The sequence below is a fragment of the Runella sp. R5_40 genome, assembly GCF_057652295.1.
Map to the genome: position 1 here is coordinate 1 of NZ_JBYFCH010000006.1, position 57671 is coordinate 57671.

Sequence of the window (57671 nt, forward strand, 5' to 3'; positions counted from 1 at the left end):
CTTTAGAAGTCAGTTCCGAGGGGTAAGGAATGTGGAATTTTTCCTTTATCGGCTAACGCAGTTATATGCTTAATCCAGGTTGCTCCACAAATTTTGAAATTGATCCCAAAAAACTACAAAACCACTATTGAGAATATAAAAATAGCCGCCCAAAAATTGCTTTTGAGGCGGCTATTTTTAATTAAGGGAGTACTTGTACTCTAACTATTTTGAAGCAATTTGACCAAGAGCTGATGCTTTGGTGAATGTGCTTACTTTTGTGGTTTGTACTGAACTTACTTTGTTCGTTTCTTTCGTTGCACTATGCTCGTGACCGCCATTCACGGCAATGTATGGAGCAATGACCAATGATACGATAGACATTAACTTGATTAAGATGTTCATCGAAGGGCCAGAAGTATCTTTGAATGGATCACCTACAGTGTCCCCAGTCACCGACGCTTTGTGAGGTTCTGACTTTTTATAGAAAGTTTCTCCGTTGATTACTACCCCTTTTTCAAACGATTTTTTTGCATTATCCCAGGCACCACCTGCGTTCGATTGGAACATTCCCATCAATACGCCTGAAACTGTCACACCTGCCAATAAACCTCCTAATACTTCAGGCCCCATAGTGAAACCTACAAGCACGGGAGTAATCAAAGCAATTGCTCCTGGTAAAATCATTTGTCTAATTGAAGCTTCAGTTGAAATAGCCACGCATTTTTCGTACTCTGGCTCTGTTTTGTATTCCATAATGCCAGGAATTTCGCGGAACTGACGGCGAACTTCATTTACCATTTCCATGGCGGCCTTACCTACAGCGGAGATAGCCAATGCGCTGAAAATGAACGGAATCATGCCGCCTACAAACAAGCCTGCTAGTACGTCGGCTTTGTAAATATCAATTTGGGAAATGCCTGCAATTCCAACAAAAGCAGCAAACAATGCCAACGAAGTCAAGGCTGCAGAAGCAATCGCAAAGCCTTTCCCTGTAGCAGCGGTTGTATTACCTACGGCATCCAAGTTATCCGTGCGTTCACGTACTTCTGAAGGCAGCTGCGACATTTCAGCAATCCCCCCCGCGTTGTCAGCAATAGGTCCAAAGGCGTCGATTGCTAATTGCATCGCTGTGGTTGCCATCATACCTGCTGCTGCAATAGACACACCGTACAAACCAGCGAATTTGTAAGACAAAATAATACCCGCAGCCAACACAATGATAGGTAAAACGGTTGACTCCATACCTACTGCCAAACCACCGATGATGTTGGTAGCGTGTCCTGTGCCTGATTTTTCGATGATTGAATTAACAGGACGTTTGCCCATAGCCGTATAATATTCGGTAATATACGACATCAATGCACCTACGATTAAGCCTACTACAATGGAATAAAATACACCATCAGAAGTAAATTCAAAGCCACGAAGAACCAGACTTTCTGGTAAAATATTTTTTACAAGGAAATATGAAGCCACAAATGTGATACCAATTGATGCCCAGTTGCCAATGTTTAAAGCATTTTGAACGGATGCGTTTTCATTGCTTATACGTACAAAAAATGTAGAAACCAAAGAGGCTAATAAACCTACACCTGCAATCAACATAGGAAGAAGAACAGGGGAGAAGCCGCCGTAGTTATCAGTAACGTTGATTTCTTGTCCTAAAACCATGGTAGCCAAAATTGTTGCTACGTACGAACCGAACAAGTCAGCACCCATACCTGCTACGTCACCCACGTTGTCACCTACGTTGTCAGCGATAGTTGCTGGGTTGCGAACGTCGTCTTCAGGAATACCTGCTTCTACTTTTCCTACAAGGTCAGCGCCAACGTCGGCAGCTTTGGTATAAATACCACCACCTACCCGCGCAAACAACGCGATAGATTCAGCGCCCAACGAGAAACCAGCTAAGACTTCGATTACTTTTTTCATTTCGACCGAAGTAAGTGGCTGGCCTGCCGCAAACATTTGATAAAAAACAATGAATAGGCCACTTAGACCCAATACGGCCAAACCTGCCACGCCCATACCCATAACCGAGCCACCAGTAAAAGATACGTTAAGGGCCTTGGCGAGTGAAGTGCGGGCTGCTTGGGCGGTGCGAACGTTGGCTTTGGTAGCCACTTTCATACCGATGTACCCCGCAGTAGCTGAGAACACTGCTCCAATCAAGAACGCGACAGCGATAAGTGGAGACGAGTGTATTTCGATGCCATTGGCTTCGGTTTGGCTACCCAGATACGCCAAAATTAAGGCAGTAGGAATGGCGAAGTAGGCCAAAATTTTCCATTCAGCTTTCAAGAAAGCGATGGCGCCATCGGCAATATAGCCTGATAGCTTTTTCATGTTGTCGTCGCCAGCAGGTTGGTTGGCAACCCAGTTGAAACGCCAAGCGGTGTACAGAAGCCCAATAGCCCCAAAAGCTGGGACAAGGTAAACGATACTATTCATGCGTAGGTTAAAAGATTTAGTTGAATATTTATATAAAATGTCGGGCAAATATAGCAGAACGTGATTCATTTACCCAACCCAAATCTTAGTTAATTGCTGATTTTGTATCGTTATTGTACAATTTTTGGCCCTATTTTAAGTGAGTGTCACTAAAACAGGGCCAAAAATTGATAAACGAACCTTAATTTACTTTTACAACTTTCAGCGTTGCTTGTTTTTCAGGAGTCGTCACCTTCAAGAAATACATCCCCGCAGGTAATTCGCTCACGCCAAACTCTTCCTGATGCGTATTGGTTTCGGGTACAAATTGACGGCGTACTATCTCTCTACCCGAAGCATCGGTTAAAGCCGCTTGCACTGTTTGCGCTTTGCCATCTTGCACTTTTAAGCGAAGGATGTTGCTGACGGGATTGGGGAGAACGGTGGCGAAGGTGCCGTTATCCGTTATCGGTTGTCCGTTATCCGAACCTTGCCCTTTGCCATTTGCCCCTTGCCCTTCGCCTCTTGCTCCTTGCCCTTTGCCCTTTGCCTCTTCGCTCACTGCTGATCTCGCTGCTCCTACGCCTACTCCATCTCGCGATTGGATTCTGAACCAGTATTCTTGGTACGCCAGCACATTGCCTTGCGGTTGGCGTGTCGAGGGATAAATACTGCCCCAACCCTTTTGGTCCCAGTAACGAATGCCTAATTTGTACAATCCTTTTGGTAAACCAGTGTCATAGACGTTACCACCCGCACCGTTGTCTTGGTAAAAACCGTACGCGGGGTGATTTTGAGCGTATAGCTCCGTCCAGCCTTCACGGTTGGCATACATAAAATACGGTGCGTTGTTCTCGTGCGTGTTGAACGAACGTATCACGCCCATTTCGGGTGTTGCCAACATGTCAAAGGTCAACGAACCATCGGTACTTAATCCGCAGGCTTCTACGTTGATAGTCCAGTAACGTGGAGCCATTTTGTTGGCGTTTTCTACGTAAAATAGCGTCGGGTTCACTTGCGTGCTTTGCTCCAATTCTGGACCACCGTCGCGGGTGATGAATTGGCTTGTCCACAATGACTTGTCGTTCGCTGGCTTCACCGCCGATTTTGATTCGCCGATGTTTATCAACGTCACCACAAACGCATTCCAATAAATATCCTTGCGAATACTTTCCGAACTCTGACAACCGCCGTCGAAGAGACACTTTGCCCAATACGTTTGCTTCGTTACGTTGCTAAACGCTACCTCAAAACTTGGTGCAGTGACACCCGTGTTCCAAAACGTCTGACTTCCTGCGGGACAGTTGGCTGAAATCGTCACCGTCGTGCCCGTACACACAATCTCTTGACTTGCCGTAATCACGGGGGCAACTTGCGTTGGCGTTAAAGTAAACGTCACCACATTACTCTTCTCGCTCACACAACCATTTTCCGTCTGACAACGAGCGTAATACGACGTCGTTTGGCTAGGAACAGTCGATGGAAGGCTTGGCAGTGCCACGTTCGTCGTCGCATTGTACCAAACTGTGCGCAAACTTCCACACGTTGATTGGCCACTGAAACTGGCTGTCGCGTCACAACTCGCTGTTGATAAAAGTGATACCGTCGGCGCCGATGGAATGGTAACCAGTTTTAAGCGCATTACCCCAGACTCTGACTCCACACACGATGGCGTTCCGTCCGATTTGCGGCAACGTACGCGGTAATTGTGGTACTGATTATCCACCAAGCCTACAGGTACGCCTGTGCTGTATTCGCCACCGTCAACGGAATAAAGTATCACTTCACCAGCAGCGCAATTCGCATTAAAAGTTAAGCTAGTAGTAGCTAGGCTACATACTTCCTTCGTCTCGCCTAAGGCAACTGTTACGCCATCCACCAACAACGACACATTTTGCGGAACAGAAGCACGGTTATTAATTGTCAATTCTATTACCCCCGAATAAGTCGAAGCACAATTGGCGTCACAGGCCGCTTGGTAGCGGTGGGGTTGGTTATTGGACGGTTGGGAAACTGGGGCTGTCGCCGACCAGTCGCTCCATGCACCAGTACCTACTTGTACTCGCCAAACGGGATTACCCACCACACACAAACCCGTAACATTAAACTGTAAACCATTCACAGGATTCGCATCGGTGTCGCAAAGAACTGGGTTGTTACCTTCGTTTAGGGTTTGTTGAAGGGTAGTTAGGGTAATCGTTGGCGGAACGACTACTGTTACCATCACATCCACAAATCCGCTCAATTGAGGTGCTAATTCGCAACGAACTTTGTAGCTCGTACTTGCCGTAAGTGTTGGCGTTACCAGCGGTGAGCCCACAAACAACTGGGTGGTGCCCGCCGCGTTGTACCACGTTACTTGACCTACTTTACACGAAGCCGTCAACGACGCCGTCGCGTTTTTGCAAATAGTCACGTTGGCAGTATTCGCTGGAAGTTCTACCGAAGCAATGACGGTCAATACCGCATCGTTGCCATCGCCACCTACATAACTGATGCGGGCGTTTAACTGACCTCCCAAAAATGGTGCAATCGTTGCCCCTTCGGGCAAGCCGTTGAACGTACCTTGAATGGCATCACTACCGTCGTTGTTGACTATCACAAACGTTTGTCCCAGTACGGGCACGTGGCTACCGCTGAGTACTAAATCAAGTCCCGACAGGTTGACTGCCCCTGCTACGTTGAGCTGACGATAGTCGGTATCGGCCGTAGTGCCGTTAATGGCAATGGCCAAGTCATTGCCCGAGGCAAACGAGACAGTTCCGACGTTGACATCCGTTCCAGCAACTGTTGGGTTGATTCCTCCCGCTGCGTTGATGGCAAGGTTGCCTCCGTTGGTTGCCAAGGCCGAAGCGTTCAAATTAACCGCCCCTGCCGTCGTCAGGTTGACGTTGGTGGCTGCGGCGCGGCTAATGGGAGTACTGATGGTAATGGCACCGCTGTTGGCATCACCGATTTGGAGCGTACCCGCCGTGATGCGGTCAAGTTCGTCGTCGGAAAGGCTCAAAGGTCCGCCTAGCGAATTTGTCGCTGCTCCCAAGTCGATATTGACGCCATTGGTGTAAGGACGAAGTATCACACTGCTGGCCGAGTTGGTACTGATGACCGCCGTATTTTTAATGTCAATACTGTTGGTAATCAGCGAAATGTTTCCTCCCATGCTCGCTGTTGTAATTTGTCCACCAGAAAGTGATTCAATCTCAATACCCACGCCGCTACCGCCTTCAATGCCAGTTATGGTGATGGCACCTCCTGAGGTGCTATTGACAGTCCTGCGAATATATACCCCTTGATTATAGGGGCCAGTTGAGCTTCCAGCCGTTCCTTGAATGTTGATTGCTTTCCCATTCCCCGCCGTAACGGTGCCATTTAAGTCAACCCCTACACTTCCATTGGATGCTGTAGCATCAGCTCCTCCTATACCAATAATAGTAATAGTGCCATCATTAGTTGTTATCAAGTTACCAATCTGCACCCCATCACTAAACGACTGGTTGGCACCCGTACCTTCTATATAAATGGTACCAGTACCACCCGCAAGGACTTTTCCACTTAGCCCAATGCCAGTATTACCCGTAGAAGTGGATGTGCCCTGACCACCCTGACCAATGAGTCGGATATTACCGTTATTGGTACTAATTTGGCTATTAGAATCACCAAGCCGAAGACCATAATTAAATGAAGGGGTGCTTACCGAGCTACTGCCAGTACCCTGTACCGTGACATTCCCAGTTCCTCCCGCCGCAATACGGCTAGTAGCCTCCAGTAAAACACCTGTATTGGCGATACTGGTACTTGCCTCCCCTGCTCCTGCTTGGCCAGTGACACTAATGTTTCCATTGGTAGAAGTGATGGCACTTGATTTTAGAAAAACGCCTTGGTGGCCGCCATTCGTGCCGCTTCCGCCAGTGCCTTGCACCGTTACAGTTCCCGATCCACCCGCAGAAATTAATCCTGAACTTTCAAGATAGACACCGTAGTTGGCGATGTTATTGACCCCTGCTCCACCTTGACCTGTTACGCCTACATTTCCTCCTGAAGAAGTGATGGTACCTGCCTTGAGGTGTACCCCAAATGTATTACCATCGGTCTGGCTAGCTCCTGTGCCTTGTACAGTAACCGTACCCGTTCCACCTGCGGTAATCATTCCTAGGTCGGTGACTGCCACTCCGTGTTGGTTAAACCTGCTTGGCATGCCATCTCCTTGGCCTACAACACTCACATTTCCCCCTAAAGAAGTAATTTTAGAATTTGTACCAGTGACCAACACGCCAATGTTTTCATTACCAGCGGCAGTACCACCTGTTCCCGTTACCGAAAGGGCGGCGGTTCCTCCTTCAATGATACCACCGTTGCTCACTGAAACCCCTGCTTTGTAGCCAGCAACCCCGCTTTTTCCTTTGATGGCTGCTTGGCCACTACCCGTTACTTTTAGTGAGCCGCCATTGACATCAACACCAGCAAAATCGCCCGATGAAGGCGTTGCCTGTTGGTTGGCTTCCACGACCAAATTTCCGTTTTGAGTCTGCAAACTACCCCCTGAATTGATGGTTGCATTTTTGCTTACTTTCACCGTGGCCGTACCTGTGCCAGAGAGGGTGACAATCGCATTAGCAGCGATACTCAAAGCATCCGTTCCAGGCGCGGTAGCGTCATCATTTTGCAAGTCTAAATCCAAGTTAGCATTGCTGACAAACGTGATGTTACCATTCAAATTCACTTCGTCATCGCCTGTGCCACCGTTGATGGTCAAGGTGGGTAATTGGGTTGTAAATGCCCCAACGTTGATGATGTCGTTGCCGCCAGCCGTGTTGACAGTAATACTATTTTTACCCGAAAGAACTACTTCCGCTGGCGTCGTAAAGGCCGTAGTGGTGCCGCCGTCGATGTTATACGTTTTACCCGTGACGTTAAAGCGGATTTTACCGCTGTTTTCACTTACTTCCAGCGTTTCGCCCGTGCCTTTGGTATCGGTAATGACGATGTTTCCGCTTGTGGTCGTAATGGTGTAGTCGGGAGAGGTACAGGCAATATTTTGAGCATCACCCGTGATAGTCCAGCCTTTGTTGGTAATCAAATTGTTACGCGCCGATTGAGCAGTACAATATTTTAGCCCTAGTGCGCCCAAACTCCGACCCGTCACTGTCCCCTGATTGAAGCCAATCAACGTCGCATCGTAGTTGACCTCGCTCATTCCACAGTTGTCTAGGAAGTTGCCTAGATTAACACTGGCATTGAATTTGGTTCCCCAAGCCGCCAAGCTTTGATCAAAAGCCGTTGCATTTTGAAACATTAACGACATGTTAGTGACGTTACTCACGTCCCAGTTGCTGATATTTTGGTTAAACGAAGTCGCTTCTTGGAACATACGTGACATCCCCGTTATGGTGCTTGTATTCCATGTACCGATATTTGCGGGGCCATTGAGAATCGTACAATTAGCAAACATGGATGAAAGCGACGTTACACCAGACAAGTTGGGGACATCCGTTGCAGGAATGCTCAGGTTATTACAACCATTGAAAGCACTGCTCATAGATGTCCAAGCAATGTCCCCCCATTGACTAATCGTCAGTAATTTAGAAGCATCGCCTACGGAGTTAAAATGAATCCTTGGGAAATCCCCTCGAATAGCTACTGTGTAAGTACCTGCCGTACCGTAATTATGGGTAACGCTCCCCGTTACTCCTAACTCATCATAAATACCGTCGTTGTTCCAGTCCACGTCGTAATTGTAGCCTGTACCTAAGGTCGGGATGGTGATGGAAGTACTATTAGAAGTACCTGGATTGTTGGTTTTCCACGTCGTGACAAAAGGCTTTCCACCGTACCCTTCAATGGCAAAGGTGTAAGGCGAGCCAGGGTCGTTGCTCGGAATGCTGATGGTGGCCGTGCGTTTACCCGTTGTTGTAGGGTCAAACGTTACCGTAAAGGTCGTTGAACTACCTACAGCAACAGTCGTTGAAGAAGGTTGAGTGATGACAAAATCGGTGGTTCCTCCCGTGATTGTTCCCAATGTCAAAGCGCCCGCTCCCGTATTTTCGATGGTGAACGTACGCGTCACCGAGCCACTTGGTACCGAGACAGGCCCAAAATCCGTATGGTCGGTGATAATTGGTGAGTTATCACCACTTACGATGCTGATGCTATTGCCTTTGAGGTTAATCTCTGGCGCACACGTAGAAGAAAGAGCATCACCCGTGATAGTCCAGCCTTTGTTGGTAGTTAGGTTCGTACGAGCCGATTGCGCAGTACAATATTGCAAACCTGTTGCTCCCAAATTTCGACCTGTCACTGTGCCCTGATTGAAGCCAATTAGCGTAGCGTCGTAGTTGGCAATGCTCATGCCGCAGCTACTCAGCATCTCTGTTAAATCAACACTGGCATTGAATTTGGTTCCCCAAGCCCCCAAGTTTTGATCAAACGCCGTTGCTCCCAAAAACATCCCAGTCATATCTGTCACCTTACTCACATCCCAACCACTGATGTCTTGATTGAAAGCTGTCGCGGAAAACATCCTAGCCATGTTTGTCACCTTACTTACGTTCCAATTGCTAATGTTTTGGTTGAAGGAGCTAACGCCACTGAACATCAATGACATATTCTCGACACTACTCACATCCCAACCACTGATGTCTTGGTTAATAGCGGCTATCGCCAAAAACGTACGGCTCATGTTAGTTACATCATTCAAGTCGGGCTTATCAGTGGCATTTATCTGTAAGTTATCACATCCTAAAAATGCTCTTTCAAAACTTTTCCAGTCAATATCTCCCCACTGATTGACGGACAAAAGTTTCTTATTATTGGCTCCATCATTATCGAAGAATATTCGCGGGAAAGCGCCTCTAATAGCTACCGTGTAGGTATTAGCCGTACCATAATCGTGGGTGACATTACCCGTCAGCCCAAACTCATCATAAATACCATCATTGTTCCAATCCACGTCGTAGCTATAGCCCGTGCCTGTAGTTGGAATAGTGATAGAGGTCTGCGCTGGATTGTCTTTATCAGTTTGCCACGTCGTAATAAAAGGCTTTCCACCGTAACCTTCAATGGCAAAGGTATAAGGCGAGCCAGAGTCGTTGCTCGGAATGCTGATAGTTGTCGTGCGTTTACCCGTTGTTGTAGGGTCAAACGTCACCGTAAAGGTGGTTGAACTATTGGCAGGAATACTCGTCAAGGAAGGTTGCGTGATGGTAAAATCGGTGGTTCCTCCCGTGATTGTTCCCAACGTCAAGGCCACTGCCCCCGTATTTTCGATGGTGAACGTACGAGTCACCGAGCCACTTGGCACTGAGACTGGGCCAAAATCTGTGTGATCAGTAATGATGGGTGTATTGTCACCACTTACGATGCTGACGTTGTTGCCTTTGAGGTTGATGTCGGGCGTACACGTTGAAGAGAGCGCATCGCCCGTAATGACCCACCCTTTTCCACCACTTCCAGTCGCTCCCACCAACGTAGCGCGCGCGGCGGCGGCAGCACAGTATTTTAAACCTGCGGCACCCATTTCTTTGCTTGTGAGTGTACTTTGACTAAACCCAGTGAGGGTAGCATCATAGTTCGCAACACTCATCCCGCAGTTATCAAGAAAAAATCGTAAGTCAACGCCTGTATTAAGTTTGGCTCCCCACGAAGATAGACTTTGGTTAAAGGCCGTCGCATGGTCAAACATCCCGTACAGGGTAGTGACAGCTCTGATGTCCCACGAGCTCAAGTCCTGATTAAAAGCAGACGTTTCGTGAAACATCAAGCCCATATTCGTAACTGTGCTTACGTTCCACCCACTTATGTTTTGATTGAAAGCAGTTGTACCGTAAAGCATCATACTCATGTCCAAAACTTTACTTACATTCCAACGGCTTATATCTTGATTGAAGGCAACCGCAGCTCTAAACATTGTGCTCATGTCAGTAACAGCACCTACTTGCCAATTACCGATGTCTTGATTAAAGTGACTGGCTCCGTAGAACATTCCAGACATATCGTTGACCATCTGCACATCCCACCCGCCAATATTTCCATTAAAATCGGTGGCTCCGTAGAACATTTGTGAGGTCGAAAGTGCCTTCGTCGGTTGCCAACTTCCAATATTTTGATTGAAACGGGGTGCCATAAAAAACATCCGTCTAAACGTGGTAACATTTCTTACATCCCAGTTCGCGATATTCCCGTTAAATGCGTCTGCATTGCTGAACATCTCTTCCATCGTGGTCACGGCACCTACTTGCCAGCCGTTGAGCGGTTGATTAAAGGAGGTAGCTCCGAAAAACAAAGATCTCATGGTAGTTACGGCTCTCACATCCCAACCATTAATAGCTTGGTTGAAAAGAAGACATCCAGCAAACATGTATCCCATGTCAGTGACAGAGCCTACATTCCAGCTACCTATGTTGTTTGGCCCTGTTAGTTTTTGGCAACCAGAGAACATTACACGGGTAGAAGTAACATTGGTTAAATCAGGAATATCTGTAGCCGAAACCTCTAGGTTGATACATCCCGCAAACGCCCTTTCCATGCTTGTCCAGGCACCGCTTCCCCATTGAGTTACCGCCAACAACTTTGCCTTATCACCTGCATCATTAAAATAAATTCGCGGAAAAGTCCCTCTGATAGCCACTGTATATGTACCTGCCGTACCATAATCGTGGATGACATTACCCGTCAGTCCAAACTCATCATAAATACCGTCGTTGTTCCAGTCGACGTCGTAGCTATAGCCCGTACCCGTGGTAGGTATTCTAATAGAGGTACTGTTTGAACTACCTGGGTTGCCTGAGTTGTCGGTTTTCCAAGTTGTGATAAAAGGCGTTCCACCGTAGCCTTCGATGGCGAAGGTGTAAGGGTTTTCGTCGGGGTCGTTGCTCGGAATGCTGATGGTGGTCGTACGTTTACCCGCTGTGGTAGGGTCAAACGTCACGGTAAAGGTGGTTGTACCATTGGCAGGAATAGTTGTCAACGAAGGTTGCGTGATGACAAAATCGGTGGTTCCACCCGTAATTGTTCCCAACGTCAAAGCGCCAGCGCCCGTATTTTCGATGGTAAAGGTGCGTGTTACGGAGCCACTTGGCACTGAGACGGGGCCAAAATCTGTGTGATCAGTAATGATGGGTGTATTGTCACCACTTACGATGCTAACGTTGTTGCCTTTGAGGTTGATATCGGGTACGGCAGGGGCTGCCACCGTAATCACTACATCATTATTGCCAGTTCCTCCCGTGTAGCTAATCGTCGCATTGAGACTGCTTCCTCGGAAGTTAGGAATCGTAGCTCCTGGTGCTAGGCCGTTGAACGTACCCACGATAGGGTCGGTACCGTCGTTGTTGACGATGGTAAATACTTCGTTACCTGTTGGCACGTACGTACCCGCCAAAAGCAAATCTACGCCCCTTAAATCGATTGCTCCTTCAACATTGAGTTGGGAGTAGGTGCTACCCGTACCGTCACCGAGGGTAGTGCCGTTGAGGGTGATTTGCAAATCACTGTTAAACGACAGCGTGTTGGCAATGACATCCGTCCCGTTGAAGGTTGGTTTCACGGCTTTGGGCGAAGTGCCTGGGTCGAGCAACAGCGTACCGCCGTTGGTATTAATACTTCCTCCACTGATGATGACATCGCCTCCACTGATGAGTTCCATGTTGGTAAGCGTTGGGCGAGTAATTCCAGTCCCAACGGTAATATCGCCCATCGTCGCATCACCGACGACAAGCGTACCCGTACTGATTCTATCAAGTTCAAGATCCGATAAAATAAGGGGGCCATTGGTGGCATCAGGGGCAAGAGAAAACTCAATCGCTGTACCTGCCGTGAAGGGCTTGAGGGTTACACGGCCTGACGAATTAGTGCGGATATCAGGTGAATCTACTATTCGTAAACTATTGGTAGTAATTGCAATGTTACCGCCATTTACTTCCGTAGTAATGCTAGAGACTGGAGCCCCGCTTTGTTTTGACATATAGATACCGTACGTCGTACTTCCGCCACCCGATTTTCCTGTAAGTGAGACGTTTCCGCCCGCAGACTTAATCAAGCCTTCTAATATTATTCCATTGTTTGAAATACCAGTAGCGGTTCCGCCTTCTCCCGTGATAGTTACCGTGCCAGTACCTCCAGCTGATATTTCGCCACTTTGGTTCATAAAAAGTCCATAATTGAATTGGCTAGCTCCGCTGCCTCCGCCGTAGGCATTGACCGTAACAGCCCCGCCTACTGAAGTGATTTTAGCCGAAGCTTGTATATTTACCCCTACATTATTGATTCCCGTTGGAGCTGTACCCCCTCTTCCTGTGACCGTCACCGCGCCCGTTCCCGCAGAGGTAATTTCACCAGAAGTAGCCAGTCTTATCCCGTCATTGCCACCACTGCTTCCTGTTCCACCACCTGTACCCTCTACGGTTACCGCTCCGCCCAAAGAGGTTATTTTCGACGTATTTCCTTGAATTAAAATACCATTGTTGTTATTGTTACTCGAAGCACCGCCGTTGCCAATGACCGAAACGGTATTGCTACCTCCATAGATTACTCCCCCAAAAATCAAATGAATACCTATTTGAGCACCTAATGCGTCATTTCCTCCTTTTCCTTTGACCGTCAGGGTACCTGAACCTAGGACTTGCAATTGAGTGCTACTGCCCATAGATACACCGATGAAATTACCAGCGGTAGGACTTGCTTGTTGGTTTGCTTCTACGGTGAGGTTACCATTATTGGTTCCGAGTGTGCTTCCGTTATTGAAAACGACATTTTTGCTTACTCTGAGAGTCGCCGCCCCTGTTCCTTGAAGTATAATGTTAGCATTAATGGCAAACGTGATGCCATCCACTCCTGGGTTAGCGTCATCGTTTTGCAAATCCACATCCAAGTTAGCATTGGTCGCAAAAGTGATGTCTTCGTTAAAATTCACTTGGTCGTCGCCCGTGCCACCGTTGATGGTTAGTGAAGGGAGATTGTTGCCGAGAGCGCCGATGTTGATGATGTCGTTGCCCGCAGCGGTATTTACCGTGATGCTTGCTAAACTACTCAAAGGTACATCCGCGGGGAAGTTGGTCGTAGGGCCATTGTTTAGGCTGAATGTTTTCCCTGTCACATTAAAATGGATATTCGTACTATTTGGAGTAATGTCCAACGTTTCGCCCGTTCCTGTTAGGTCTGTGATGACAAGGTTATTGCCCGATGTACTGATGGTATAATCAGGCTGGCCAGCATTGTTAAAGGTAAACGGAACTACATAAAAACATCCGCCTGTATTGGGGGTGATTTTAGCATAGAGAGTTTGTGAACCTGTAGGCAAGCCCGACGACGGAGTGAAGGTATTGGTATTTTGGGTGTAAGTACCTGCCGAGGTAGTCGCAGCATCGTTCGTGAAAATACCATTGACCGTGCCGTTATACGTTGCCCCAAAGGTAAAAATAGGGGTTGTATTGTTGACCACAACGGAGTTGGTCGTATTGTTCACACCTCCCGTTAAGCTATTGTATTTCAGTACGCCATAATTATTGGTGGTGGCTACGTAATGGCCTAAATCGGATCCGACAAGGGTATATCCGTAATTGTTAAAGACCGAGTTCCCTGACATGTCGAGGTTGCCAGTGATTTTGATGACGCCACAATTCTGATTAGTAAACGTAGTGGCATTGATAATTTCTATCTTACTACTGTTGATAGTACCGCTGTTACTACTGGTTGTATTTTGTCCATCTAATACCAAGCCAATATTGCTACCCGTGGCATTAATCGTAGCATTGCTTTCGTTGATGATTTTACCGCCAGCTGCTACATAACCCCCTCTATACCCTGAAGCAGTAAGGGTCGCACCCGTTTTGTTGTTGAAAGTACCAACAGCATACATTCCATAATTTTGGTTACCATTTGCATTTAAGGTTCCATAGTTTTCTAAAGCCGTGGTTGAGACTGCTAACTGAATGGCGCCTTGATTTTGTGCAGTGGCGTTGGTATTGGTTATGGTGGTAGTACCTCTATTAATGAACTGAGCATTATCTTGTAAATACAGCGCAACAGCATTATTTTGAACGGTTAAACTAGCCCCTGTCCCTACTGTTAAACTAGCATTCCCTGTCATATATACTTGTTTAGCAGCGGCATTGATGCCCGTCGAAATGGTCGGATACACAGTGGCAGTAGGAATAAGAACTACATTGCCTGCACTTGGTACGCCATTGGGAGTCCAATTACACGGGTTTGTCCAGTCGGAACTCACCGAGCCATTCCAGCCCATATTCTCTGTAGATGTAGCGACTTGGGCACAGCCGTTTTGAAAGGTATTAGGCACTACGTAGCTGCAACTATTGGCTGTCGATGTTATTTTTATAAAGATGGGGACACTTCCTGCGGGAAGGGTATTGGCTGGGGTAAAGGTGTTGTTCGCCTGATTGTACGTACCTGCTGAATTAGAAAGTCCTGCATCAGTAAAAATCTCAATGGTACCTGCGTAAGTGCCAGTATAGGTGAACATTGTTGTGGCAGAAGCATTTCTATTTACCCGTACCGAACCAGTATTTGAGGTAATTTGATTAGGAGTGAGCGTGCCTCCAATGAACGCAACCCCACCGCTTTGATTGGTAAAAGTTCCTACTGCCCCTAAATTTCCTACCGTTCTGAACATCCCAGCATTGTTAAAAAAGGAGCTACCAACAGTATTGAGAAGCATTCCCCCGCTGTAATTGGCAAAGCTAGCACAGGCGTAGTTGTTGAAAGTAGCACTAGGACCATTGGAACCAGTATTACCAATTTGAATAGGGGTTGAGTTGGTAGAATTAATTACAACGGATCCGTAGTTATGGAAAACGTTGTCATCAAAACTCATTTCAAACGTACTGTTGACACCACTACCGCCGCTTGTTTCAAGGATGAGTAAGCCATTGTTGGTCACAGTGGCATATTGTACCATCTCAAATTTGGTTACAGTACTTTCGGTGCTGCCCATGCGCAGTGCGGCGTTCTGATTAATGGTCAATGATGGCCTGTTTGAAAAGCTTCCATTGAGCGTTATTGACTTGGCGGTGGCCGTTGTTCCCGAAGGGATAACCACTGTCCCACCCGATTGAATTGAAACTGGATTGGTCTGCGTCGGTACACCGTTGGGAGTCCAGTTGCAGGGGTTCGTCCAGTCGTTGCTCACTGAGCCGTTCCAACTCATTGATTGCGTGGCAGAGGCGACTTGGGTGCAGCCTTCTAACCCCGTTCCTCTGATACTAAAATAATATGGATGCTCGGTAGGAGCAAAGCTATTGACATAAACAGTAGCATTTCTGGATCCAACAACAGAAGGGTTAAAGGCTACTTGAAATGTGGTTGAACCGTTTGGAGCAATGGACGAAGAGGAGGGGGGAGAAGCAAGGGAGAAGTCGGCGGCTCCTGTTCCATCAAATAGAACGACAGTGCCCGTACTCAAGTCTAATGTACCTGTACCTGTATTTTCGATGGTAAATGTTTTAACAACTGGCCCCGCTCCTATATTTCTTGAACCAAAATCTGTATCATTATCTGTTGAAGGTCCATTGTAGGTATGCGGAATATCTTGCCCTTTTCCTACTATGTTTATATTTGGCAAGTTATTTACCCCTATTCCAGCAATATTAAATGTATAAGTGCCTTCGTTGCTATCACTATTAGTTATCGTAACCGTTGCCGTACGTGTTCCTAAACCTGAGGGTGTAAAGGTTATAATAAAGAAAATAGAAGAGTTGCCAACCACTATGTCTGAACTCGGTTGGGTGGTTACCTGAAAATCGCTTGCGTTTGCCCCTGTAACATTTACTCTTGGACTTCCAGAAAGCCCCAAAGCACCAGTCCCTGTATTATAAATTCTGAACAACCGTGTATGTGATCCACTGGGAGCTAATTGTACCCCAAAATGGGTATTATCATTTACTGTGGGGGTGACGTCACCGCTGGGAATAGATATATCGTTTCCTCGGACGTCTATCTCTGACGGCGCAGCATAAAAGGTGGCAGTAAGCTGGCCGCCATAATACCAGTCTTGTGTGCCCAGACTTCCATTGGTTGTGTTAATTGGGGATTGATTTCCATTGCTGTTGGTAATTCTGTATCCAACTACATTTGTCAGTGCGTGCTCAGGGGCGGGAGTAAAAAAGATATTTGCCTGCCCCTGAGAATACCCAGAGCAATAGCTAGAACAGTTGAGGTTGATACCAATACCTGTTACTTTTCCAGTGTTATCTGGTACAATATCTACGTTTACGTACTGAGCCTTTGCCGCTTGGGTAAAAAAGCTGAGTATGGCAAAAAAAATAAGCCGTATTAGGGTAAATGGTTGTAAACACGTTTTCATGGTAGAAAAATTTAAGTGTGTTCAGAGTGAATGAGACAAGGCTATCGCCTAGCCCTCCCAAAAAGGAGGGCTCAAAGCGAGAGAATTACGTCAAGGATGGGTTAGTTACTGCAACTTATCAGGTGCAATAGGCATCGGCACGATGTTGTTGACGGGTGGCGTGCTCTTCAAGTAGGCAAATACTGCTTGCAGGTCTTCTTCGGCCATGTTCACGTAGTTGGGCCAAGGCATCGGAGGCAACAAGGGGCGTGCGGTCGCAATCCCTTTTGATTTGCCTTGCGTGAGGGCAATCTTGAACTGCTCAAACGACCAAGAGCCAATTCCTGTGGTATCGGAGGTCAAATTGGCTGCAAAGCTCATTCCCCAAGGGCCAACGGCCGACGTACCGTCGCCGCCAAGTAGCATCCAACCATTTTTCAACGCGTCAGGGGTTACTTTTGCGATGGGACGGTCAGACGGGTAGCCCGACAAGTGGCGACCTGGTACTTCTTCTGGCCCTTTCGGACCCAGCTGCTTGGGCGAATGGCAGTCTTGGCAGCCCATGATGCCAACCAAGTACTCACCACGCTTGATAAGCGCCGAGTCCGATAGTTCCAGTTCAGCCTTGGCCGTGTCCTTCGACTCTTGCGAAGGTTGACAAGCTGCAATAAAGAAAACGAGTAGGGCAAATGCGTAAATAGGATAGTTTTTCATTGTTGTAGGGAAAAAAGGTTAATTAGTATGTTAGTTTTTGGATTGTTCCAAGGGCGTAGCTCAAAAGGTAAAATTCGCGGTTTCCGCTGCGTTCGATGTCGGTTGGCATCATGATGCTTGGTAGTAATACTTTGCCTTCTTCGTTGACCACTTTACCCGAAAGCGGCTGAAAGCCCGTTGCGCCAAACTCCGCCATCTGAATCGCCAATGGCTTGTTGTTTTTAGAAAGCGTCAAATGCGACAAAGTCGTAAAACCTGTTTTGTACTCACTTACGGTACCGTCGGTCGTTATTTGGTACATTTTAGCATTACCTGGGGCAAACGGAAATCCGCTGAGCGTTGTCACTAAGAAACGCGTGCCATCAAATACAATTCCCGTCGGAACGGCTTCTATTTTGGTTCCTGCATCGGGGATTTTGGCAAACAAGCTCAATTTCCCCGTGGCCTTGTCGCGTTTAAAGATGGCATTGGCACCCGCGTCGGCGATGTATAGATTGCCATCGGGGCCAACGACCAAATCAAACACGTTGGAATTGATAGGGTCGGTAAGTTTGAGGGTACGGATGTAGGTGCCTAAATCCTCCTTTTGGGCAGTAGAAATATTAAGAGGAGCATCGCCTGCTTTGAAAGAAGCAACGTCAATGGTATAAAGCATTCCACTGACACCGTGAAGCACGTACAATTTTCCATCGTGGAAAAGAGGGTGGCTCATGCCTTCAATCGCCCCGTTGGCAATGACCGAAGGGAAGCCCGTCATGGCCGTCGTTTTTGTTCCTTGTGGAGTAATCATGACGATGCTTCCGTCGTTTTTACCCGTACCAGCTTCGGTGACCCAAAGCTGCCCTTTGGTGTCGAGGGTAAGCCCGATGGGAGCGCGTAATTGATCTGCAAAGTTGGCCGCCGTCAATTGTTCTGGCTCAGGCACGACTTCTTCTTTTTCATTACAAGCCACAAGCCAACCAACCAATACGACAGTCGAAAGAGATAACCAAAATGTGCGGGAAGTTTTCATAAAAGAATGAGTTATGAGTGAATAAATAAGCTGTACAAATATCGTATCGAACGGACTGTGGGTGTTAGCTCAAAATGGACATTCTTTGTCTCATTTTTGACATTTGAAAAATTTTGATGTAAAAAATTCCAATTTTTATTAACTCATTTTTGACTTTCTTTTGCTCATTTTTGACAAAACGCTGTTTTTTGCCCATTTAAAGCGGGATTGTGTTAATTTTGAGTTGGGAAAGAGGAGAATAAAACTGGTGCCGCTAAACTGATATTTTTTCAATGCCAATCATCATTTTACAACTCTTGTTTTTCTCCGTCTTTTGTGCCTTTACCAGCTTTGCTCAACAGGCCATTTCTTCACTACACGTCTCGGAAAGCCTGCTCAAACAACATGTTTTTGTACTAGCTTCCGATAGTTTACAAGGACGCCAAACAGGAACGGCGGGTCAGCTCAAAGCCGCCAAGTATTGCGCCCAGCAACTCAAAGAAAATCACCTCCAGCCTTTCTTTCCTATTGATAGTACTCAGTCGTCTTTTTGGCAACGGTACTATTTTATCAACGAGCGATTCATGCCTGTTTTACCAAATAATGCTACTCTAATAGGCACCTCCCAACGCATGAGACTAGTACCGCCTCCTTCGGCCAACGACAGTCTCCGTCGGTACGTGGCGCATAATATCGGAGGATTACTTATAGGTACCACTCGGCCCCAAGAGGTAGTGGTTGTCTCTGCCCATTTTGACCATTTGGGGCAAGCTAATCAGCAAATTTTTCACGGTGCCGACGATAATGCCTCGGGTACGGCGGCGGTTTTGGCAATGGCGGCAACTTTTGACAGTCTTGCCCAAGCGGGGATTCGTGCCCAACGTAGTATTTTGTTTGTGCTATTTTCGGGGGAAGAAGGTGGGCTGATTGGGTCAACCTATTTTATTCAAAACGCTCCAGCGGGTCTTGACAAATTTGTGGCTAATTTGAACATCGACATGATTGGCCGTACCGATAAATGGCACCGTCGAAAGCCGAACTATTGTTATTTAATCACGGGAGGGAAGAAAAATTCCCTTCGAGAAGTAGTTATGAGTGCCAACGCAGCTTCGGTGGGTTTGGAAATAGAGACGGTTTTTGATACCCAAAATGACGTAAAACAGTACTTTTATCGCTCCGACCACTACAATTTTGCCAAAAATAACATCCCCATTGCTTTCTTTTTTGACGGCGAGCATCCCGATTACCACCAACCTTCCGATACTGCGGAAAAGATAGACTACGCCTTGCTGCAAAAACGGACAACGCTGATTTTTCAAGTGGCGTGGCAAGTGGCCAATCCCTCACGCTAATGCACCCCACCGCAATTTTAGCGGCTATCCTCTTCTGCTTTCTAGCAGAAAACCGTAACTTTGGATAGGACTTGTATCATATGGGGTTATCACAGAAGAAACCTACACTTTATGGCTAAAGACAAATACCACCAACTTGTAAAAAAAGCACTGATAGCAGAAGGTTGGAGCATCACGCATGACCCACTTTTCGTGCCTACTTTGAAAAGAACTATTCAAGTTGATTTAGGAGCAGAGAGATTAATTGGAGCAGAAAAAGGAAATCAACAAATTGCAATAGAAATAAAGAGCTTTATTGGTTTATCCGAAATTCATGAATTTTACAAAGCGCTTGGACAATTCAATTATTATCAATTAGCTATTGAAGAAACTCAACCACAACGGATATTGTTTCTCGCCGTCCCCTTAGATATTTATGATACTCTTTTTGAAGAGCCCCTAACTCTCAAGGTAATAGAGCGTTATCATCTGAAGATTATTGTTTATAATGTGAAAGAAGAAAAAATAGAAAAATGGATAAGCTAATTTTTTATAAATCAGTTGTTCAGAATATTATGAACACCATAGTAAGTGATTTCCAATCGGCGACTCAGCCCTTCCAAATGCAAATGATTAAGGATGATTCGCATGGACAATACTTACTTTTTCAAAATGACTGGCATAATGAACGCCGACTCTATGGGCCAATTTTACACATGGAAGTAGCTTCTTCGGGTAAGGTTTGGATTCATTATGATGGTACTGACCTAGTGGTTGTTGAGCAACTGCTCGAAGCAGGTATTCCAAAAGAAGATATTGTCCTAGGCTTTCGTTCACCTGTTGTTCGGCCTGATACGGGGTTTGCGGTGGCGTGAAAAAATGTCATTGGAGAAAATTGGCATTTTTGGGTCAATCAGAAGCTAAAACCCTCCCAAGCTCCAAAAACGTGCGTTGGCAACGCACTAAAATCCAATCTAAGATACAGACTTTAACGTAGTTGATATGCAATTCTCCCACCTTCACTGCCACACCCAATATTCCTTACTCGACGGGGCGGCAGATATAAAAAAGCTGTTTAAAAAGGCCAAAGCCGACGACATGCCCGCCATCGCCATTACTGACCACGGCAACATGTTTGGCGTATTTGAGTTTGTCGCCGAAGGACACAAACAAGGCATTAAACCCATCGTAGGCTGTGAGTTTTATTTGGTAGAAGACCGCCACAAAAAACAGTTTACCAAAGAACAAAAGGACGTTCGCCGCCACCAGTTGCTGTTGGCCAAAAACGCCGAAGGCTACCGCAACTTGGCTAAACTATGCTCGCTGGGTTTCATCGAAGGGATGTACGGCAAATACCCACGCATCGATAAAGAACTGCTCGTCAAATACCACAAAGGGCTCATCGCCACGACTTGTTGCATCGGAGCAAGTGTACCACAGGCTATCATCAAAAAAGGAGAAGAGGCTGGTCGTCAAGAGTTTAAGTGGTGGCTCGATTTGTTTGGCGATGACTATTACGTCGAAATCCAACGCCACGGTATTCGTGACCAAATTATTGCCAACGATGCACTGCTCAAATACGCCAAAGAGTTCAACGTCAAGGTGATATGTTCCAATGATAGTCATTACGTAGAGCAAGACGACGCCAACGCCCACGATATTTTGTTGTGTGTCAATACGGGTGACAAACAATCTACGCCTACCAACAAGGACTTTGATGACGAAAATCCAATGCCTAAGGGTACGCGCTTTGCGTTTTTCAACGATGAGTTTTATTTCAAAACCAAAGACGAAATGCTCAAAACGTTCAGTGACTTGCCCGAATCGCTGGACAATACGCAAGAAATCGTTGATAAAGTAGAGTTGTTAAAGCTCAATCGAGATATTTTATTGCCCAACTTCCCCATTCCTGAAGAGTTTAAGAAACACAGTATTTCGCAAATGATTGAGTTCAACGGTAAAATGAAAGAACTCACCGCCGATGTACTTAATCAGTGGGAATACCTCAAGCATTGGACGTTTGAAGGGGCTCGAAAAAAATACAAGGAAATTACGCCAGAAGTGGAGGAACGACTCAACTTTGAACTGAATACCATCAAAAACATGGGTTTTCCTGGCTACTTTCTCATCGTTGCCGACTTTATCCAAGCGGGGCGCGACATGGGTGTACTCATTGGGCCAGGGCGGGGATCGGCAGCGGGAAGTGCCGTAGCGTATGCCATCGGAATCACCAACATTGATCCTATTAAGTACGATCTCCTTTTTGAGCGTTTTTTGAACCCCGACCGTATCTCCATGCCCGATATTGATACGGACTTCGACGACGAAGGCCGCCAACGGGTGATTGATTACGTGGTGCAGAAATACGGTAAAAATCAGGTAGCTCAAATCATTACCTACGGTACAATGGCCGCCAAATCGTCGATTAAGGACGTGGCGCGGGTGATGGATTTGCCATTGCAAGAGGCCAATGCCGTGGTGAAACTCGTGCCTGATAAGCCGACGTACAACATGAACTTGGACAAGGTGTTTAAAGTACCTCTCGAAAAAATGGCGGATGTTGTGACACCCGACGAGGTCGAAAACTTAAAACGCCTCCGTGAAATGCTGAAAGGCAATGACCTCACGGCCAAAGTTCTCAAAGAAGCTCAAAAATTAGAGGGAACCGTTCGGAACGTGGGTATTCACGCGGCAGGGATTATCATTGCCCCATCCGACCTGACGGATTTGATTCCTGTGAGTACCTCTAAAGAATCGAGTTTGTTGATTACGCAGTACGAAGGGAAAATTATTGAAGATGCGGGGGTTATCAAGATGGACTTTTTGGGGCTGCGAAACTTGACTATCATCAAGGAAGCCCTTCGGATGATTGAGGCCAACCACGGGGTAAAAATTGACATTGATTACATTCCGCTCGATGACATCAAGGTGTTTGAGCTTTTCCAACGTGGTGAGACCAACGCCGTCTTTCAATTTGAATCCGACGGGATGAAAAAGTACATGCGCGAACTCAAACCTGACCGTTTTGAAGACCTTATCGCCATGAACGCCCTGTATCGTCCAGGCCCGATTGCGTACATTCCTAACTTCATCAACCGTAAACACGGCCGTGAAAAAGTAGAATACGACCTCCCCGAAATGGAGGAGTATTTGGCTGAAACACAGGGTATTGCAACGTATCAAGAGCAGATTATGTTGCTTTCCCAGAAGTTAGCAGGTTTTAGTAAGGGTGATGCCGACGTACTGCGGAAGGCCATGGGGAAAAAGCAGATTGAGGTACTAAACAAGATGAAGAGTAAATTTATTGAGGGAGGAAAGAAAAACAACCTTGATGAGAAAAAACTCGATAAGGTCTGGACGGACTGGGAAGCTTTTGCCTCGTATGCCTTTAACAAATCGCACTCTACTTGCTATGCTTTTGTGGCCTACCAAACGGCGTATCTCAAAGCCCATTATCCCGCCGAATACATGGCGGCCGTCTTGACAAGTTCGCTAGGAAACATTGAAAAAATCACGTTCTTCCTCGAAGAATGTAAAGCCCTCGGAATTCCTGTGTTGGGCCCCGACGTCAACGAATCGGAACGGCGTTTTGGGGTAAACAAACGCGGCGAAATTCGTTTTGGATTGGGAGGGATTAAAGGAACAGGTGACGCCGCCGTAGAAAGCATCATCGAAGAAAGAACCAATAATGGCCCTTTCAAAGACCTTTTTGACTTTATGACTCGGGTTAACTTACGAACTGTCAACAAGAAAACCATCGAATCATTGGCCTATGCGGGGGCGTTTGACTTGTTTGAGGAATACCACCGTGCTCAGTATTTTACAGCCGCTGATGGTGAACAACAAAACTTAATCGAAAAATTAATCAAATACGCCAACGCCGTTCAAGCCGATAAATCCAACGCGCAGGCGTCGTTATTTGGTGGTTTTGGCGGTAGTGGCGCCGATATTGCCAAACCCAAAGCGCCTATTGTAGAGCAGTGGAGTGACATAGAGCGGTTACGTTTTGAAAAAGACGTAGTTGGTTTCTACATTTCGGGTCACCCGCTTGATATGTATCGCTTGGAGTTGACCAACTTCTGTACTTGTACCCTCGATAAAGTGATGCTCACTTCTGAAGTTACTGAAACCAGTGATACCGAAGAAGGAGATATACCTGCCGTTGCCAACGTAGAGATCGGCGGTCGCCCGCTCTTGTTTGGCAAAGACATTACGGTGGCGGGTATTGTGAGTAGTAGCCAAGTCAGAACCACCAAAACAGGAAACCCGTTTTGTATCTTCAAGCTCGAAGATTACGCGGGTTCGATGGAAATGGCGCTTTTTGGCGAAGATTTTGTGAAGTTTTCGGCTTACGTCCAAATGGGGCACTTTTTGTTTGTCAAAGGGAAAATTCAAAACCGCTGGAAACAAGAAGATCAATACGAGTTTAAAATCACGTCGATGCAGCTTTTGAATGAAGTTCGTGAAAAACTCACCAAAGAAATCAAGCTACAACTTGATTTGGACATGCTGGATGGGGTACTCGTTACCAAACTCAACGAAGCCGTTCAAGCCTACCCTGGCCACTGTGCGCTCACGGTGTCGGTCGTGGATCATCAAAGTCGGACGGAGGTGAAACTTCAATCACGAACGCACCGAGTTGCACCTACCAACGAGTTCTTTAAACTGATAGAATCCATGGGAGGGGTGAATTTTTCGGTCAATTAAATCGACAATTAGTTCCGCCGTTTTTCGTTTATTAGAAAATAACGCATTATGAAATATCCTCTCTACGGCCTTTTTGCACTTTTGTTTGCACAAGTCCTGAAGGCACAAAATGCCCAAATTACCCTCAAAATGGCTCCTGAGGCCACCAATTTTTCGGTGTCGCTGGTGACGGAAAAAGTAAAATTCCAGCCTTCGCCAGCCATTGGTTTGGCCGACGTTGAGTTTCTAAATATTGGTTATTTTGAAATTACCAATCAAAAAGTCGCCAATGCGGAAGTGGCGCTGACCGAACCTCAGTTGGTACGGCTTCAAATTGTTCCTACTTCTGCGGGGGCTTCGGCCTACCAGCCTGTTAGTCAAAGCTTTAATCGGGTGTTGTTTGTCAGTCCCAACGATAAGCTGACGGTGACGATTCATCCCAATAAATCGTTGACTTTTGAGGGAACCAATGCCTACTACCAAGAGTTTTTGCGGGATTATTTCAAAGAAAACTTATACGAATACTTGCCCGTATTTGGCTACAAACCTACCAAAAACGACAACAGCATCATCTTGCCAAAGGTGGATAGCCTGCAACAAGCTCGTTTGCAGCGTTTTCAGACATTGAAAAGCCAACAACCCATCAGCGAAGCGTTTGATGCGTACATCACGGCAACTATCAACACCGAAGCGTATTTAACCCGTCAGTTGGTATTGGATAAAAAAATCCGTGAAAGTCAGGGAGTTCAACTCAAAGGTACGCAGCGCCAAGAGGTAGAAAATTTTACGCTTCAAAACTTTAAAATCTTGCCCGATGCCGCCCTTATGAGTGAGCCGTACCGCCGCGAATTGGTCAATCATATCCTGATTCCAATTACCAAAAGGTACCCAACAGATTCGGCACAACGCTACATTTTGTCGGGAGAAGCCTTACAACTAGCTTACCAAGAAAGCGACGAACAGCTACGAGCCTATCCCAAACAACGCGCTTACTTGCTCACGCATTGGGTTGACTATGCGGTGGCGTTTAGAAGCGACATGACTGCGGCTCATAGTTTATTGGAAAAATTTGAACGTGCGTACCCATCTTCCGAGCTCATTCCGTATTTCAAACAAAGCATTACGGCCAAAGAAGGCATGTACGTAGGAAAGGGCGCCCCCAACTTTTTACTCAAAGACCGCGATGGCAAAGAAGTAACCCTCCAAAGTCTGCAAGGAAAGCCTATTTGTATTGCGTTTTGCTTTAATCTCAAACAACACGAGCTTATTTTTAAGCCGCTCGAAGAAGCGTATAAGGGTCGTTTAACGTTTGTTTATCTCAACGTTACACCCAATACGTCTTTTGAGCTTTGGCAATCGTTGACCGAGAACCGTCCGAGTGTTGTCCATCTTTGGGCTTCCGACGAAGACGCACAAAAATTAAAAGAAACCTACGCAACCACCATGGGGTATCCATTCGTATTGATAGATGCGCAAGGAAAGATTGTAGAACGCTGGATTCCGCAAGAATTTCCTGATAACAAAACGCTTCAAAAAGAGTTAAGTGGATTGGTAAAGAAGTGATTGGTTTCGTGAAGAGAATCGCCGCTATGGGTAACCATGCGGCGATTTTTTTTATCGTATTATTTCAGCGCTCGCTAACCAATCGTAGGTGTTTATAGGATGAGGAAGCGCTTCGGGAGTCAGTTGAAGATACATCATGTGGAGGTGGGTACCTGAGCGTGCCTTGGCGGCGTTGAGCCCCGTACGACCTACTTCCGCTATTTTTTGTCCAAGTGTTATTTCGTCGCCTGCTTCGACCATTACTTTGCTATGGTGGGCATAATAAAACAACCCGTCGAGGCAAGGGTCATAAATCCACACAAAATTGCCGCCTCGGTACAAGCTTTCAGGTGACCAATTCGTTTCGGTTGCTACTACAATGCCAGGGCGCATCGCCAACACATCCACGGGTTTATCTGTCTGGTCATCAACGCTATCCTGGTTGCGGTCATACACAAAAATATCGTGAGCAGGGTGGCTTCCTTGCACTTTATGGTCAAATAAATTAAAGCCTTTTGGGCGAAAACCCGAGCCATGTCCTCCTATGTTGTTGGCATCGTAATCGCGCAAAGGAAACACAAATCGAACCGAATCCGTGCAGTTTTGCTGACGATACGGCTGAGTTACTTGGCGCAATTCTCGCAAAATGGCCTGAAAGCGCAATTGAGCGGAATCAGGCGTCAGGGTTTGTTCACGAATCTGCGTATTCAAATCTTGAAAAGCCATTCCCAACGTTATCATTTGTTCGCGCGGGGCATCCGAACGAGCTGCCAGTAAGCCTAAAATCAGAATGATAAGAGCGTTAAACTTCTGCATCTAAACGTATTAATGGGGTTATTTCTTTCCTAAAAAAGCTTGCATCATTGTCCACTCTCTACCAGGAGCATCGGCGGTAAAGGTTTCCATACAGCCTCTGTCTTGTAAAGTGATGTAGCAAGTTCGCCCTTTTTTGCCTCCAAAACAAATATTAGACACACTTTTGCCTTTGGTTTTGATGGTCTTAACGATTTTTCCATCGGGTGCTACAACAGCTACTTCTCCCTTGCCATGACGTGTGATATACAGGTTTCCGTTGGCGTCGCAGCGCATCCCGTCCATTCCTCCGTCGGCAAATTGTATCAACAACCGTTTGTTCGACAAGCTTCCATCCGCGCCAATATCGAAAGCCCAGACGTTACGTTGCACGCTTTCATTGACGTACAATGTCCGTTCGTCAGGACTCACATCAATGCCGTTGGTTGTTCCCATTGAGGGAGCTACAATTTTGGCTTTTCCTTCGGGCGACACGTGCCAGACTTGCCCCGTTCCAGCTTTCCAGTTGGGGTCCGAACAAAAAATGTGTCCTTTGCTCGTAATCGCCAAATCATTGGGTTGATTCATGCTTGGTTCGTGGCAGTGAACACTCACTTGCTTTGTTTCTAGATTGACTTTCAGTACATTATGGCCTGTAAAATCGGCAACATAAAAAGTGTTGGCATTGCCAAAACGTATCCCATTTCCTGTGCTTCCTTTGGGTAAGGTCAAAAAAATCGACGTTTTGTTGCGTTTGGGGATTTGGGCAATGGTGCCATCCATGGCATAGTTGACGGCATAGACATTGCCTTCGCCATCTACCGATGGCCCTTCGCAGTTGTTGGTAAACTCATGTTCACGGGTAAAGTCGGAGGTTTGGGCAAGGGCTCCGAGTCCAGATAACGCAGTAAGAATAGTTGAGAGGTAAAAATGGCGCATGGTTTCGCTGGTTTTAGAATACTGTAAAGATTAAGGTTTGACTCAAAATAAAAAAACTTTCCAAGTGACGAACACCTGAAAAGTTTTCATGGTTTATTTTTCTAGCAGTAAAAAGCGAGAAGAAGTCTAATTATTTACTTTCAACACTTCTTCCAATTTTTTCTCAAGTGCCTCGCCGCGAAGGTTTTTACCGATAATTTTTCCGTCTTTGTCCAACAAAAACGTTGCAGGAATACCGTTCACCCCGTATGTTTGAGCAGCAGCCGATTGCCAATACTTCAAATCAGATACGTGACTTGGCCACAACAAACCGTCTTTTTCAATGGCTTTAACCCACGCGGTTTTGTCTTTGTCGAGCGACACGCTAAAAATCTCGAAGCCTTTGTCTTTGAAGCGATTGTAGGCTTTCACCACATTAGGGTTTTCTTGGCGGCAAGGCCCGCACCACGACGCCCAAAAGTCAATCAAAACTACTTTTCCACGAAGGGATGAAAGGCTAAGGGGTTTGTCGCCTGTTGTGTTGAGGGTAATTTCAGGGGCACTGTCACCAATCTGAATTCCGCGCATACGTTTGGCATTACCGACAAAAATTTGCCCTTGCTTCATGTTAGGGCGCTCCTTCTCAAACTTCTGAGCCAGGTCGAAAATAGTACTCATTTCTACCTCTGGGTTGAGGAAATTGGTCGCAAACAACGCCGACAACGAAGTTCCCATTTCTGGAATCATAGCCTTTACTTTGGCCGTAAAGTCCTTACTTTCTGCTTCAAATGCCTGCTGAATTTCGGCTATTTTCTTGCTGTCTTTCTTTTGTTCAGCTTTGGCGTATTCATCTTGCCATTTGGCTGATTTTTCTGACATCACCTTGTAGAGTCCCAACAACTTTTGATAGTAATCGTTGTTGGCCGAACCTTTGATTTGCGCAGCGCCATTTTCCGTTCCATCCGCAGTAACTTCAATATTTTCACCGCCTTCAATGAGCACAATGAAGCGTTGTTTTTTAGCGATGTTCACCTGATAAACAGTTCCTTCGTCAAGCTCTTTACGCTTAAACGTAAAACGCTTATCGTTACCCACCGTCACTGAGTCTAGTACAACCAACGGCTGAGTTCCAGGGATTTCGAGATACACTTTTTCCTTGGGTTGCAATGTTTTAGCCGTGCCCGATATGGTAAAATCTTTAGGCGTGCTTTGTGCAAAGAGGGTTATGCTTGCCAATAATGCCGAGGCAGTCAGTAGTTGTTTCATTGTTGTGCGAATGTTTGCCAATAGTGAACGAAAAAAGGCCGCTTTTGTTGCGTGTGTTACAAAGGTACAAAAAACAAAAATGCTGCCAGTCATTCTGACCAGCAGCATTTTTGCGACTATTTATTTTTCAAGTTATTGGTTTTATCTAGTAGCGATTCACTTCCAAAGAAGAGATACCACCCTCGTACGAAATTTTGATTTTTTTCTTCGCCGAGTTATAGTTAGAAGTGCGATACAAACCGCTGCTGATTTTTTCAAAATTGTCGAGGTCTTTTGAGTTGAGCGCTCCGTCGATTTTAAATTCACAACCTACCGATTCGGGGATGTTAATTTCAATGGAGGCTACGCCAGCTTCAATGTCGATTTGGGCGTCGTTTTCTACGTTTTCGCCGAGTTTGAGGTCAACTTCGGCAGCACCTGCACCGAGTTTTACTTTTTTCACCCGATAGGCCGACAAGTCGAAATTCCCTTTTCCAGCGCCAAGCCCCAAATCGAAGGTCCAAGTAGGTTTATCGCTCAAACGCATCTCTACGCGGTTATCCATATTGTCAAAATCACGAATACGGATTTTCTTACGGCCCGTGCTGTCTTTGCTTTCCATTTCAAAGTCCACCACGCTTGTTTTGGTGCTTTCGTTTCGTTTTGCTGTCATGATATAGTTTCCAAACTCCGTTTCAGCATCCGCTTCTACCAGTTGAGAGGTAGTGCCTTCAATGGTAAATTCACCTGCGCCTGCGCCAAACTTCAAAGTTGCATCGGCAATATTTTCGGTAAATGGCTCAGAAAAGTGAGTTTTTCCGTCTTTTGAGTAGGTATCGGAGCGTTCTTCGTAGTCGTTGCGGTGGTTATGGTGGTCATCATCATCGTCATCAAAATCGTCGATGTTGAACTCAAAACCACGGTCGTCCCAGTCGTGAAACTTTTTATTGGCACCATTAATGATGGCCGATGGAATCGCTAAGGCAATCAAAATGGCGGTTACTACCCCAGACCAAGATTGTTTGAGTAACAAAACTCCTCCTGCCAATATCAATAAAACAGGCCAAAAGCGAAGCGTAAAGCCCCAGTCAATGTGAAACCAACCGAGGGTTTTGGCCAAAAGCACCAACCCAAAGGCCAGAAGTATAGAACCCCAAACGAGGGTATTAGAGGATTGTTTCATGGCGAAGTGGGGTTAGGAAAGATTTTTGATTTTATCTTTAAAGATGAGTAACGCTCCTCCGACAATCAACACAACAGGTAAAAAATAACGCTCGAAATCAAACCAATCAAACAACTCACGCATGAGTAAGAGGCCGCCGATTAATACGAGGAGAATTCCCCAGAAAGTGCTTCGATAATTCATGGCAATCAAAATTTAGAGGTGTAAAGAAGTAAACGTTTTTTAGTGAGTATTGCTGTATTAGGCTTTGGGCTCATCGGGGCTTTTGTCCTCTGTTGGTTCGTCCGAAGATGGCGCCGTTGGGGCGGTTGGTTCGGTAGAAGCAGGGGGCTGCCATGAAGAGATAGGAGCCGAGTCGGTCCACGAGGGGGTAGCACGGTCGCTATCCACCGAGGAAGTTGGCGTTCCGCTTTGGGAGTTGTTGTGTCTCAAAATCAAAAACAAACCAATGCCAATCAAAATCGCCGCTGGAATGTACTTCTGTAGGTGCATCCAGTAGAAAAGACGGTCGAAAAGCATAAAGCCACCAATCAAAAGTAAACCGTATCCTACGATTTCTATTCCACGGTTACTGGTTTTCTTAGGAGCCATATCGTCGGGATACTGCCAACTATTCTCCAACCCAGCGGCGGGAGTAGAAGGGCCGCCTACTGGCAACGCTACCCACAGAATGATGTATAATAATACGATGGGGAACCCTTTCGCAAAAATCATTAGGACGATAAGGATGACACGCATCAAGGCTTTGTCCATTCCGAAATAATCGGCAAGACCAGCAGCGACACCGCCTAAAACGGCTTCACTTTGTATTCGACGTAAGGGCTTATTGTTCATGGCTATGGTTGATTTATAAGTGATTGTTAAAAGTTGGTTTGTGTGCCGTGGGGCTTTATTGTTGATTCAAAGGTACTATGCAATGCAAGGTAATAAAATATTTTTTACGACCAACGGTTAAAGGACAAAATGAATGGAGAATTTTGGGGATGAGGTGGAAGTCTAGGAATGGAGATTTTTCTCAAAATAGACCACATCCGCCTCTGGATTGAAATTATAAGGAGAGATTGGCTGAAAGCCGTAGGAGGTATATAGTTTTACGGCGGCTTCCAAGCGTTGTAGGCTGTCTAAACGTATGGTATGGTAGCCCAACGATTGAGCGGTTTGGAGCGCAACGTCCATCAATTCTCGCCCCCAGCGCTTACCTCGGTAAGTAGGGCGGATATACATTCGTTTTAATTCACAAATGCCTTCTTCTAATTTTCGCAAGGCGGCACAGCCTACAAAATTGCCGTCTTCTTCCAATAACCATAACTCACCCACAGGTGGGCCATACATGGTCGGAAGGAGTTGAAGTTCGTTGTCGAACTTCTGAAACTGCAAATCAATGCCAAGGCTGGTGGCGTACTCTTTGAAGAGTTTGACCGCCTCAAGGTAGTGTTCAGAAGTTCGAGCAACGATGATATTCATAGTTTATCCCAACAAATAGGCTTTGAAATCAGCAAACTGTTTGGTCATTGGGGTAGCCACTTTTTCTTTACTGAGCAAATCAGACAAACGCGTCGGAATCTCGACGTCGCCAGTGCCCAACGCTTCTTCCACAACGTTTAAGAATTTGGCATAATGCGCCGTTGACAAAAATACCCCCGCTACTTCTTTTTGGGTTAGGTTCGTGTATTCTTTTAAACCTAAATAAGCCACGGCCGTATGCGGGCACATCAAATAGCCCGTGCGGTCATATACCTCGCGCATGGCGGCTTTGGTTTGGTCATCATTAAACCAAAATCCAGAAATGTCTTGTTTTACTTTGGCCCATTCATCCCCAAAAAAGCGAGTCATCCGCACAAAATTGCTTGGGTTGCCTACGTCCATAGCGTTAGAAATGGTTTCAACCGACGGCACAGGCGCATAGTTTCCATTTGACAAATAGTTGGGAACGACGTTGTTGCGGTTGGTAGTGGCAATAAAATGCGCCACGGGTAAACCCATCCGATACGCCAAAAGTCCAGCGCTCAAGTTGCCAAAGTTTCCGCTAGGTACCGAAAACACCACAGGCAAACCTAATTGTTTCACTTGGGCATACGCGCGGAAATAATAGAACGACTGCGGAATGAGGCGTGAAATATTGATGGAGTTGGCCGAAGCTAGGTTATACTTTTTATTGAGTTCGTCGTCCAAAAATGCTTGCTTTACCAGCGCCTGACAGTCATCAAATGTACCATCGACTTCTAGCGCGGTTACATTTCCGCCCAAGGTGGTCAATTGCTTTTCTTGAATATCGCTGACCTTTCCGCTAGGGTACAAAATCGTTACGTTGATGCCTGGTACATTATGAAACCCTTGGGCTACCGCGCCACCTGTATCTCCCGAAGTAGCCACTAAGATGCGTATTTCTTGCTGCGAACGTACCAAAAAGTAGGACATCAACGAAGCCATAAAGCGCGCCCCAAAATCCTTGAAGGCCATCGACGGCCCGTGGAATAGCTCTAAACAGTACGTTTTATCTTCAATAGGGACAACTGGCGCATCAAAATCAAAGGCCCGCTCCACAATGCGCAGAATGTCAGCTTCGGGAATGTCGTCGCTCAAAAGCGTTTTGGATACTTCAAACGCAATTTCGTTGAATGAACGTTGCTCGATATTCGCTAAAAAATCGGGTGAAATACTGGGAATATGTTCGGGCATATACAACCCATTATCGGCAGGAAGGCTACGAAAAACAGCTTCTTCTAAGGAGGCTTTGAGCTGTGTATTTTTGGTACTGTATAAAATCATTGGAAGGTGGTACGCGATGCGTGTTAATTTTTTACAAAATTGAGAATCCAAAATTACGCCGCTCATCCCCCTCATGCAAGAACTTCCTCATTTTTGCGTTTCGATGCACTTCAAAAAAGCTACAATAGATGGTGCGTAAAACGGAGAAAAAAAAATCTTTTTACATGACAGTCAAGGACAGTTGAGGGTATGCAGCTATCTAAGTTTGTACAATTTGTTGTATTAATACAATTTTCAACTCTTTACTAACTCAAAAACCGTTTTCTCATGGAGTCTATTTTAGGCGTTATTTTTCACTCAATAGGGGGATTTGCCTCGGGTAGTTTTTATATGCCCTACAAAAAAGTAAAAGGATGGTCTTGGGAAAGTTATTGGATTATCGGGGGGCTATTCTCGTGGCTCATTATGCCACCTTTGGCCGCTTGGTTAACCATTCCAGGTTTTGCCGAAATCATCAAAGCGACCTCCTCTGATGTTATTAAACTGACCATTTTCTTTGGACTTTTATGGGGAATCGGCGGACTTACGTATGGGTTGGGAGTTCGTTATTTGGGCATGTCGCTTGGCAACTCCGTGACTTTAGGGTTTTGTTCGGCGTTTGGGTCATTGCTTCCCGCTATTTTCTACGCAGTTTATCCAACCGAAGGAAAAGTGTCTATCATTGATATGATTAATTCGCGCAGCGGACAAGTGGTGTTGCTCGGAATTGCGGTGTGCTTGCTTGGCATTTTTATTTGTGGAAAAGCAGGAATGATGAAAGAAAACGAACTTTCTACCGAAGAAAAACAAAAGAGTGTGGCTGAGTTCAACGTGGGAAAAGGATTGGTTGTGGCCATTATTTCGGGAACGTTGAGCGCCTGCTTTAATTTCGGTATCGAAGCTGGAAAACCCATGGCTGACGCCGCCGTAGTAGCGGGGATGAATCCGCTTTATCAAAACAACGTGATTTATGTGGTATTACTTTGGGGAGGACTAACGACCAATTTTATTTGGTGTATGATTCTTAACAGTCGCAACAAATCGTTTGGCGATTACCTCAATCCCGCTACGCCCCTCGTCAAAAACTATGTATTCTCAGCACTGGCGGGAACTACCTGGTTTTTGCAATTTTTCTTCTACGGAATGGGCGAAAGCAAACTGGGCAATGGGGCTAGTTCGTGGATTCTCCACATGGCAACCATCATCCTAACGGCTAACTTATGGGGTTTATACTTTAAAGAGTGGAAAGCTGTTTCTCCTCGTACCTTCCGCACGATTGTGCTAGGGATTCTCACCATGCTCGTTTCGGTGGTTATTGTGGGGATTGGCAATAGCTTATAATGCTCGTTTTATACAAAAAGTGGCTGTCTCTTTGATTGGAGACAGCCACTTTTTGTTTTAGCAAAATCCTCATTTGCCTTTCTCCGCATTTTCTTTCTTCCACTTGGCCATGTTAAAACCCAAGTAATAACGCTTATCTGCCAAGGTTTCTGCTCGGTTTTTTTCGTAGTATGCCGTTGTTTCCAAGTCCAACTGAAACTTGTATTTGTAACCAATCGTCGCTTGGGCGTTTTTGTAAAGTCGGCTAATAAACACTTGTGAAAAATCCGATGCCTTGTACTTGTTCAACACCGAATTAGGTACTTTTTTGCCATCAATCCAGAGGCCGTAAATTTTCGGATTTTTGTAGGCTTCAAACTCCTTTTCGGTAGGCGTAATTCTTGGCAATGGCCCCAAAGGAGGGTTCATGGCATACTGTTGCTGTAACTGCTGCGCCTCACTCATCGACTTAAAAAGTACTTCCAAACGGGCGCGGTCTTGTTCGTTGGGGCGATCCAATCGACTCCATTCTTTGCCGTTATGCACACCTTTTGTAAGGTATTTATTAACCAGTGTCTGGTATTCAGCAATCATTTCGGCAGAGGCTCCGTCGGGGTTGGAGGCGGCTTTGGCGCTAGAAGCAGGTTGAATAGTTGGAGGAGCAGGGGTTTGCGCCCAACTAAGGTCGGCAAAAGCAATGCCTACGCCCAAGATGGTGACAAAAGCAGCCGCTTTAAGGCCAAAGGCGCGGAGGGGAGTTGTGTTTTTTTGCATCATGGCGAAACGGGTTTTGGTGATTTTATAATTAAATGAACTCGACAAGGTAAGGTGCGTGTGGTGACAAAGGCGGTGGAGTAGCAAGTATTGGTAAACGGGCGGATTAGGATGGCCGCGAAGTACCCATTCGTCGGCCAAAAACTCGTGATTGAGGGCAATCGCGTGGCGGTAATACCACACGGCGGGGTTGAACCAGCCAATAATTTTGAAAAACTCGCTCCAAAGAATATCAAAAGTGTGTTTCTGACGAATGTGCGCTTCTTCGTGCTGCCAAATTTCGGGTTCGATGCTTCCTTGGTGGTATTCGGTTTCGTTGACAAAAACGTAATTCCAAAAACTGTAGGGAGTAATGGCTTGGGGAAGAAGAACTATCCTTAATTGACCCTGCCGAACGACGGGATGCTGCCCAATGCTCTTTCGCATAAGCCAAAGATTTTGAACAAAACGTACGAGCAATAAGCTGGCTACGAGCAGATACAGCCCCCCAATGAGTTGCTCCAAAGAAGGGAAAATAGTGGTTGTTTTTTCAACCGTCTGCTGTACAAAAGGAGGGGCTGTTGCGGCTTTTGGTGCAAGGTTGGTCGAAATAATGGCTGTTTCATGGCTGAGGTAGGTAGGCACGGGCGCGACCGTAGAAGGAAGTTGAATAGGGACAAAGGGCACAAGGGCAGCAAAAGCCAGCCCAAACACCAAGAAAAAGCGACTAAAGACATAGACCTTTTCTTTACGCAGCAAAAAATGATAAACCATCAGCAACACGGCCGACACAACGGTGAATTTGAGCACGTAGAGTATCATTGTTGTTTGTTTTTGATTTGTTGTTCAATCACGCTTTTTAAGTCTTCAAGTTCGGTTTCGGAGAGGTCGGTAGCCGTGGTAAAAAAGGAGGCAAATTGAGAAGCAGAGTTGCCAAAAAATTGCTGAATCAATCCCTTGACGTGTTTTCCGAAATAATCCTCTTTGGTTACAAGGGCATGGTATTGGCGCGAATTTCCAAAGGTTTCGTAGCCCACAAAGCCTTTGTCTTGCATTCGTTTGAGCAAAGTGGCAATGGTAGTGGCGGCGGGTTTTGGGTCGGGATGGGCCTCAATGAGGTCTTTCATGAAAATGGGGCCTTGCCGCCAGAGGTATTCCATGAGTTGTTCTTCGGCTTTAGAAAGCTGCATATTCTACGGATGTGTATTTTGTTCTACAAATGTAGAATTAAAAAGGTGCCCATCCAACTAATTTTTCAAATTTAATTGGATAGGCGAAAGAAATCCGTGCGGTTAACCGTTAACCGTTAACTGTTAGTCGTTATCCGTTCAAAGTCAACGAATTGTATAAAAGAAAATGCCCCACAACTTTTGCTCTGTTACTTAAAAAGTAGCCTCGGAGAGGCGCAATGTTTGTAGTAGCTCGGAGAGGTGCAACATTTGTAGTCCTTCAAAATAGCCTCGGAGAGGCGCAACGTTTGTAGCAACGGATACATTTTCCTTAATGATTGTTAACGGGGTTGGTAATTGAAATGAAATGCAGTACCTTTTCGTTATCATTACAAAAGCAACAGCTTCCTTTAACAATTGAAAACAATGATGACTTTCAATAACTTCCGCGCGCTATTTTTGGCTTTGGGTATTGCTGTGACACTCTTCGCAGCCCAAAAAAGCTGGGCCCAAAACTACGACTACGAGCCTTCGTACGATGAGTTTTACGACGAGCTTTCTCCTTATGGCGACTGGATGGACTATCCGTCGTACGGACGGGTGTGGCGCCCCCGCGTAGAGCCTGATTTTCAGCCCTACGGTACCAATGGACGCTGGGAAATGACCGAATACGGCAACACGTGGGTGTCGGATTACCCGTGGGGCTGGGCACCGTTTCACTACGGACGCTGGACGTTTGATAACTACTATGGCTGGGTGTGGATTCCTGGGTATGAATGGGGGCCTGCTTGGGTAACTTGGCGCTCGGGTGGTGGTTACTACGGTTGGGCACCGTTGGGGCCAGGTATGGGGCTGGACATCAATATTAACATCAACATCCCGTATAACTACTGGGTGTTTGTTCCCGATATGTACATTCGTAGCCCGCGTGTATATAGCTACTGTGTACCACGAAACCGCATCTCTGGTTTGTGGGGTGGAACATCCTATCTCAACAATTATTACCGCTACAACAACCGCTCGTACGTGTTTGGCCCGCATCGCCATGATTTAGAGCGCGTAACTCGCAACCGTGTGTATGTCTATCGGGCCGATGACTTGTACCGCAATTACCGCCGCAACGATTATAACCGTAACGACCGTTATTCACAAAATAACCGCTCGTACCCGCAGCGGCAGTACGACAACCGCATGGGACAAAATAACCCACGTTACAATGACCGTAACATGCCCCAGTCGAGAGGTGAAAGTGAAGGACGTTGGGAGAATCGTTCGCAAAATAACCCCCGTTACGACGACCGAAATTCACAAGGTCAGCGTAACGATGGCCGTAGAGACGAGGGACGTTATCAGCAACCTCAACCCCGTTACGAACAGCCGCAACAACGTCAGGAACAACCCCAGCAACGCTACGAACAACCGCGCGGTGGTGCCGAGCGTACTTGGCAGGGCGGGGGAGAAAGAGACAGTAGTCCGCAACGCCGTAGCGAAGCGCAAAGTCCTAGCCGTTCGACAGAACGGAGCGAAACGCCCCGCAATGACCGTGGAGGATGGCAAGGTCGCGGCTCAACCCAGTCGTCGCCTTCGGGAGAACAACAGGGTGAACGAGGAGGGAGAAGAATAAGAGATTGAGCAAAAAAGGCATTCACAACTTGATATGAGTCATTCGACGGGCTGAAATAGACATTCAGCCCGTTTTTGTTGCCTTATTATGAGCTAATTCCTTATTTTTACTTTGATGAACTTAGCTCCTTCTGATTTTCTCAGCAAACGCCAACAACTCCAACTCGCGTTGAGTGTGGTGGTTGTTTATTTACCAATTCGGATCTACATCAACATTCATGACCTTAGCCAAGTCCCAATTTTACAACGCTTACCACTGTGGATGATGGAAGTGACCGTCAATGTGCTGTTTTTCTTTTTGTGGATTAACGTCATTGAGTGGGTGCAGCAACGGTTGTTTAGCTGGTTTGGTAGGGGGTTTTTGATGGAATTCAAAATTCCTGCCCAATTGGCGATGTTTTCGATGGCTACCGTGTTGGCGATTATGTTTAATATCGGCTTTCGGAGTTTGTGGAGTTTTGCCGAAGATTCGCTCGAACAACGTTTTGGCCTTGCTCCAAACCACTCCCCCGAAAACAGCGTGGCGCATCATTTTACAAAGCAGCAAAAGAAAAAAGCCAATATGGGCCTGACCATTTTAGCGATGTTATCAGCCTTTTATTTGGCCTCTAACCGACGGGCTTATCAACAACTTGAGAATATCCAATTAAAAGCCGAGCGATTGGAAAAGGAAAACGTGAAAGCGCAATTCAATGCGTTGAAAAATCAAGTAAGCCCTCATTTTTTGTTCAACAACTTTAGTATTTTGTCTTCTTTGGTAGAAATTGACAGTGAATTGGCTGGGAAGTTTTTGCAGCAGTTGTCAAAAGCCTATCGGTATATTTTAGAACAAAGTGACAACGAACGGATTAGCCTTAAAGTAGAACTTGAGTTTATCGAAACGTATTTATTTTTGTTGAAAATGCGTTTTGATGAAAAACTAAACGTGAAAATTGACATTCCTGAATCGGTCGCGAATCGGTATTCGGTTGCCCCGCTGACGCTACAATTGTTGGTTGAAAACGCCGTCAAACACAATCGAATGTCGGCCGAAGAGCCACTGCTGGTTTCTATTCACTGCGACGAGACGTATTTGAGCGTGGTTAATCCGATTCAGCCCCGTCCCCAAAGCGAACCTTCGACGGGCTTAGGGTTGAACAATATCGTCAATCGTTACAAATTACTAACCTCAAGTCCCGTTTCTATCACCCAAAAAGACGGGATGTTTAGAGTTACCATACCATTGCTTGCATGAACGTACTAATTATTGAAGATGAAAAACTGACGGCCCAGCGGTTGGCTCATTTGCTGCATCGTTACGATCCCGAAATTCGGGTGTTGGCGCAAATCCCCTCGGTGCAAAATGCGATTAATTGGTTCGAAAACCCCCAACATCCCAAGCCCGACTTGTTATTTCTGGACATCCACTTGGAAGACGATTTAGGGTTTCGCATTATCGAAAAACTTCAGCTGACGATTCCCGTCATTTTCACCACCGCTTACCACGAATATACCTTGCGGGCTTTTAAAGTTAATAGCATTGATTATTTGTTGAAACCCATTGATTTTGAGGAGCTAAAAGCCGCAATTGATAAATTTAAGCTGTTGCGACAACCGCTTGCTCCTGAAGTAAATCTCAATGCAATGCTCCAACTTTTTGGCCAAAACCAAGTGGCTTACAAAGACCGTTTTATGGTAACGGTGGGGGCAAAATTGAGAAGCCTTCAAACGAGCGAAATCGCTTATTTTTCGTTTGAAGACCGAGCGACCATTCTTACCACGCACGACAACCTTCGCCTCAGCGTCGATTACAGCCTCGACAAACTTACGCAGTTGCTCAATCCGCATGATTTTTTTCGGGTCAATCGCTCCCTGCTCGTTTCATTATCCGCGATTCAAGTTGCCCATGCGTATTCGGGAGGTAAAATAAAGCTAGAATTGGTACCCGCTTTTAAACAAGAAGTTTTTGTGAGTGGCGACCGCATTGCAGATTTTAAGGAATGGTTGGGCAAATAAACTAAAGCCGCTTTCAGCGCTTGAGATGCCCTATTTAAGCAGCCAAAACGGGCATTGGTGCTTTTTTATTTTTTATGTCGCGCTCTCCGTTTTATTTTTAGGGCTCTTGGTTTGCTTGCTTTTTTGCGCGCATTCCATCCTTCCAAATGCACTTAAAGACTTTTTAGATAGAATGAGTGAGTGGGCGACGGGGGAGGTTTTGCCTCCCCCGTGCTTGGTTTTATCACCCTCCCCCGTCAGGTCTTTTAGTCAAGCTCGGAGACTTGTTTCCGATACTGGCTCGGCGCTATTCCAAAACGACTTTTAAACAGTTTCGAGAAGTAGTAGATGTCAAATACACCTACTCGGTCGGCAATTTCTTGCAACGAAAGCGAAGATGTCGTTATCAATAATTTGGCCCGCTCCAGCCGTTTATTGATGATATAGTCCAATGGGCGAATTCCCAAGACTTTTTGAAATTGTCGCGAAAAATAATCGCAATTAAGCCCCTGAAGACCAGCCAATTGTTCTACTGTTAGCTTTTTATCCAAATGCGTGTGAATGAACCGAAGCACAAAGCCGATGTCACTTCGTCGGTGTTTCTCGCTGGTATTGCCAAAGGCAGTGGTAGGACGGATAAATCGGGATACCAATTGAAGTAAAATTCCCTGCGTTTCGATAAGATGGTGCTCGTTGGTAGGAGGGTACTTTTGGTTAAAACTTAGCAAATCCGCGCGGTTATCGTAGGTTTTAGGGTCATTCTTGAGAATGGCGCGGCCTGGGTGCAAATCTAATATGCGCTGGAATAGCTCCTTGTCAAAATGCGACGCTTGGGTTTCATAGACAAACGGCAGCATGTCGAACACCGAAAGACCTGATTCGGAGTCATCTAAAAAGGAAATATAATACTGCTCCATGTTGGTGTCGCAATGATAACGACTGACCGAAAATTTGGGAATAAGGTACATGTGCCCAGGCTTTAGCAGGTACTTTTGCTGATTATGGTAAACCCAAGCTTCGCCTTCGGTAATAAAATACAACCGAGAAAAAGGGCTTAATACGCCGTCAAATTGCCAATCGGTGCCTAGTGAGGCGTAGCCAACGTGCAACAGGTTAAATTTTAAGGTGTAGAGTGTGTCAATCATTGCAGTATGGATTAGATAAGAAAAAGCTCATGTATAAAAGGAACAATGAGCTTTTTGTGATTTTAACCTATCTATCTATTTATTTATAAAACGCTGCGTTATAATGGGTGTCTGGCGCTTTAATTTTTACAAAGAAAACACACTTTAGTTCAATTTAGTCTTTGAAATTTACCAAAATTATCAGGTATTTTAACCTCTAATTCGCATAAAATAGATTTCATTGGGAATATTTATTTAGCAAAGAGTAGGATTGTGGTATTTGGAAATTTTGATTCTGGGCTTTTGGGCGAAAGCATTTGAAAAAAAGTCGGATTTGTACAAATAGCTGCCACTTTTATTCATTTTTGAAAGGCAAACTTCGCCTTACTTTTGTGTATCCTAAACCAGAAAATCTTGCATGATGACCGTTGCCGAATACATAGGCCGTTTCCACCCGCTTTTAGTGCATCTTCCCATCGGTATTTTACTGTTTGGGTTTGCGTTGATGTTGTACCAGAAAGTCCGAAAAGTGGACGTAACGGAAGCTATTTCGCTGGCTTGGTTGGCGGGGGCGATTGCCGCATTGTTGTCGTGCGGAGCTGGCTGGCTATTGGCGCAGTCGGGCGACTACGAGGCGGAGGCCGTGCAGGTACACCAATGGACGGGGTTGGCAACGGCGGCGTTGAGTTTTCTGACCTACGCTTTTGCAAAATACCGCTGGCTATTGGCCTCGGCAACGGTGATTTTGTTGACCGTTGCGGGGCATTACGGCGGCAACTTGACGCATGGCGAAGGCTATTTATCATTTGGTAATCAATCTGTTGATTCATCCGATACGACGGCGGTGGCCTTGGTGCCTGAGGTGGTAAAACAAGATTCGCTGGTGGCGGCCAATCAGCCCCAAGTACGGCGCACGTTTCTTTACCGCGACCAAGTGGTGCCTATTCTAGAAAAAAACTGTTACAGTTGCCATTCGGCGAAGAAAAAGAAGGGCGGACTGCGGCTTGATACTGAAGCTTTTATCCAAAAAGGAGGTAAAAATGGAGGAGTATTGGTGGCGGGAAATCCACAAAAAAGCAAGCTGTTTAGCTACCTGCTGCTGCCGCACGACGACGAAATGCACATGCCACCCAAAGGCAAACGCCAACTGACATCCCAAGAAGTAACGATTCTGCACCATTGGATTGCCAAAGGGGCATCGTTTAAAGCAGAAGTGGAGGTTATTCAAAACCAACAACCTTCGGAGGTGGAAGCTTCGGCGATTTTGCCACTTACCTTACCTACCTTGGTGGTGGATAGTGCGATTGCTCCACAAAAAGAAACGTCGGCTTTCGCAAGCGTCGAGACGTCGATATTGGCGAAACCAACCGAAGCACCCACTGCATCGACGGTGACGTATTTTCAGCAACAGCAGGTGACGTTGACGCCCGTACAGCAAGGAACGGGCTACGTAGCAGCTAATTTTGTGAATGTAAAAGCGTACCAACCGTCGATGTTGAAAGAATTAAGCCGCGTGCAAGGGCAATTGGTGCGGTTGCGCCTTTCTAACCAGCCCGTGCGCGACGAAGAATTAAAACCCCTGAGCGCTTTGACCAACCTCAATCGACTCAATCTGGAAAATACGCAAATCACGGATGCGGCGTTGGCCGAATTGAAGCAATTGCCGAAATTGGAACAGCTAAATTTATACGGTACGGCCGTGACCGACGAAGGTATTCAACAATTGGCGACTTATCCACAATTGAAGGTCGTCTATTTGTGGAAAACCAAGGTAACTCCGCAAGGGATTGAACGGCTTAAACGCGCCAAACCAACGTTGAAAATAGAAGATGGGCAGCAACGATTCACGTTGCCCGACACCAATAAAACCACGAAAACGCAATCATAGTCATGATGAGGTTTCTCCTTTTTTGCTTGGCCAGCGTGCCTTTTTGGTTTCCACCCACCAAAACCATTGACGGTGTAAAAGTACCCGAGGAGGTGGCCGCGGTCTATGACAAACTCCCCGCCGAACTGGATTATAACCAACACGTAAAGCCTGTGCTTTCCGACAAATGCTTTGCCTGCCACGGCCCCGACAAAGCCAAACAAAAGGCGGGTTTACGCCTTGACGTGGCGCAAGCTGCTTATGGCCAATTGCCCGAAAACCCTGGCAAAGTAGCCGTCAAGCCAGGTAGTTTGGCCAAAAGCGAGTTGGTACACCGCATTTTGTCCAGCGACCCTGACTACCAAATGCCGACGCCGCAGTCGCACCTCACCCTGACGGCCGAAGAAAAGGCCGTTTTACTCAAATGGGTAAAAACGGGAGCGGTGTATAAGCCGCACTGGGCGTTTGTGAAACCTGAGAAAAAAGCCGTGCCTACGGCAGCACCGTTCAGCGGCTACACGCCCGTCAATGAAATTGATTATTTTGTTGGACAACGGTTGGGGCGTGAAGGACTGACGCCATCGGTCGAAGCGCCCAAGGAATTATTGCTGCGGCGGTTGTCGTTGGATGTAACAGGATTACCACCAACCATTGCCGAAATCGACGCTTTTTTGGCGGATAAAAGCCCCAATGCCTACGAAAAACAAGTCGATAGACTGCTGGCGTCGCCGCATTTTGGTGAGCGGATGGCCACCGATTGGCTGGATGTCGCCCGCTATGCCGATTCTCACGGCTATACCGTTGATCGGTTGCGCGATATGTCACCTTACCGCGACTGGGTTATCAATGCTTTCAACCAAAACATGCGCTACGATGCCTTCATCCACCAGCAATTGGCGGGCGATTTGATGAAAGGGCCTTCGGGAAATACCCCAAGCCGTGACATGCTGATTGCGACGGCTTTCAACCGAAACCACCAACAAAACATGGAAGGGGGAATTGTGGAAGAAGAGTTTCAAACCGAATACGTCATGGACCGAGCCAATACCTTGGGCGATGCGTTCATGGCGTTGTCGCTGGGTTGTGCGCGTTGCCACGACCACAAATACGACCCTATTTCTCAGAAAAACTACTACGAACTCTACAGCTTTTTCAACAACGTGCGCGAAGCGGGACAAATTTCGTGGAACGACGACTTGCCCACGCCGACGCTGCTGTTGCCTACCGAAAAACAAGAGGAGTTAATCCGTTTTATGCAGTCGTCGATGAAAGAACAGGAAGTCAAATTGGCCAAAACTGTGGATGCTTCCGAAGCTTCTTTTCAGGCGTGGTTGGGAACGGAAGAGCCGCGAAAACTCAGAACCCAAGCCGTGCCGCAGGTAGGCTTACAGGGCTTTTTTACCTTTGAAGATTCTTTACGAAATACCGTGAACCCTTCGCATAAGGGCAAAATGAAGCGCGACGCGGGCGATGCCGACAAGCCTGTTTTTTCCAAAACCGCCCGTGGACAAGTACTCGAACTCAACGGCGATTCGTACGCCGATTTGCGGCCCGTGGGTGTATTCCGAAAATCAGAGCCGTTTTCGGTTGGGATTTGGGCGTGGTTTCCCAAAGAGTTTAAAGAAGGGGTGATTTTTCACAAAAGCAATGCCGAGCGGTTGTACAATTTCAAAGGGTTTCATTTGCACGTCAAAAACAACCGCTTCGAAATCTGCATGGCGCACACGGCACCGTCCAATGCCATCACGCGGCAAAGCAATCAAGCCATTCCGCGCGACCGCTGGGTGCAGTTGACCATGACCTACGACGGTTCGTCCAAAGCCAATGGCTTTAAATTGTTTATGGACGGAACCGAATTGGCGATGGAAACGGTGATGGACCAGTTGTACAAAGACATTATTTTTTACGATGCCAAAAACGAAACGGGGCTACAAATTGGTGGCTGGTGGCGTGGATTGGGCTTCAAAGGCGGTAAAGTGGACGACGTGGCGGTGTATAACCGAACCCTCACGCCTTTTGAAATAAAGATGTTGGCCAACAAAGCTACGTGGCAAACCATTGTGGATAAGCCTGTTGCCTCGCTGTCGCAGGAAGAACGGGCGGTGCTGAAAGACTATTACGTGTCGGCCGTGGATGCAGCAGTAGCTGCTGAACGGGCAGTTCTGCAACAACAACGAACGGCTTTCAGCGATTCTACGCGCCACATTGCCGAAATTATGGTAATGCAGGAAATGCCAACGCCCAAACGCTCGTACTTGCTACAACGCGGGCAATACGACGCACCTGGCCCTGAAGTGTTTCCCAACACCCCCTCTGCGGTCTTGGCTTTTCCCGCCACGCTTCCCAAAAACCGCCTTGGCTTGGCACAGTGGTTGACCGATCCTAATCACCCGCTGACGGCGCGGGTAGCAGTGAATCGCTATTGGCAAAATTTCTTTGGAACAGGCTTAGTAAAAACCACCGAAGACTTTGGAAACCAAGGCGAATTGCCCTCTCATCCTGAATTGCTGGATTGGTTGGCGGTCACGTTCCGTCAGGATTACGGCTGGGATGTCAAACGATTGGTAAAATTGATGGTGATGTCGGCTACGTACCGCCAAGATTCGCGCACGACGGCCGCCCTGCGAGAGCGTGATCCCGAAAATCGCTTGTTGGCGCGAGGCCCTGCCACTCGCCTAACCGCCGAAATGCTCCGCGACAATGCCTTGGTAGCTAGTGGGTTGTTGAATAACAAAATTGGGGGTAAAAGTGTAAAACCGTACCAGCCCGATGGCTTGTGGGAAATCAACAGCATGACCTACAAAATGGATACGACCGATGCCATTTACCGCCGCAGCCTGTACGTGATTGTCAAACGCTCCGTGCCGAATCCGACCTTGGGGACGTTTGATGCCCCCACGCGTAGTAGCTGCATCGTACGCCGACAACGCACCAACACGCCTTTGCAAGCCTTGGTCACGCTCAACGACCCCACCTACGTGGAAGCCTCGCGGGTGATGGGCGAGCAAATGGCCCGCCAAAAACAGTCAGCGGAAGCGATTGAATGGGCGTACCGACAACTGACGGGAAAAAGACCCAACGAAAAGGAAGTACAGTTGTTGGATAAATTATACACGACGCAATACCAGACTTTTAAAACAACCCCCGCCAAAACAAAAGGTTGGCTAAAAACAGGGTTGAAAAAAATAGATACCACGCTCGAACCTGCCCAAGTGGCAGCCTACGCCGTCGTGGCCAATACCATTTTAAATTCCGATGCAACCATCACCAAACGCTAATGCCCATGACACCGCATCACGATGAACCTTTTCGATTGCATACCCCCGAATTTTCGGGCTTGAACCAACAACTCGACCGCCGTGATTTTCTCAAGCGAACGGCCTCGGGACTGGGGGCGTTGGCGCTGGGTAGCTTGTTAGGAACGCCAAGTTTTGGAGCAACGCCGATTTTGCCCAAAGCCAAACGGGTGGTTTACTTGTTTATGGCAGGCGGGCCTTCGCAGTTTGAAACCTTTGATTACAAACCAAAATTGCAGTCGATGCTGGGGGCGGCCTTGCCCGATTCGGTTCGGAAGGGGCAACGCCTGACGGGGATGAGTGCCAACCAAGCATCGTTGCCGATTGCCCCAAGTGTGTATGGTTTCAAACAACACGGAAGCACGCGCACGTGGGTAAGCGAGCTGCTGCCTTACACGGCGCAGGTGGTGGACGAATTGTGTTTGGTTAAATCGCTTTATACCGAACAAATCAACCACGACCCCGCTATTACGTTTTTTCAAACGGGTCATCAACTCCCTGGGCGCCCGTCGATTGGGTCGTGGGTGAGCTATGGCTTAGGCTCTGAAAATCAGAACTTGCCCGCTTTTATTGTGTTGGTGTCCAAAGACGCATCCAAAGACCAGCCTTTGTACGCGCGGCTGTGGGGGAATGGCTTTTTGCCGTCCGAATACCAAGGCGTGCAGTTTCGGTCGGGAAAAGACCCCGTGTTGTTTCTCAATAATCCTGAAGGCTACGACGGCACCGACCGCGAGCAGATGTTGGGGTACTTGAGCCAACTCAATAGCTTGCAAAACGATACCTGGGGCGACCCCGAAGTGAATGCCCGCATTGCGCAGTACGAAATGGCGTATCGGATGCAAACTTCCGTACCTGAAGTGATGGATACTAGCCAAGAACCCGACGAAGTATTTGACCTGTACGGCCCTGGCAGCCGTGACAAGGGAAGCTATGCGGCCAATTGTTTGCTGGCGCGTAAACTGTTGGAAAAAGACGTGCGTTTTGTGCAACTTTACCACCAAGGCTGGGACCACCACGGGTCGTTGCCCAAAGGCATGGCGAAGCAGTGTAAACAAATTGACCAAGCCACGGCGGGGCTGTTGATTGACCTCAAGCGCCGAGGGTTGCTCGAAGATACCTTGGTTGTGTGGGGAGGTGAATTTGGCCGAACGGTGTATTCGCAAGGAAAATTAGCGGCCAACGATTACGGCCGCGACCACCACCCGCGTTGCTTTACGATGTGGATGGCAGGGGCAGGCGTGAAGTCAGGATTTTCGTATGGACAAACCGATGATTTTAGCTACAATATCGTCAAAGACCCCGTGCATGTGCATGATTTTCAGGCGACGTTGCTGCATTTGATGGGCGTTGACCACGAGCAGTTGACGTATAAGTACCAAGGCCGTCGCTTTCGCCTTACAGACGTACACGGGAAGTTGGTGAAGGGCATTTTGAGTTAAAACTTGCGTCGGAGACGTCAGACTGTTTTTTTATTTTTTTTACAACGCAGGCAACCTTTCGCCTGCGTTTCTTATTATAAGCCCAAAACGCACCTAATTTGATTACACTCGCCACCATACAAAAAGCCCAGCACCGCGATAAAATGGCTCAAAAACAGCTTTTTGAGGGGTACGGTAATGTCATCTATCGCTTGGCTTTCAGGTATTTGCGCGAACGGGCTGATGCCGAAGACGTAGTTTCGGAAGCGTTTTGCTTGGCTTTTGAGAATATGCCGAAAGCAAATTTTCAGAGTGTGCCATTTTTTGAAGCTTGGTTGAAACGTATCACGGTCAATGAGGCGTTGAAATCGCTTCGCAAGCGCGCCAATTTTCATTTGTTGTCAGATTCTGAGTTTGAAATCGAAGCCGTCAGCGAAAACACCATCGAGAGGCTTTCGGCCGCACAGATTTGGGAAATTGTCTCGCAGCTTCCTGTTGGCTACCGAACCGTTTTTAACCTGTACGAAATCGAAGGGTATAGCCACGCCGAGATTGCCAAAATGCTGAACATCTCGGAAGGAACCTCCAAGTCTCAATTGAGTAAGGCAAAATCATTGTTGCAAAAAAGGGTCATTGAACTAGAAAAAGACTATGCACAATCAAAAATTGTTCGATAAAATCCGAGAAACGCTCAGCGACGATACAGTGGAGGACATTAGCCCTCTTGAATGGGATAAAAAAGCCGTGTGGGAGCGCATCGAAACGCAAAATTCGCCTCGTCGTGGTTTTGCTTTTGGTAGATGGGCGGCGGTGGCTGCCGCTTTCATTGGGATACTATTGTTGGGTAAATGGTTGTTGAATCCCCATTCTTCGACTCAACTACCTCCAAGCTTGGTCAAAGTTACTCCGCAACGCAGTCTTGCTAATCCTCTCGTAGAGCCATTAAAAGTAGAAGCTACCCAACAGGAAAAGGCTTTAGTGAAGAAAAATAAAAGCTACGGATACGTTGAAAAAATGCTCGTTGTAGAAGATAGGCGGGTTGTTGAGCCAGAGGATTCAAGTAAGCTTGCGCAAGTCGTTGTCCAAGCCGATGGAATCACCTCACCCCAACCCCTCGCCTTGTTGGAGAAGGGTGAAGCGTTTCCCCGTGTTGAAAAAGAAGCGAGCGAAGCCCACAAAAGTCCCCTTTCCCAGAAGGAAGAAGGGGATTCAAGGGATAATGTCACACCCAAGGAACGAGTGCTGATTGTGGATATTGACATACCAGACTTGCCCGAGAAAACCCCCGCCCAAGATTTACTAAGAACCACCTTTTTAGAACGCTTTAGCCGAGAAACGCGCCGTTTGCGCACAGAACGAAAATTTGATTTAAGAGCATTGGACCGCCGCGCAGGCAAAGGCGTGTGGTCGTTGGTCGCGCACAGCCTCGTTGTACCAGAATCGAAATAACCAATAACAACCATGAAAACAACCATCTTAATGTGTCTCCTTGCTGCGAACTGTAGCTGGGCTGCCGACTCCCTCATTGTGAATGCAGGCCCCGCAAGCCGCGTTATTTTTTACGGCAAAACGCCCGCAGACTTACAAAAGCTTGAGCGGTTGGATTTAAACAAACTTCTGCGTGACCTGAACCAAACCCAAGACTCTACGTTGGGACACATTCAGCTGAGTTCAGCGCCTTATCGTGCAACGGCCAAGCCACTTCCCAAATGGCAACAATACTGGCAAGAGTATAAGAAAAACACGTTTTTTAATTTGCATCTGGGAATGGGTAGTTACACTTTTTTCAACCAGCCCATTGGTCGGTACGAATACTTTAGACTCAATGACCCTTCAGTTTTTATGGACAACCCACCGAGCAAGAGATATACGGTTTTTAATTCGCTTTGGTTACGAACCCGTTCGGTGGTAGGGGTGAGTTTGGTACACGACGCTTATTGGTGGAATGGAAAACGAATGGGAATGAAATTTAGGTACGGAGTAGGGATAGAAGCGTTGGGGCTGAGGTATCAATATTCTAATGTTGAAAAAATGGATCCAGAACTGTTTTCCGACAATCGAATATCTTCTGCCAAATACGATTATTACACCAATACTTTAGCGCTTAGGGCAGAACAAACCGATGTCCGCGCGTTCAGTTATAATTTTCAACTAATGCCCAAAGTGTTTCTCAAAAACAAAAAAGGAAAAGAAACATTTTCGTTGGGCGTAGGGGTTCGTTACAATGTTAGTAGGATGAAACAGCCATTGGATGCTGGCAGTATGCTTATTGGCTGGGGTGGGTATTCCATAGATTCAGATGGAGTTTTGGGAGGTCGGGTTACGGCCACTAGCGGCCCCGTTATTGCTTCTAGAGATATGTATTATGCTGTCAAAGAAAACGGCCTAAAAAACTTCACTTACATGGCAGAAGTGGGTTACCGAGGCGTGTCGCTCTTTTTTAATTATACGCCTTCATTTACCCAAATTACACCTAGCTTGACGAGGTTCTCTACCAGCAACGCTCAATACTACAATCAGCAAAGTGGCAAGCTCGGGTTTATCAATTTTGGGGTAAAAATAGGCCGTTAGTCCTAAACCAGCGTGCGTCATTCGCTCATTCGTACTTCGTCATTCCCTTCTACTTATCTGCGTGGGCTTTTTGGTACGAAAATGGACTCATGCCTGTAATGTTCTTGAACTGCTTATAAAAACAAGTGAAGTTGTTGAAACCACTTTCAAAACAAATTTGCTTGATGGTCATAGGCGTGTTAATGAGTAACTTACAGGCATTTCCTACCCGTATTTCGAGCAAAAACTGAGAGTACGATTTACCCGTTCGGTGCTTAAAATACCGACAAAAAGAGTTGGGCGTTAGCCCAGCCAACGACGCAATTTCTTGCAGTTTTATCTTGTTGTGAAAGTTCTGGAGGGTGTATTTATAAATACCGTGAAGGCGTTCATTCTCAAGGTCGGAGGCGTCGTATTGAAAACTAAGGGAAGACAATAAATCATTTTCGTCGCAGTGCTGAGCGAGCAACAAACACTGAATCAGGGCGATGAGTTGGTAAGTGCCTTCCGTGGCAAAAATGGACTCCATTTGTTGTGCCATTTGTTGGCTCAATTCTTCCGAAAATGAGATACCCCTTTTGGCTTTTTCAAGCACATTTTTAAGCATTTTATTCTCGGGAAGTTGCAGAAATTGGCTTCCCCAGAAATCTTCCGTAAAATGAATGACGGAAGAATAAAACTCACTTCCTTTGGGGCTTACTATTTTTTCTTCGTGGTCAAAGTGCCAGTAATGCGGTAAATTTGCCCCTACCAGTACTACATCGCCAGGTTTAAAGCGTCGGATACTGTCGCCAATAAACTGTGTTCCGCTGCCTCGGTGAAACCAAACCAATTCGACCTCTTTATGGCAATGCCAACGGTTGTTGATGTTCGGAATCGTATCTCGACGAAGGCTAAAGGAGCGGTTAGGGCTAATAGCAACCTGTAAAAGCTGGGGTTTCATAGTAGAAAAATTAGCAGAAAATACTCGTTTATGTCTGTTTTGTAGTTAAAATAACTTATAATCTTGATAATTTCCAAATTTATACTGGATTAGAAATACACGTACTTTGTAAAACCAATAGTTCTATTTCTAATCATAGCCTTAACGCCATAAGTCTCTACACACATTATGAAGCACTTATTGAAATCTTTTGCCTTCCTCTTTTTATGTTATTTTCAAACCCTTGGCCAATCGAGCCAAAAACTATGGTATGCCAAGCCCGCCGAACGGTGGGTGGAAGCATTACCATTGGGCAATGGCCGCGTCGGGGCAATGGTGTTTGGCGGTGTCAATGAAGAGTTGATACAGTTGAACGAATCAACGCTGTGGTCGGGTGGACCGCTCAAAAAGAACGTTAACCCCGAAGCGCACCAATACCTCAGTGGCATTCGCGAGGCGTTGTTGGAAAAAGAAGATTATTCAAAAGCCAACGAACTCACCAAAAAAATGCAAGGGTTTTATACGGAGTCGTACTTGCCGTTGGCCGATTTGATGATTAAGCACCGTTTGGCAAATGGCACGCCAACGGCTTACTACCGCGACCTTGACATTTCAAAAGCTATATCCACCACCCGTTTCACCGTGGACGGGGTCACTTACGTTCGGGAAGGTTTCGTTTCGGCACCTGCCAATGTGTTTGTGGTACGTTTGAGTGCTGATAAGTCGAAACAACTTAATCTTGACATCAATACGCGTTCCAAACTACGGATTGAAAAACAACCGTTGAGCAACACCGAACTGGTTGTCAATGGCAAAGCCCCTGCGAAAGTGGACCCGTCCTATTATAATCCCAAAGGCCGTACTCCTGTCATTTACGAAGATGCCGAAGGCTGCAATGGAATGCGTTTTCAGTACCGAATCAAGGCGGTTGCCAAAGATGGCTCGGTAAAAACCGACACCGCAGGTATTCACATTGAGAAGGCCAGCGAAGTAGTTTTGTACATTGTGGCTGCTACCAGTTTTAACGGCTACGACAAATGCCCCGACAAAGACGGAAAAGACGAAAAACAACTGGCGGCTGGTTTCCTGACCAAAGCCCTAGCGCAACCTTACGCGACCTTATTGAAACAACATCAGAGCGAATATCAATCGTATTTTAACCGTTGTCAGCTTTCCATTAAAGACACCCTGAATGCTAATACAACCCCTGTCCCAACCGACGAGCAGCTAAAGGCATATACGGCGGGGCGTTACAATCCCGACTTGGAAGTGCTTTATTTTCAGTACGGTCGCTATTTGTTGATTTCGTCGTCGCGTCCAGGAGGGCCGCCTGCCAATTTGCAAGGAATTTGGAACAAAGAGCTTCGTGCCCCGTGGAGTTCCAATTATACCATTAATATCAATACCGAAATGAACTACTGGCCTGCGGAAGTGACCAACCTTTCGGAAATGCACCAACCGTTGCTTGATTGGATTCAGCATTTGGCCAAAACAGGTCACGAAACAGCCCACGATTACTACCGTGCCAAAGGATGGGTAGCGAACCACAACTCCGACATTTGGGCGTTGAGCAATGCCGTGGGCGACGTAGGGGCAGGTGACCCCGTCTGGGCAAATTGGCCTATGGGTGGCAACTGGCTGTGTCAACATTTGTGGGAGCATTATCGGTTTACGGGCGACAAAAAGTTTTTGGCCGAAAAAGCGTACCCTGTTATGAAAGAAGCCGCTCTTTTTAGCCTCGATTGGTTGGTGACAAACAAAGATGGCTACCTCGTAACTGCCCCTTCTACCACGCCTGAAAATAAGTTTTTTGACGCGGCGGGCAAGCAGCAAGGGGTATCGGTAGGAACTACGATGGATATGTCGATTATCTGGGATTTGTTTACTAATCTCATTGATGCCTCGACGGTGCTTGGACAAGACAAAGAATTTAGAGAGTTGTTGATTGCCAAACGAAATAAGCTGTTGCCGTTGCAGATTGGCAGCAAAGGTCAATTGTTGGAATGGTCGAAAGACTTCAAAGAGACAGACCCGTACCATCGCCACGTATCGCATTTGTTTGGATTACACCCAGGGCGTCAGATTACGAAAGAAACGCCTGCCTTTTTCAACGCGGCTAGAAAGACCTTGGAGCTACGCGGTGACGAAGGAACGGGCTGGAGCAAAGGCTGGAAAATTAACTTTTGGACCCGATTGTTGGACGGTGACCACGCTTATACGCTCATTCGGGAGTTGTTGAAATATACCAACGAAACAGGAACCATCATGAGCCGTGGCGGAGGAACGTATCCTAACTTATTCGACGCTCACCCACCTTTCCAGATAGACGGAAACTTTGCAGGAACGGCGGGTATGGCCGAAATGCTTATTCAAAGTCACCAAGATAAACTGCACTTATTGCCTGCGATACCTACCAGTTGGCCATCGGGCAAAGTCAGTGGTTTGCGTGGGCGCGGAGGATTTGAAGTATCAATGCAGTGGGACAAAAATACCCTGACTCAAGCCCAAGTTAAGTCGATCAACGGCGAAGAATTGCGCCTGCTCACCCACAAACCCGTGACCGTCCAAGGAACAACTGCTACTTCCGTAAAGACAGCTGATGGGTACCTGTTGCAGTTAAAAACGCAAAAAAATAAAACCTATTTGCTGACGGTGAAATAATGCACGAAGCATTAAAAAAATAAGGAGTTGCTATGATAATAAATAGCAACTCTTTTGCTATCACTATGCCTAAAACCCAAAAAATAGCCTGCAAATAAGTCGGATTTGTACAAATATTTTACGGTTTTCTCCATTCTTTCGCTCCACTGTGGGTCTTAAATTTGTCTAAACAATTCGCTGAATCTTCCTATGCAAAACAACCCTTACATCTGTCCTTTTACCAAATTTTAACCTTTAATCATTTTAACTTATGGCAATTCATTCTACGCCTTTTGAAAGGAGTACAGGCACCCCTTTGCCCCAAAAACGGGTGATGTACGCAACGCAAGACAGTAACAAACAAGAATTTTTTACCCTAACGCGTCGGTTGCGCATTGGCTTTAGGGCTAGTGTATTGGCGCTCGTGATGTTGTTGGGAGGTATGGTGCAAGGGGCTTTTGCACAAAACCGACAAATCTCAGGGACAGTCTTTGACGCCAGCGGCGTGCCTCTTCCAGGTACGAGCGTGAAAGTAAAGGGCACGGTGACAGGGACCATCTCCGACGTCAACGGTAAATACAGTGTTCAAGCTGCCAACAATGCCACGTTGGTGTTTAGCTACATTGGGTATATTTCGCAGGAAGTACTGACCGATAGCCGAAGCGTTTATGATGTAACCCTCCAAGCCGACGCCTCCGCTCTTTCGGAAGTGGTCGTGGTGGGTTATGGCACGCAGAAAAAAGTAAACTTGTCGGGGTCGGTAGCCACGGTTTCGGGCGTAGAACTGACACAGCGCCCCGTGCCTAACATGCAAAACTTACTTCAAGGACGAGTAGCAGGTTTGGACATCATCCAAAGTACGGGCGAGCCAGGCCGCGACGATGCCTCTTTCCAGCTCAGGGGATTTGGGTCGTTTGGTGCGTCGTCGGCTCCTTTGGTCTTGGTGGATGGGGTCATTGCTTCCATCAAAAACCTTTCGCCGCAAGACATTGAAAGTGTGACCGTTTTGAAAGATGCCGCGTCGGCGTCTATCTACGGAGCGAGGGCAGCCAATGGGGTTATTTTGATTACGACCAAAAAAGGGAAAGCAGGCAAAACCCAGATTGAATACAACGGAAGCATGGGTGTGAGCGAGGCTACGAAGTACCCAGAGTTGATTACCAATTCAGCCACGTACATGGAAATGTACAATTCGGCGCGCCTCCGCAGCGGACAACCAGCGCTTTATACCCAAGCCCAAATTGATTTGTACAAAAACAACCCCAACAGCGACAAGTACCCCAATTTTAATTGGTTGGACCATGTGCTAGGCAAAGGCCCGATTCAAAATCACCACATCGGGTTTTCGGGTGGAAACGAACAGACGATTTACAATGCCTCTTTCAATTACTTAGACCAACAAAGTATTACCAAAGGGTATAAGTACAAGCGATACAACGGGTTAATTGACTTTTCGTCGCAAGTACACAAGCGAGTACGCGTGGGTACAAACATCAACTTGTCGTTTCAGGATGCAAAAGCACCTTGGTTGACCAACGACAACTTGTTGCTGCTCGCCTATGCCTCAGCGCCGACAATGATGCCGTTTTTGCCCGACGGAAGTGGAAGAGCGACTAACCGCGATTTTACAACCAACGGAACAGGAAACCGCAGCGTAGAAGAAGTGTATGCGACGGGTGGTCAATTCACCAAAACGTACAACGTCAACGCCCAAGCGTTTGCCGAAGTAAGCATTTTGAAAAACTTAAAATGGATGAGTAAGGGAGCCATTACGTATTTTGATGAACAATACAAAAACCGTCAGTACCCAACGCAGTCGTTTGCCTACCAGCCCGACGCGTCAGGGAATTACGTGCAAGTGGCCAACGGTAACCCCGACTTCAACGGGCTTCGACAAAATGAAACCCGCGCCATTACGAAGACCTTTTTCAGTACGCTCAATTACAACACCCAATTTGGTACTGACCATAACCTGAACTTATTGGCGGGTTATGAGCAGCAAAACAACTTCACCGAAAACGTAGGCGGGGCTAGATACGACTTTCCAACTACGTCCATCATGGTGCTTGATGGTAGCGGCCCAACCAACCAAACAACCAACGGTGGTGCTTCTGAGTGGGCGTTGCAGTCGTTGTTTGGAAGAGCCAATTACGATTTCAAAAACAAATATTTCCTTGAAGGTAACATTCGCTACGACGGAACGTCGCGTGTGGGAATCGACAACCGTTGGGGGATTTTTGGTGGAGGTTCGGGCGCGTGGAAACTCTCCGAAGAAAGCTTCATTAAAAACAACGTATCGTGGATTGACAACCTAAAATTACGTGCTTCGTACGGTACGCTTGGAAACCAAGAAATCGGGAACTACCCTTACCAAGACGTACTCAACCTAACGGCTTATCCTTGGACCTCGTCGCTCACGACGGGAGCGCAGTTGACCCGATTGGTGACCAAAGATTTGAAGTGGGAAAAAACGTCGATGTTAGATTTTGGGCTAGACGTTGACTTGTTCAAAGGACTTTTTGGCGCTACCATCGACTGGTACAAGCGCGATACCCGCGACATCCTCACGCAGCGCCAAGATTTGCCAAACAGCGTAGGACTTACCGCGCCTATTGTCAATGCAGGAGCAATGCAAAACACAGGGATTGAGTTGGAATTGAGACACAACAAAACCATCAACGAATTCAATTACGGGGTGGGTGTGCTTTTCCACCGCTATCGCAACAAAGTTACCAACTTGTTGGCCGAGACCTTAGGTACAATCGAAATTGGGCAGCCGTATAACAACTTCTTTATGTATGAGTGGGTGGGTATTTTCCAAAGCCAAGACGAAATCAACAGCTCGCCCAAGCAACCTAACTCAGGTACGCTCAAACCAGGTGATTTGAAAATCAGAGACTTAGATGGCAACGGCACCGTTGGCCCCGAAGACCGAGTGCGCATTAGCCGTTTTCCTTCGTACAACTACTCGTTTAACCTCAACGCAGGCTGGAAAGGTTTTAACCTAACGGCGTTTTTCCAAGGGGTACAGGGAATAAAGACCCAAGTGAGCGGTTGGGGGTATGAGCCGTTCCAACAAGGTTCTGCGCCTCCGTTGCGCTTCCTAAACGCTTGGTCGCCTACCAATCCTAGCACCACCGTTCCTGCCGTGTATCAAGTGGGCTACCCAGGGGTGTCAGGTTATACCTCTACGTATTTCTTGCAAGATGCGTCGTATTTGCGTTTGAAAAACTTGTACCTCTCTTACACTTTCAATCAAGACATTCTTAGCAAAGTAGGAGCCAAAGGATTGATTGTGTATTTCTCGGGTGATAACTTGATTACGTGGACAAAATACGAAGGAAACGACCCCGAAAGAGCAGGTTCAGGACGATTTGCGCAATTCCCTCAGTTGAAAATTTTTACGGGAGGATTGAACATCAAATTTTAGGTGAAACCGCGCTTTAGTACTCATTTTAAACGTTCGACAACAATGAAATTTTATAAAAAATACATGACCCAATGCCTCGCAGCTTTGATGTGCTTCAGCACGTTGAGTTCTTGCGACAAAGACTTTTTGGATAAAAACCCACTGAATGCCATCTCGGGCGCGACATTCTGGAAAACCGAAACCGACGTTACTATGGCGTTGGCGGGGGTGTACCGCACGCTTCAAAACGGGATTTATGGCCACCGAAAGCCGTTTTTTGATGCATACTCTGACAATGCCTATGACCGACATAATTATTTTGGGTATCAGGCCGTAACCCTAGGCGTTGTGAACCCAAGTAATGTCAACTCGGGGCTTTACAACCAGCCTTATGCGGGAATTGCGGCTTGTAATTATTTTTTAGAAAACGTGGGTTCAGTCGCGGCGGTGTCGCAAGCCAATAAAGACCTGTACTCGGCCGAAGTACGCTTCTTGCGGGCCATGTACTATTTTGACTTGGTGCAACTGTTTGGTGGGGTCGTGTTGTATAAAGTAGCTCCCAAGACCGCCGAAGAAGCCAAAATCAAACAAAGCACCAAAGAAGAAGTACTTGCCTTTGTGCTGGAAGACTTGGATTATGCCATTTCAAAACTGCCCGCCACTGCCTATACGGGACGTGTCGTAAAAGCCAGTGCGCAGTTTTTGAAAGCCCGCGTGCGGCTCTACCAACAAAACTGGGCGGAGGCTGCGA

The 57671-nt window shown here is 46.7% G+C and carries 34 protein-coding genes (1 of these 34 running past the window's edge); 18 read left to right on the forward strand and 16 right to left on the reverse strand.

Annotation, left to right across the window (positions count from 1 at the left end; genetic code table 11):
* Positions 1-204: 204 nt before the first annotated feature.
* The 4 genes from AC23N5_RS12805 to AC23N5_RS12820 all read right to left on the reverse strand — a co-directional run bounded on the left by AC23N5_RS12805 (position 205) and on the right by AC23N5_RS12820 (position 18431).
* Positions 205-2433 carry a sodium-translocating pyrophosphatase gene (locus AC23N5_RS12805; RefSeq protein WP_183970827.1) on the reverse strand — a complete coding sequence of 743 codons (2229 nt, stop codon included), beginning with the start codon at positions 2431-2433 and terminating at the stop codon, positions 205-207.
* 181 nt (positions 2434-2614) lie between these two features.
* A complete protein-coding gene (locus AC23N5_RS12810) occupies positions 2615-16726 on the reverse strand; it encodes a BspA family leucine-rich repeat surface protein (RefSeq protein WP_487755896.1) in 14112 nt (4703 codons plus the stop codon).
* Positions 16727-16831: 105 nt separating this feature from the next.
* Positions 16832-17419 carry a diheme cytochrome c-553 gene (locus AC23N5_RS12815; RefSeq protein WP_487755897.1) on the reverse strand — a complete coding sequence of 196 codons (588 nt, stop codon included), beginning with the start codon at positions 17417-17419 and terminating at the stop codon, positions 16832-16834.
* A 22-nt stretch (positions 17420-17441) separates the two neighbouring features.
* Positions 17442-18431, reverse strand: a complete 990-nt coding sequence (locus tag AC23N5_RS12820; RefSeq protein WP_183970830.1) for a ScyD/ScyE family protein — start codon at positions 18429-18431, stop codon at positions 17442-17444.
* A 272-nt stretch (positions 18432-18703) separates the two neighbouring features.
* Between AC23N5_RS12820 and AC23N5_RS12825 the strand changes: the two genes are divergently transcribed.
* The 5 genes from AC23N5_RS12825 to AC23N5_RS12845 all read left to right on the forward strand — a co-directional run bounded on the left by AC23N5_RS12825 (position 18704) and on the right by AC23N5_RS12845 (position 25990).
* Positions 18704-19762 carry a M28 family peptidase gene (locus tag AC23N5_RS12825; protein ID WP_487755898.1) on the forward strand — a complete coding sequence of 353 codons (1059 nt, stop codon included), beginning with the start codon at positions 18704-18706 and terminating at the stop codon, positions 19760-19762.
* A gap of 111 nt (positions 19763-19873) precedes the next feature.
* Positions 19874-20287 carry an element excision factor XisH family protein gene (locus AC23N5_RS12830; protein WP_487755899.1) on the forward strand — a complete coding sequence of 138 codons (414 nt, stop codon included), beginning with the start codon at positions 19874-19876 and terminating at the stop codon, positions 20285-20287.
* Between the two features lie 29 nt (positions 20288-20316).
* Positions 20317-20616, forward strand: coding sequence for an element excision factor XisI family protein (locus tag AC23N5_RS12835; protein WP_487755900.1), 300 nt, complete (start codon positions 20317-20319; stop codon positions 20614-20616).
* A gap of 127 nt (positions 20617-20743) precedes the next feature.
* Positions 20744-24448 (forward strand): DNA polymerase III subunit alpha, encoded by a 3705-nt coding sequence (dnaE, locus tag AC23N5_RS12840; protein ID WP_183970834.1) that lies wholly within the window; start codon positions 20744-20746, stop codon positions 24446-24448.
* Positions 24449-24496: 48 nt separating this feature from the next.
* Positions 24497-25990 (forward strand): TlpA family protein disulfide reductase, encoded by a 1494-nt coding sequence (locus AC23N5_RS12845; RefSeq protein ID WP_487755901.1) that lies wholly within the window; start codon positions 24497-24499, stop codon positions 25988-25990.
* 51 nt (positions 25991-26041) lie between these two features.
* Here the strand turns inward: AC23N5_RS12845 and AC23N5_RS12850 are convergent, their stop codons facing one another.
* From AC23N5_RS12850 to thrC, 8 genes are all read right to left on the reverse strand, one after another.
* Entirely contained in the window at positions 26042-26785 is a 744-nt protein-coding gene (locus tag AC23N5_RS12850; RefSeq protein WP_183970836.1) for a M23 family metallopeptidase, read from the reverse strand.
* An 18-nt stretch (positions 26786-26803) separates the two neighbouring features.
* Positions 26804-27700 (reverse strand): SMP-30/gluconolactonase/LRE family protein, encoded by an 897-nt coding sequence (locus tag AC23N5_RS12855; protein ID WP_183970837.1) that lies wholly within the window; start codon positions 27698-27700, stop codon positions 26804-26806.
* 126 nt (positions 27701-27826) lie between these two features.
* On the reverse strand, positions 27827-28945 hold the full coding sequence (locus tag AC23N5_RS12860) for a TlpA disulfide reductase family protein (protein ID WP_183970838.1): 1119 nt from the start codon (positions 28943-28945) through the stop codon (positions 27827-27829).
* Between the two features lie 145 nt (positions 28946-29090).
* Positions 29091-30107, reverse strand: coding sequence for a toast rack family protein (locus tag AC23N5_RS12865; protein ID WP_487755902.1), 1017 nt, complete (start codon positions 30105-30107; stop codon positions 29091-29093).
* A 12-nt stretch (positions 30108-30119) separates the two neighbouring features.
* Positions 30120-30290, reverse strand: coding sequence for a LiaI-LiaF-like domain-containing protein (locus AC23N5_RS12870; protein WP_164490258.1), 171 nt, complete (start codon positions 30288-30290; stop codon positions 30120-30122).
* 57 nt (positions 30291-30347) lie between these two features.
* Positions 30348-30941 (reverse strand): PspC domain-containing protein, encoded by a 594-nt coding sequence (locus tag AC23N5_RS12875; protein WP_487755903.1) that lies wholly within the window; start codon positions 30939-30941, stop codon positions 30348-30350.
* 162 nt (positions 30942-31103) lie between these two features.
* A complete protein-coding gene (locus tag AC23N5_RS12880) occupies positions 31104-31571 on the reverse strand; it encodes a GNAT family N-acetyltransferase (protein ID WP_487755904.1) in 468 nt (155 codons plus the stop codon).
* 3 nt (positions 31572-31574) lie between these two features.
* On the reverse strand, positions 31575-32876 hold the full coding sequence (thrC, locus tag AC23N5_RS12885) for a threonine synthase (RefSeq protein ID WP_487755905.1): 1302 nt from the start codon (positions 32874-32876) through the stop codon (positions 31575-31577).
* 267 nt (positions 32877-33143) lie between these two features.
* Between thrC and rhaT the strand changes: the two genes are divergently transcribed.
* Positions 33144-34196, forward strand: coding sequence for an L-rhamnose/proton symporter RhaT (gene rhaT / locus AC23N5_RS12890; RefSeq protein WP_487755906.1), 1053 nt, complete (start codon positions 33144-33146; stop codon positions 34194-34196).
* A 69-nt stretch (positions 34197-34265) separates the two neighbouring features.
* On the opposite strand, the gene AC23N5_RS12895 is transcribed toward rhaT, so the two are convergent.
* Together AC23N5_RS12895 and AC23N5_RS12900 are read right to left on the reverse strand one after the other, a co-directional pair.
* Positions 34266-35750, reverse strand: coding sequence for a M56 family metallopeptidase (locus tag AC23N5_RS12895; protein ID WP_487755907.1), 1485 nt, complete (start codon positions 35748-35750; stop codon positions 34266-34268).
* Positions 35747-36118: a BlaI/MecI/CopY family transcriptional regulator gene (locus AC23N5_RS12900; RefSeq protein WP_183970845.1), complete on the reverse strand. Its 372-nt coding sequence runs from the start codon at positions 36116-36118 to the stop codon at positions 35747-35749. The genes AC23N5_RS12895 and AC23N5_RS12900 overlap by 4 nt, the downstream gene beginning before the upstream one ends.
* Positions 36119-36523: 405 nt before the next feature.
* Between AC23N5_RS12900 and AC23N5_RS12905 the strand changes: the two genes are divergently transcribed.
* The 3 genes from AC23N5_RS12905 (at position 36524) to AC23N5_RS12915 (ending at position 39715) form a co-directional block, all read left to right on the forward strand.
* Positions 36524-37729, forward strand: a complete 1206-nt coding sequence (locus AC23N5_RS12905) for a DUF6600 domain-containing protein (RefSeq protein ID WP_487755908.1) — start codon at positions 36524-36526, stop codon at positions 37727-37729.
* A 106-nt stretch (positions 37730-37835) separates the two neighbouring features.
* Entirely contained in the window at positions 37836-38954 is a 1119-nt protein-coding gene (locus AC23N5_RS12910; RefSeq protein ID WP_183970847.1) for a sensor histidine kinase, read from the forward strand.
* Positions 38951-39715, forward strand: coding sequence for a LytR/AlgR family response regulator transcription factor (locus AC23N5_RS12915; RefSeq protein ID WP_487755909.1), 765 nt, complete (start codon positions 38951-38953; stop codon positions 39713-39715). The genes AC23N5_RS12910 and AC23N5_RS12915 overlap by 4 nt, the downstream gene beginning before the upstream one ends.
* A gap of 245 nt (positions 39716-39960) precedes the next feature.
* Here AC23N5_RS12915 and AC23N5_RS12920 read toward each other — a convergent pair whose 3' ends face one another.
* Positions 39961-40839 (reverse strand): AraC family transcriptional regulator, encoded by an 879-nt coding sequence (locus tag AC23N5_RS12920; RefSeq protein WP_487755910.1) that lies wholly within the window; start codon positions 40837-40839, stop codon positions 39961-39963.
* 397 nt (positions 40840-41236) lie between these two features.
* Here AC23N5_RS12920 and AC23N5_RS12925 point away from each other — a divergent pair, with 397 nt between their 5' ends.
* The 6 genes from AC23N5_RS12925 (at position 41237) to AC23N5_RS12950 (ending at position 49970) form a co-directional block, all read left to right on the forward strand.
* Entirely contained in the window at positions 41237-42706 is a 1470-nt protein-coding gene (locus AC23N5_RS12925) for a c-type cytochrome domain-containing protein (RefSeq protein ID WP_487755911.1), read from the forward strand.
* A gap of 2 nt (positions 42707-42708) precedes the next feature.
* On the forward strand, positions 42709-45963 hold the full coding sequence (locus AC23N5_RS12930; RefSeq protein ID WP_487755912.1) for a DUF1553 domain-containing protein: 3255 nt from the start codon (positions 42709-42711) through the stop codon (positions 45961-45963).
* A gap of 5 nt (positions 45964-45968) precedes the next feature.
* Positions 45969-47420 (forward strand): DUF1501 domain-containing protein, encoded by a 1452-nt coding sequence (locus AC23N5_RS12935; RefSeq protein ID WP_122934606.1) that lies wholly within the window; start codon positions 45969-45971, stop codon positions 47418-47420.
* Positions 47421-47518: 98 nt separating this feature from the next.
* Positions 47519-48076, forward strand: a complete 558-nt coding sequence (locus AC23N5_RS12940; protein WP_122934019.1) for an RNA polymerase sigma factor — start codon at positions 47519-47521, stop codon at positions 48074-48076.
* Entirely contained in the window at positions 48051-48848 is a 798-nt protein-coding gene (locus AC23N5_RS12945) for a hypothetical protein (protein WP_487755913.1), read from the forward strand. The genes AC23N5_RS12940 and AC23N5_RS12945 overlap by 26 nt, the downstream gene beginning before the upstream one ends.
* Positions 48849-48860: 12 nt before the next feature.
* Positions 48861-49970: a porin family protein gene (locus AC23N5_RS12950; protein WP_183970853.1), complete on the forward strand. Its 1110-nt coding sequence runs from the start codon at positions 48861-48863 to the stop codon at positions 49968-49970.
* 49 nt (positions 49971-50019) lie between these two features.
* Here the strand turns inward: AC23N5_RS12950 and AC23N5_RS12955 are convergent, their stop codons facing one another.
* The gene (locus tag AC23N5_RS12955) at positions 50020-50892 is read right to left on the reverse strand and encodes an AraC family transcriptional regulator (RefSeq protein ID WP_487755914.1); all 873 of its coding nucleotides are present in this window, start codon (positions 50890-50892) and stop codon (positions 50020-50022) included.
* Positions 50893-51060: 168 nt separating this feature from the next.
* Here AC23N5_RS12955 and AC23N5_RS12960 point away from each other — a divergent pair, with 168 nt between their 5' ends.
* The 3 genes from AC23N5_RS12960 to AC23N5_RS12970 form a co-directional block, all read left to right on the forward strand.
* Positions 51061-53532, forward strand: a complete 2472-nt coding sequence (locus AC23N5_RS12960; protein WP_487755915.1) for a glycoside hydrolase family 95 protein — start codon at positions 51061-51063, stop codon at positions 53530-53532.
* 250 nt (positions 53533-53782) lie between these two features.
* Positions 53783-56941 carry a SusC/RagA family TonB-linked outer membrane protein gene (locus tag AC23N5_RS12965; RefSeq protein ID WP_487755916.1) on the forward strand — a complete coding sequence of 1053 codons (3159 nt, stop codon included), beginning with the start codon at positions 53783-53785 and terminating at the stop codon, positions 56939-56941.
* A 42-nt stretch (positions 56942-56983) separates the two neighbouring features.
* A protein-coding gene (locus AC23N5_RS12970) for a RagB/SusD family nutrient uptake outer membrane protein (protein ID WP_487755917.1) crosses the window boundary here: on the forward strand, positions 56984-57671 show its 5' portion. 830 nt of this gene lie beyond the right edge of the window; the window shows 688 of its 1518 coding nt (coding positions 1-688); it begins with the start codon at positions 56984-56986; its stop codon lies beyond the right edge, outside the window.

What these genes read in the sequence shown, in the direction of transcription:
- AC23N5_RS12900 (WP_183970845.1), bottom strand. Translation starts at nt 36,118, where the DNA reads ATGCAGCTTTCTAAAGCCGAAGAACAACTCATGGAATACCTCTGGCGG.
- thrC (WP_487755905.1), bottom strand. Translation starts at nt 32,876, where the DNA reads ATGATTTTATACAGTACCAAAAATACACAGCTCAAAGCCTCCTTAGAA.
- AC23N5_RS12835 (WP_487755900.1), top strand. Translation starts at nt 20,317, where the DNA reads ATGAACACCATAGTAAGTGATTTCCAATCGGCGACTCAGCCCTTCCAA.
- AC23N5_RS12850 (WP_183970836.1), bottom strand. Translation starts at nt 26,785, where the DNA reads ATGCAGAAGTTTAACGCTCTTATCATTCTGATTTTAGGCTTACTGGCA.
- AC23N5_RS12880 (WP_487755904.1), bottom strand. Translation starts at nt 31,571, where the DNA reads ATGAATATCATCGTTGCTCGAACTTCTGAACACTACCTTGAGGCGGTC.
- AC23N5_RS12870 (WP_164490258.1), bottom strand. Translation starts at nt 30,290, where the DNA reads ATGAATTATCGAAGCACTTTCTGGGGAATTCTCCTCGTATTAATCGGC.
- AC23N5_RS12960 (WP_487755915.1), top strand. Translation starts at nt 51,061, where the DNA reads ATGAAGCACTTATTGAAATCTTTTGCCTTCCTCTTTTTATGTTATTTT.
- AC23N5_RS12920 (WP_487755910.1), bottom strand. Translation starts at nt 40,839, where the DNA reads ATGATTGACACACTCTACACCTTAAAATTTAACCTGTTGCACGTTGGC.
- AC23N5_RS12820 (WP_183970830.1), bottom strand. Translation starts at nt 18,431, where the DNA reads ATGAAAACTTCCCGCACATTTTGGTTATCTCTTTCGACTGTCGTATTG.
- AC23N5_RS12965 (WP_487755916.1), top strand. Translation starts at nt 53,783, where the DNA reads ATGGCAATTCATTCTACGCCTTTTGAAAGGAGTACAGGCACCCCTTTG.
- AC23N5_RS12895 (WP_487755907.1), bottom strand. Translation starts at nt 35,750, where the DNA reads ATGATACTCTACGTGCTCAAATTCACCGTTGTGTCGGCCGTGTTGCTG.
- AC23N5_RS12860 (WP_183970838.1), bottom strand. Translation starts at nt 28,945, where the DNA reads ATGAAACAACTACTGACTGCCTCGGCATTATTGGCAAGCATAACCCTC.
- AC23N5_RS12815 (WP_487755897.1), bottom strand. Translation starts at nt 17,419, where the DNA reads ATGAAAAACTATCCTATTTACGCATTTGCCCTACTCGTTTTCTTTATT.
- AC23N5_RS12865 (WP_487755902.1), bottom strand. Translation starts at nt 30,107, where the DNA reads ATGAAACAATCCTCTAATACCCTCGTTTGGGGTTCTATACTTCTGGCC.
- AC23N5_RS12935 (WP_122934606.1), top strand. Translation starts at nt 45,969, where the DNA reads ATGACACCGCATCACGATGAACCTTTTCGATTGCATACCCCCGAATTT.
- AC23N5_RS12875 (WP_487755903.1), bottom strand. Translation starts at nt 30,941, where the DNA reads ATGAACAATAAGCCCTTACGTCGAATACAAAGTGAAGCCGTTTTAGGC.
- AC23N5_RS12930 (WP_487755912.1), top strand. Translation starts at nt 42,709, where the DNA reads ATGATGAGGTTTCTCCTTTTTTGCTTGGCCAGCGTGCCTTTTTGGTTT.
- AC23N5_RS12845 (WP_487755901.1), top strand. Translation starts at nt 24,497, where the DNA reads ATGAAATATCCTCTCTACGGCCTTTTTGCACTTTTGTTTGCACAAGTC.
- AC23N5_RS12950 (WP_183970853.1), top strand. Translation starts at nt 48,861, where the DNA reads ATGAAAACAACCATCTTAATGTGTCTCCTTGCTGCGAACTGTAGCTGG.
- AC23N5_RS12830 (WP_487755899.1), top strand. Translation starts at nt 19,874, where the DNA reads ATGGCTAAAGACAAATACCACCAACTTGTAAAAAAAGCACTGATAGCA.
- rhaT (WP_487755906.1), top strand. Translation starts at nt 33,144, where the DNA reads ATGGAGTCTATTTTAGGCGTTATTTTTCACTCAATAGGGGGATTTGCC.
- AC23N5_RS12915 (WP_487755909.1), top strand. Translation starts at nt 38,951, where the DNA reads ATGAACGTACTAATTATTGAAGATGAAAAACTGACGGCCCAGCGGTTG.
- AC23N5_RS12855 (WP_183970837.1), bottom strand. Translation starts at nt 27,700, where the DNA reads ATGCGCCATTTTTACCTCTCAACTATTCTTACTGCGTTATCTGGACTC.
- AC23N5_RS12910 (WP_183970847.1), top strand. Translation starts at nt 37,836, where the DNA reads ATGAACTTAGCTCCTTCTGATTTTCTCAGCAAACGCCAACAACTCCAA.
- AC23N5_RS12945 (WP_487755913.1), top strand. Translation starts at nt 48,051, where the DNA reads ATGCACAATCAAAAATTGTTCGATAAAATCCGAGAAACGCTCAGCGAC.
- AC23N5_RS12955 (WP_487755914.1), bottom strand. Translation starts at nt 50,892, where the DNA reads ATGAAACCCCAGCTTTTACAGGTTGCTATTAGCCCTAACCGCTCCTTT.
- AC23N5_RS12925 (WP_487755911.1), top strand. Translation starts at nt 41,237, where the DNA reads ATGATGACCGTTGCCGAATACATAGGCCGTTTCCACCCGCTTTTAGTG.
- AC23N5_RS12825 (WP_487755898.1), top strand. Translation starts at nt 18,704, where the DNA reads ATGCCAATCATCATTTTACAACTCTTGTTTTTCTCCGTCTTTTGTGCC.
- dnaE (WP_183970834.1), top strand. Translation starts at nt 20,744, where the DNA reads ATGCAATTCTCCCACCTTCACTGCCACACCCAATATTCCTTACTCGAC.
- AC23N5_RS12805 (WP_183970827.1), bottom strand. Translation starts at nt 2,433, where the DNA reads ATGAATAGTATCGTTTACCTTGTCCCAGCTTTTGGGGCTATTGGGCTT.
- AC23N5_RS12905 (WP_487755908.1), top strand. Translation starts at nt 36,524, where the DNA reads ATGATGACTTTCAATAACTTCCGCGCGCTATTTTTGGCTTTGGGTATT.
- AC23N5_RS12810 (WP_487755896.1), bottom strand. Translation starts at nt 16,726, where the DNA reads ATGAAAACGTGTTTACAACCATTTACCCTAATACGGCTTATTTTTTTT.